Origin of the sequence: [Collinsella] massiliensis (assembly GCF_002161605.1) — a bacterium.
GTDB lineage: Bacteria > Actinomycetota > Coriobacteriia > Coriobacteriales > Coriobacteriaceae > Enorma.
Map to the genome: position 1 here is coordinate 57,672 of NZ_NFIE01000006.1, position 57,671 is coordinate 115,342.

Consider the following 57,671-nt stretch of genomic DNA (forward strand, 5'->3'; position numbering starts at 1 on the left):
TCGCGGTGGTGGGGGCGAGCGGCTCGGGCAAGACGCTGCTCGCCGACGCCCTCCTCGGGCGCTTCGAGCCCAACGCGCGCGTGGCGGGGGACATCTGGTTCGAGGGGTGGCGCTGCGACGCGGCCGAGCTCGCTCGCCTGCGCGGTCGGGGCATCTCGCTCGTGCCGCAGGGGGTGGACAGCCTCGACCCGCTCATGCGCGTGGGCGAGCAGGTGGTGGGCGCCTGCGGGCGCGGCCGGGCGGGCAGGGAGCGCCGCCGGGCGCGGACGGCGCGCATGCGCGAGCTCTTCGACGCCTACGGCCTCGCGGCCGAGGTCGAGCGGATGTACCCCTACGAGCTCTCCGGCGGCATGGCGCGGCGCGTGCTGCTCATGTGCGCGCTCATGGACGAACCGCGGCTCATCGTCGCGGACGAGCCCACGCCCGGCCTCGACATGGATCTCGCGGTGCATGCCCTCCGCGACCTGCGCGCCTTTGCGGACGCGGGCGGCGGCGTGCTGCTCATCACGCACGATCTTGAGCTCGCGCTGCGCGTCGCCGACCGCGTGGCGGTGTTTCGCGCGGGCACGGTGGTCGAGGAGACGGCGAGCGCGAACTTCGCCGCCCCCGAGCTCCTCGCGCATCCGTTCTCGCGCGCGCTCTGGCACGCCATGCCCGAGCATGATTTCGCCGCGGCGCGCGGCGGGGAGGGGGAGCGATGAGCCTCGAGGCACACGATGTCTCCTTCTCGTACGTGCCGGGGCACCCGGTGCTCGAGCGGGTGAGCCTGGCCGTGGAGCCGGGCGAGCGCGTGGCCATCGCCGCGCCGTCCGGTGCGGGCAAGTCGACGCTCTGCCGCCTGCTCGCGGGGTACCTGGAGCCGCAGGCGGGTGAGGTCCTCGTGGACGGGGGGCGGGCGGGCGCGCACGCGGCCCGTGCCCGCGCCGGTCGCGGCCCCTGGCCCGTGCAGCTCATCGTCCAGCACCCGGAGCAGGCGTTCGACCCGCTCGCGCGCATGGGGCGGAGCCTCGTTGAAGGGGTGCCGCGGCTGGGGGCTCGCGGTGCGCATGCGGGGGTGCGCTCCCGCCGGGCGGCCCTCGAGCGCGCCCGGGAGACCGGCCTCCTCGAGCGTTTCGGCATCCGCGACGCCTGGTTCGAGCGCCTCCCGCACGAGCTCTCGGGGGGCGAGCTCATGCGCTGCTGCATCGTGCGGGCGCTCCTCGCAGAGCCCCGCTACCTCATCTGCGACGAGATGACCGCCATGCTCGACGCCGTGACCCAGGCCGAGCTCTGGCGCGCGGTCGTCGCCATCGCCGACGAGCGCCGCATGGGCCTCGTCCTCGTCTCGCACAGCCCTGCGCTCGTGCGGCGCCTCGCCACCCGCGTCTATCCCCTGTGAAGCCGGCGCGGGCGGATCTGCCCGAGCACCGCGCTCCGCAGCCGGCGCCCGCGCGTTTCGGTTGGATGAAATCGCACGCCATCCCTGCCACCCGGCCGCGCGAGTGCTACGATAAAGACCCGTAAGTACGAAGCGCCCGCGCCCGGCTGCGGCGAGGGGCCTACTACGGGAAGCGCAGGTACACAATCATGACGAAGCACATCTTCGTGACCGGCGGCGTCGTCTCGTCGCTCGGCAAGGGCATCACGGCCGCCTCGCTGGGGCGTCTCCTCAAATCGCGCGGCTACAAGGTCACCATGCAGAAGGCCGACCCGTACCTCAACGTCGATCCCGGCACCATGAGCCCGTTCCAGCACGGCGAGGTCTTCGTCACCGAGGACGGCTATGAGAGCGACCTCGACCTCGGCCACTACGAGCGCTTCATCGACGAGAACCTCACGCGCGACTCCAACTTCACCACGGGCGCCATCTACCGCTCGCTCATCACGCGCGAGCGCCGCGGCGACTTCCTCGGCGGCACCGTCCAGGTGATTCCGCACGTCACGAACGCCATCAAGGACAAGTTCCGCCGCATCGAGGAGCAGACCGGCTCGGACGTGGTCATCACCGAGCTCGGCGGCACGATCGGCGACATCGAGAGCCAGCCGTTCGTCGAGGCGATCCGCCAGTACCGCAAGGACGTCGGCGCCGAGAACGTCTGCTACATCCACGTGTCGCTCGTGCCCTACATCGCCGCGGCCCACGAGGTGAAGACGAAGCCCACGCAGCACTCGGTGAAGGAGCTCCGCAGCCTCGGCATCCAGCCCGACATCATCGTGCTGCGCAGCGACCACGAGATCGATGACGCCATCCGCCACAAGATCGCGAGCTTCTGCGACGTCGATGTGGACTGCGTCTTCACGAACGAGGACTGCGCCTCCATCTACGACGTGCCGCGCATGCTCGCCGACCAGGACTTCGACCTGCGCGTCTGCGAGCGCCTGGGGCTCGACCCGCGCGAGCGCCACATGGACGACTGGTACGGCTTCCTCGCGAAGAAGGACCACGCGAACCAGCATGCCGACGCCATCAAGGTCGCCGTGGTGGGCAAGTACACGCAGCTGCCCGACGCTTACCTGTCCGTGATCGAGGCCGTGCGCCACGCGGGCGTCTACTTCGACCGCCACGTGGACGTCCAGCTCGTGGACGGCGAGGCGCTCTCCTGGGAGGACTGCCCCGCCGTGCTGGGCGACGCCGCGGGCATCGTGGTGCCGGGCGGGTTCGGCGTCCGCGGCCTTGAGGGCAAGATCTGCGCGGCGCGCTACGCCCGCGAGCATAAGATCCCCTACCTGGGGCTCTGCCTGGGCATGCAGGTGGCCGTCTGCGAGTTCGCGCGCCACGTGGCGGGGCTCGCGGACGCGAACTCCACCGAGTTCGAGCCCGAGTGCGCCCATCCCGTGATCGACCTCATGAGCTCGCAGGAGGACGTGACCGAGAAGGGCGGCACCATGCGCCTGGGCGCCTACCCGGCCAAGCTCGCCGAGGGCACGCTCGCCCGCGAGGCGTACGGCGAGGAGCTCGTGTACGAGCGGCACCGCCATCGCTATGAGTTCAACAACGCCTTCCGCGACGACCTCGAGCGCGCCGGCCTCGTGGTCTCGGGCGTCTCGCCCGACGAGACCCTCGTCGAGATGGTCGAGCTGCCGCGCGATGTGCACCCGTGGTTCGTCGCCACGCAGGCCCACCCCGAGTTCAAGAGCCGCCCGACGCGCCCGCAGCCGCTCTTCCGCGAGTTCACGCGCGCGGCCATCGCGTTCCACGAGGGCGTCGACCGCCTGCAGGTCACGCCCAAGAACGAGGCAGACGAGTAGCATGGCCGGCAGGGGAGGGCGCGCCGGGGCGGGGCGTCCCGCGCGCCGGGAGGTCGCGGTGGCGCCCTCGCCGCTCGCCGATGCGGCCGAGGAATACCTCGTGTTCCTCTCGGTCGAGCGGAACCTCTCGCCGAACACCGTCGCGAGCTACCGGCGCGACCTCCGGGCGTACCTGGCGTTCCTCGCCGAGCGGGGGGTGACCGGCCCGGAGGCCGTCACGCGGCGGGACATCGAGGACTTCACGGCCGCGCGCCGCACGGCGGGCTACGCGGACGCCTCGATCGAGCGCGCGCTTTCTGCCGCCAAGGGCTTCCATGGGTTCATGGCGCGCGAGGGCGTCACCGAGGCCAACCCCGCCTCGGTGATGCACCTGCCTCGCAAGGAGGAGCGCCTGCCCGACCTCATCTCCATCGAGGCCGCTTCCGCCCTGCTCGACCAGCCCTTTCCCTCGACCGCGGCGGGCGCGCGCGACCGGGCCGTGCTCGAGATGCTCTACGGCTGCGGCATCCGCGTGAGCGAGCTCACGGGGCTCGACCTGCGCGACCTCTACCTGGACGATGAGTTCATTCGGGTGTTTGGCAAGGGCTCGAAGGAGCGGCTCGTGCCCATCATGGGCAGCGCCCGCCGCGCGCTCGCGGTCTATCTCGACGGTCCCCGCGCGGAGCTCGCCGCACACAGCCGCAGCGCGTCGCGCACCTCCGCGGTGTTCCTGAACAAGAACGGTGGCCGCATATCGCGCCAGTCGATCCATGCCATCTGCGAGCGCTATGGCCGCATGGTGGGGATCGAGGGTCTGCATTCCCATACGCTTCGCCACTCGTTCGCCACGCACATGCTCGCGGGCGGGGCGGACCTGCGCGTTTTGCAGGAGATCTTGGGACACGCGAGCATCTCCACGACGCAAATCTACACGCACCTCGACCGCACGCAGCTGCAAGAGGTGTACCTCGCCGCGCATCCGCGCGCGTAAGGCCATGCACTGGCGGGAGTTTCGCGCCCTTCGCGGGGCTCCTGGCCAATAATCCCAGTTTTGTGACGTGATTCCTGCGCAATCGAGGGTGCGATTGCCCCATAGCTGGGATACCCGAGTCCGCTACCAGGGCGGTGGGCGATCGGCACCGGGCTTCCCGCAGGATCCGCGTCACAAAACTGGAATTATTGGCCAGCGAAGCCAGCACGGGCACCCTGGCACGGGCCTCTATTGACGATACCAGGTAAAACATCGATATAACGAGCCCGTTCCGGTCGCATGCGGCGCCCGCGGGCTCCGGCGTGCCGGTCGCCGGAGGAGTCCCTCCACATTTACACCAAGCCTTCAACACATCCCCTCGGCCGCCTCGCCTGCGCGCCGAGGGGTTCTTGCCGTGCGCCGAACCAAGCGGCAGGGGTCGCTCGCAAGGCGCGGCACAACATCTTGTGTCGCGGTCGATCGGGCGCTCGGGAAGGCCGTGTCGCTCGGTGGTTGAATCGGTTCCGGTGGGGGAGAAAGTGGGAAAAAATGTTGCGAAATATCGCGCCAGACCCTACTATTAAAGGCGTCGACACACGGGGTGGTTCCCCGTACCGAGCCCGCACCGAGCAACCGAGAGGAGGGCGCAGCAGAGATGTTGACCGGCACGTTCGAGCGCAATCTCGATGCCAAGGGTCGCCTGTCCCTGCCTGCTGCCGTTCGCTCCGAGCTTAGCGAGCATGTGTACGTGCTTGCCGCACCGGATGTCGATGCCCTGTACGTGTTCTCGAAGGACGAGTTCGAGAAGTGGGTCATGGGCCTCTTCGAAAAGCGTGGAGGCTTCAACTCCCGCAGCAGCAAGGATCAGCAGCTCATGCGCAAGGTCACCTCGAGGGCGACGCCGATGGACATCGACAGCGCCTCCCGTATCGGCCTTCCGGAGAAGCTGCGCGAGAAGGTCGGGCTCGATCGCGAGGTCACCGTGGTGGGGAACTGGAACCACCTGGAGATCTGGGATCGCGCCAAGTGGGAGGCCGTCGACGCTGAAAGCGAAGACGACGACTTCTTCTTGGATGACTAGCCTTACGGACACGACGGGATGGGGACATTGACACCTGAATATCGGCATGAACCTGTAATGCTTTCCGAAGTGCTCGACGCGCTTCAGCTGAAGAGCGGCTCGGTCGTGTGCGATTGCACGCTCGGCGGCGCCGGCCATTCCGTGCGGATGGCCCGGGAGGTCGGCGAGGACGGTCTGCTCATCGGCATCGATCAGGATGACATGGCGCTCGAGGCGGCAGCCAGGCGGCTGGACGCGGAGGCGCCGGGCGTGCCGCGCAAGCTCTTGAAGGGGAACTTCGGCGACCTGGACGAGCTCCTGTGCCGGGCCGAGGTGCCCGGCGTGGACGGCATCCTGTTCGACCTGGGCGTCTCGAGCCCGCAACTCGATATCCCTGGAAGGGGCTTCTCGTACCACGAGGACGCCCCGCTTGATATGCGGATGGATCCGGGAACAAACACCTTAAACGCAGCTGAGGTCATCAACACCTATACCGAAGCCGACCTCGCCCGGATCCTGCGCGTCTATGGTGAGGAGAAGTTCGCCACGCAGATCGCGCGCGAGATCGTGCGTCGCCGCGCGGTGGAGCCCATCCGAACCACGGGCCAGCTCGTCGACGCGATCAAGGGCGGTATCCCGGCGGCCGCGCGCCGCCACGGGCACCACCCCGCGCGCAAGACGTTCCAGGCGATCCGCATCGAGGTCAACCACGAGCTCGACGCGCTCGAGCGCGGCCTCGACGCGGCGATCCGCTGGCTGAACCCGGGAGGGCGCATCTGCGTCATCTCGTACCACTCGCTCGAGGACCGCATCGTGAAGCGCTTGTTCCAGCAGCGGAGCCAGGGCTGCACGTGCCCGCCGGACCTTCCGGTGTGCGTGTGCGGCAACGTGCCGGTACTCAAGGTCATAACCCGCAAACCGCTGGTTGCCTCCGCCGATGAGGTGGCGCGCAACCCGCGTGCGAGATCTGCCAAGACGCGCGTGGCCGAACGTCTCGACGAATAGGCCAAGCGCTCTCGGTCCGTCCCGCAACGAAGCAGAAACGAAGTTCAAACGAACTACCAACACACTCGGGATGGGAGGCATGCGCGATGGCGTACTTTGATTCCAATGCGGCGTATGCCTATGACTATCAGGCTCAGGCGTACAGCGAGCCCGTACGCCGCGAACGGCCCGAGGAGCGTCCCGCCAAGCGGCCGCGCCTCGACGTGGTGCCCGGCGCGGGGCGCGAGGCCAACCAGGCGGTAAGCCCCGTCTTCACGCACGTCGTCAAGGTGTTCGCCGCGCTCGTGCTCCTCTTTGTGTCGATCGGTCTTGCCCGCGTCACCATCGCGGGGTACACTACCTCGATGCTCAACGCGAACGCGGAGCTTTCCTCCTCGCTCGAGGCGGCGCGCGACGAGAGCTCGAACCTCGAGGTCATGAACTCGGTGTACGGCGCCGACACGCGCATCCGCGACCTCGCGACCGGGGCGCTCGGCATGGTCGAGCCCGAGGACAGCATCACGCTCGACCTGAGCGACTCCGCAGATGCCGCCCAGGGCGAGGCGTCCGCCGCGAACGGCCAGGACGCCGCGCAGGGCAGCTCTGCCACTTCGAATCGATAACGACCGGGAGGCAACCTATGGCACGCGACCGGTACACCGGGGGACGCGGCCGGGACGGACGCCGTCCAAGCGGTGCTGGTTCCCGCCGGGGGACGGGCGGATACGACGGCGGTGCGCGCCGGGGCGTTCCCGGGCGCGGGGGTTCCGCGCGCCGTCGCGACGCCTCGCCCCATACTTTGCTCGATGACACCTCCGAGAGCGGCCTCGTCACGCGGCGCAACGTCGTGCTGGGCGCCATGGCGGGCGCGCTCGGCCTGAGCGCCCTCAAGCTCTTCGATTACCAGATCGCCAACGCCGATACGTACCGCCAGCGCGCCGATGAGCGCCGGCTCTCGAGCCAGACGCTCTTCGCGAAGCGCGGTACCATCTACGACCGCAACGGCAACGTGCTCACCTCGAGCGTCGAGTGCCAGAACGTCTACGTTAACCCGCAGCTCATCGAGGATGCCGACGAGGCGGTCGATGTTCTCGTGGAGGTGCTCGGGGTCGATGAGGCGTGGTGCCGCGAGCAGGTGACGTCCGACACCACCTTCGTCTACATCAAGCGCCAGGTCGACCAGGAAGATGCCGACCGCATCGCCGAGCGCGAGCTCGCGGGCATCGAGTTCGAGCAGGCCATGAAGCGCGTGTACCCCTACGGCAGCCTCGCGTCGCAGGTGCTCGGCGTGGTGAACGTCGACAACGTGGGGCTCTCGGGCCTTGAGGTCTACTACGACGAGGACCTCATGGGCACGAACGGCTCCATCGTGCGCGAGCGCGGCCTCGACGGCTCCTACATCGCCGGCGGCGCCTACGAGAAGGTCTCCGCCCAGGACGGCACGGACCTCGTGCTCACGCTCGACGTGAACATCCAGGCGGCGGCCGAGCAGGCCATCGCGGACGCCGTGGAGCGCGCGGGCGCGGAGGCGGGCTCGATGATCGCGCTCGATCCCAGGACGGGCGAGATCCTCGCCGCGTGCTCGTCGCCCACCTACGACCCCCTCGACCTCGCGAACACGAGTTCCGCCGACATGAACCTGCGCATCGTGACCGACGCCTACGAGCCGGGATCGGTGTTCAAGACCGTCGTGTCGAGCATGGGGATCGACCTTGGCCTCGTGACGCCCGACACCACGTTCTCGGTGCCGCCCAAGGTGCTCGCCGGCGACGACTGGGTGAGCGACGTCGATAACCGCGACTACGAGATGACCATGACGCTCCGCGAGATCCTGCGCCGTTCCTCGAACACGGGCATGGTGCTCGTGGGCAACGAGATTGGGGCGGACAATTTCGCCGACTACCTCGACCGCTACGGCTTCGGCACGTCGACGGGCGTCGACTTCCCCGGCGAGGCGCTCGGCATCGTGCGCCAGCGCGACGAGTACGATGGCTCGAGCGTGCCGTCCATGTCGTTCGGCCAGGGCATCTCGCTCTCTCCCGTGTCCGTGGCGCGCGCCGTGGGGGCCATCGCCAACGGCGGCGTGGCGTGCACGCCCCACTTCCTGAAGGCGCGCCACGGCGAGGAGGTCGATTGGAGCGACGGCGAGACCCGCATCATCGAGGAGGAGACCACCGAGGCCGTCACCTCGATGATGGTGACCGTCGTGGACGAGGGCACGGGTTCCGGCGGCGCCATCGACGGCTACGACGTCGCGGGCAAGACCGGTACCGCCGAGCGCGCCGATGCCTCGGGCGGCTACCAGGCCGGCAAGTACATGGCGTCGTTCATGGCGTTCGCGCCCGCGCAGGACCCGAAGGTGCTCGTGTACGCGACGCTCGACGACACGCCCTACCTGTCCTACATGGCGTCGCCTGCGGTGAAGGAGACGATGGAGCAGGCGTTGAAGATCCTGGGCGTGCCGCGCACCCGCTGACCCATGTAAAATTACCCCAGGGGTATTTTTACATGCTGCGCTCTGAACCTCTTGTGCGTTCGCGCGGGCGCAGGCGGGGGTAGCACGGGCCTACGGTACAATAGCCGGTTGAAGAAAGCCAACCGAGGGGAAGACATGGTAGAACTCCCGATTCACGAAATCCTTTCCGCGACCTCGGCCTCGCTTGTCTCGGGCGATGCCGAGCGCGTGTGCCGCGGGTGCGTCATCGACTCGCGCCTGGTGCGGGAGGGCTCGATCTTCGTGGCGTTCCCGGGCGAGCGCGTCGACGGCAACGACTTCGCGCGCGCCGCGATCGAGGCCGGCGCCGGGGCCGTCGCCCTCACGCGCGAGCCCGCCCCCGAGCTCGTCGCGCTCGCGGCCGAGCGCGGATGCGCCGTGCTCGCCATCGAGGACGGGGAGGAGTTCCTCCTCGCGCTCGCGCATGCCTGGCGCCGGCGTCTCGCCTGCACGGTCGTGGGCATAACGGGCTCGATCGGCAAGACCACGACGAAGGACATGGTCGCCGCGGTGCTCGGTACCACCTATCGCGTGCACGCGACGAGCGGCAACTACAACAACCTCATCGGCATGCCCCTCACGATCCTCTCCGCGCCGGCGGACACGCAGGTGCTCGTGCTCGAGATGGGCATGAACTCCCTTGGCGAGATCGAGCGGCTCTCGCGCTGCGCCGAGCCGAGCCTCGCCGTCATCACGAAGATCGGCACGTCGCACATCGGCATGCTCGGCAGCCGCGAGAACATCGCGCGCGCCAAGATGGAGATCGTCCTCGGCATGCGCTCCGCCCCGGAGGGCGCCCCCGCTCCCAAGACGGGCGCCGCGCCGGTGCTCGTGCTTCCCGCCGATGACGACTTCTTCCCGTTCATGTGCGAGCGCGCCCGCGCCGAGCGCGACGACATCTCGATCGTGCGCGCGGGCGCGTCCTCCGACTGCGCCTACCGCATGGGCGCCGTCGCGCTCGACGCCGATGGGCACCCCCACTTCACGGCGGGGCTTCCCAAGGGCGCCGCGCTCGAGGTCGCGCTCTCCACGACGGGCGCGCAGTCCGTCTCCAACGCCATCCTCGCGATCGCCGTGGGCGACCTTATGGGCGTGGGCGCGCAGGACATGGCTTCAGCGCTCTCCGAGCTCGCCATCACCGGCCGCCGCCAGGAGATCCGCCGCGCCCGGAGTGGCGCGCGCGTCATCGACGACTCGTACAACGCGAGTCCTGAGTCCATGGCCGCCGCCCTCGACCTGCTCGAGCTGCTTCCCGCCACGGGCAGCCGCATCGCCGTCCTGGGCGAGATCGGCGAGCTCGGCGACGAGGCGCCGCGCCTCCACGCCCTCGTGGGCGCCTACGCCGCGGCCAAGAAGCCCGACTACCTCGTGTGCGTGGGCGCGGACGGCGCACGCGATATGGCCGCCGCCGCCCGCCTCATGGGCCTTTCGGACGACGCCGTCCTCGAGCTCCCCGACGTGGACGCCGCCATCGAGCGCCTCGCCGGGGCGTTCCGCGCGGACGACGTGGTGCTCGTCAAGGGTTCGCGCTTCGTCGGTCTCGACCGGCTCGTCGAGGAGGTCTGCTAGATGTTCGGCAATCCGCTCTACCCCACCTACCAGGCGTTCATCGCCCTCGGCATCGCGGCGGGCATCGTGCTCGTCCTCATGCCGCTGTGGATTCGCATCCTCAAGTTCGAGGGCATCGGCCAGCAGGTGCGCGCCGACGGTCCCGAGCGGCACCTCGTGAAGCAGGGCACGCCTACCATGGGCGGCGTCGTCATCCTGCTCTCCGTCGCCATCACCAGCCTGCTCATGGGCAAGCTCACCACGGAGCTCGTGCTCGTGCTGCTCGTGACGCTCGCGACGGGGGTGCTCGGCCTCATTGACGACGCTACCTCGGTGACGCACGGCCGCTCGCTCGGCCTCACGCCGCACGCGAAGATGATCGGCCTCACGCTCATCTGCGTCTCGTTCTGCCTGCTCGCGGTCAACTGGTGCGGCGTGGAGCCCCTCGTCCGCTTCCCGGGCGGCTTCACCATCGACCTGGGCGTCCTCACCACCACGGTCGACCTCGCGGGGGAGCCGTTCCGCATCCCCTGGCTCTACCTGGTGTTCACGTGGCTCCTCATCGTGGGCCTCTCGAACGCCGTGAACCTCACGGACGGCCTCGACGGCCTCGCCGGCGGCACCTCCATGATCGCCCTGCTCGTCATGGCGGCGATCTCGTTTCTGTGCAGCGACTCCAACCTCACGGTCTTCTGCACCTCGTGCGCCGGCGCCTGCCTGGGCTTTCTGTGGTTCAACTGCTATCCCGCAAGCATCTTCATGGGCGACACCGGCTCGCTCGCCCTGGGCGCCGCGCTCGCGGCCGTCGCGGTCATGACGAACACCGAGGTCATCTCGCTCATCGTGGGCGGCCTCTTCATCATCGAGGCGCTCTCGGTCATGATCCAGGTCGTGAGCTTCAAGGCCACGGGCAAGCGCGTGTTCCTCATGGCGCCCATCCATCATCACTTCGAGAAGAAGGGCTGGGCGGAGACGAAGGTCGTCATCCGCTTCTGGATCGTCGCCGCCGCGTTCGGCGCCATCGGCCTCGCCCTCTTCTTCCAGGTAGGGTAGGGGTTTAGATGCGTGGGAACGACGGGATGCTTCCCGAGGAATTCGACCTGCTCGTGCTCGGCCTGGGCAAGACGGGCCTCGCCGTGGCGGAGTGGGCCGCCGACCACATGGGCGGCCGCGTGCGCAGCGCGTGCCTCTACGGCGGGGCGAAGGCCGCGCCCAGCGACCGGACGCGCGCCCTCGAGGAGCGCGGCGTGCGCTGCGTGCTCGGGACGGAGGAGGTCGAGGGCGCCTTCGACGTGTGCGTGGCGAGCCCCGGCATCTCCGAGTTCAGCGACTTCTTCGCGAGCGCCCGCGCGCATGCGTCCGAGATCATGGGCGAGCCCGAGTTCGCCTACCGGCTCTCGCCGGATCGCTGGATCGCGGTGACGGGCACGAACGGCAAGACCACGACGACCTCGCTCGTCGACCATATCCTCAACGCATCCGGCATGCCCTCGCACGCGGTGGGCAACATCGGCTCCGTGCCGACCGCCGCCGTGGACGCGCGCGAGCCGGGATCCTGGTTTTCGGCTGAGCTCTCGAGCTACCAGCTCGCGTGCTCGAGCCTGCTGCATCCCCGCGTCTCCGTGCTGCTGAACATCACGCCCGACCACCTCGCCTGGCACCGCTCGCTCGAGGCCTACGCCGCGGCCAAGCGCCGCATCTTCGCGCGCCAGGAGCCGGGCGACCTCGTCATCGTCTGCGTCGAGGACGCGGGCTCCGCCGCGGCGCTTGATGAGGCGCGCGCGACGGGCGCGGCGGTCTGCGAGCTCTCCCATGAGGATACCTTCGCCGACTGCGCCGCCTTCGTGGAAGACGGCGTGCTCACCTGCCGCCTGCGCGGCGCCGAGATGGAGCTCGTGCGCACCGACGAGCTCTGCATCGCGGGCGCCCATAACGAGCTCAACGCCCTCGCCGCCGCGGCGGCCGCGCTCTGGGTGGGCGCGCCCCTCTCCGCGGTGCGGCGCGCGCTCACCACGTTCCAGCCGCTCGAGCACCGCATCGAGCCGGTCGCGGTGGTCGACGGCGTGCGCTACGTGAACGATTCGAAGGCCACGAACACCGACGCCGTCGAGAAGGCGCTCACGGCGTTCCCGAGCGAGCCGGTGGTGCTGCTGCTGGGCGGCAGCGACAAGGGCACGCCGCTCGAGGCGTTCGCCGAGCGCGTCGCGGCATCGACCGTGCGCACCGTCATCTGCTTCGGCGACGCCCGCGCGCGCCTCCTCGCCGCGCTCGAGGGGCCTGCGGGCGCATCCGGCGTCGAGCTCATGGAAGCCGCCGACCTCGCGGCCGCCGTGAGCACCGCGCACGGGTGCGCGCGCCCGGGCGACGTCGTGCTGCTCTCGCCCGCCTGCGCCTCGTTCGATGAGTTCTCGGGCTTCGAGGAGCGGGGCCGCCGGTTCAAGGAACTCGTGGCGGACCTCGCCGCGCGCGGGTGATCCCCATGGCGAAGTCCACGATGCGAGCGGCCGCCGAGGAGCGGCATGATGCCGGCTCGGCCGGGGAGGCGGGTTCCCGCACGGGGCGCGCCGCCCGCGGCCGCACGCGCCGCGCGCCGGGGGAGCACTCCGCCCTGGGCGAGAAGCTCATCGGCACGGTGCCCGCCCGCATCATGCGCCCGCGCATCATCTTCATCGCCTGCCTCGCCGCGCTCGTCGCCTTCGGCCTGCTCATGGTCTACTCCTCCTCGAGCGTCGAGGCGCTCAGCGAGTACGGCAGCTCCACGTACTTCCTCACCGCGCAGCTGAAGAACCTCCTCGTCGCCCTCGCCGCGGCGGCGGTTGCCCTCGCCGTGAGCATGTCGGTCACGCGCTCGGCGCTCATGTGGGGTGCCTGGGCGTTCTTCACGGCTCTCCTCGCGGCCGTCCTGGTCGTGGGCGAGGAGAGCGGCGGCGCCACGCGCTGGATCGTCATCGCGGGCTTCCAGTTCCAGCCCTCCGAGCTCGAGAAGCCGGTCGTCATCCTCACCGCGGCGATGATCATGAACGAGTTCTACGGCGAGCACGCCATCGACGGCCAGGGCTTCATCGTGCGCATGGCCATCGCCCTCGGCGTGCCGATACTTCTGCTCATCCTCGAGCCGGACTTCGGCACCTGCATCATCATCGTGGGCACGGTGTTCCTCATGTGCGTGCTCGCGGGCATCTCGGGCAGGCTCGTCGGCAGCGCGCTGCTCATCATTGCGGTCGTGGGCATCGCCGCCATCGTCGCGGAGCCGTACCGCATCGCGCGCTTCATGACCATGCTCGACCCCTGGCAGGACGCCTACGGCGACGGCTACCAGGCCACGCTCGCCATCATGGCCTTCGCTTCGGGCGGCCTTTTCGGCCGCGGCATCGGCAACTCCACGATGAAGTACAACTACCTGCCCGAGGCGCACAACGACTACATCCTCGCCATCATCGGCGAGGAGGTGGGCTTCGTGGGCACGCTCATCTTCTTCGCCGTCGTGGCGGGGCTCGTCTACTCCGGGTTCAAGATTGCCGAGCAGGCGCCCACGACGCAGGGGAAGATGATCGCCTACGGCTGCTCGACCATGATCTGCCTGCAGTACCTCATCAACATCATGGGCATCGTGGGCGTCACGCCCATGACGGGCAAGCCCCTGCCCTTCATCTCCTACGGCGGCTCGGCGCTCATCGGTGCGTTCATCCTGGCGGCGCTCGTTATGCGCGTCTCGCTCGAGAGCAACCCGAAGACTGTCTACGACGCGCGGCGCGCCGGCATGCGCGTGGTCGCCGAGGACGGGGAGGCGGCGGCCGACGGCTTTGCCGCGAGCCCGGTCCCGCGCGGGATCGAGGGGAGCACGGCCGGCGTACCGCACCCGCGCTCCGCGCGCCGGCACGAGGGCTTCACCGTCGTGGACGGCATGGGGGTCGTGACCCCGGACGACCGTTCCGCGCGCCGGGGCGATGCGGACGCACGCCCGCGCCGCGCCACGCGCCCGCCGCGCAGCGCGCAGACCCGCCTACCAGGACAGACCGGCGAGCTCGACCGGCGCGGTTCCTACGAGCGCGTGCGCCTGGGTTCGGACCCGGCGGATCGCCTGCGCTCGCGGGGCGTGCAGACGCGGTATGATGGAGCGGGCGGCACCCGGTCGGGAGGCCGCGGACGCGGAAGGGGAGAGGACCATGGCCGCTAAGTTGAAGGTCGCCATCGCCGCCGGAGGCACGGCGGGGCACGTGAACCCCGCGCTCGCGCTCGCCGAGGAGCTGCGCTCGCGCGGCCATGACGTGCGGTTCTACGGCGAATCGCGGCGGCTCGAGGGCAAGCTCGTCCCCGCGGCGGGCTTCCCGTTCACACCCATCCACGTGACGGGCTTCGACCGCGAGCGCCCCTGGACGGTCATCTCCGCGCTCGCGAACCTCGCCCGCACCGAGGGCCGGCTCGTCCGCGATTTCAAGCGCGACGCCGCGCTGCGCCCCGACGTCGCCGTCGGTTTCGGCGCCTACATCGAGTTGCCGCTCGTCCGCGCGGCGGCGAAGCTCGGCATCCCGTATGCCCTCCACGAGCAGAACTCCGTCCCCGGCCTCGCCAACAAGCAAGCGGCCAAGGGCGCCGCGCTCATCGGCATCGCCCAGCCCGCGGTGCGCGCGGTGTTCGAGCAGCGCGGTGCGTCCCCCGCGGCAATCGAGCTCGTGGGCAATCCCGTGCGCGCCTCGGTGCTCGCCGGCGACCGCGCGCGCGGCCGCGCCGAGCTCGGCGTGCCGGAGGGAGCGACGCTCCTCGTGGTGTTCGGCGGCTCGCTCGGCGCCCACCACCTGAACGAACGCATGGTCGCGCTCAAGGACGAGCTGCTCTCGATGGAGGGCGTGCACGTGCTGCACTCCACGGGCGCGGACGACTTCGAGGCCACGGAGCGCGCGCTCGCGCTGGACGAGGCCGAGGCGCAGCGCTACCACGTGCGTCCCTACATCGACGACATGGGCGACGTCCTCGCCGCAGCGGACCTCGTGCTCTCCCGCGCGGGCGCCTCCTCCATCGCCGAGATCGCGGCCCTCGCCGTCCCGGCGGTGCTCGTGCCCTACCCGCACGCCACGGCCGACCACCAGACGACGAACGCGCGCTACCTCGTGGACGCGGGCGCGGCCGAGATGTGCGCCGACGCCGCCATCGACGAGCCGGCCTTCGCCGACATGCTCCTCGGCCTGCTGCGCGACCCGCAGCGCCGTGCCGAGATGCGCGCGCATGCCGAGGGGCTCGGCCAGGCGCGGGCGGCCGAGCGCTTCGCCGACGCCGTGGAGCGCATCGCCCGCTGACCCCCGGCGACACAACGCAGGCAACCTGGCGCGCAGCATGACGCGCCGCGGCGCGCATAGCGATACTGTGCGCGCCTTTCTCCGCTCTGTGATTTGACGTACAATCTTCTCCTTGAACATCGGAACGAAGCTGAAGGAGAAGCATCCTCCATGGCAGATTCTCAGACACCCGCGCGCCTGAACCGCATCCACTTCATCGGCATCGGGGGCGCCGGGATGAGCGGCATCGCCCTCGTGCTGCATGAGCGCGGAAGCGCGGTGAGCGGCTCAGACCTCAAGACCTCGCGCTACATCCGCCAGCTCATCCGCGCGGGCGTGGATATCCACATCGGGCACGACGCGGCGACGATCGACGCCGTCCAGCCCGACGTCGTGGTGGTCTCGACGGCCATCCCGGAGACGAACCCGGAGCTCGCGCGCGCCCGTGAGCTCGGCATCCCCGTCTGGCCGCGCGCGAAGATGCTCTCCGAGCTCGGCCGCGGCTACACCACCGTCGCCGTCGCGGGCACGCACGGCAAGACGACCACCTCCTCCATGGTGGCCACGATGCTCGACCGCATGGGGCTCGACCCGAGCTTCCTCATCGGCGGCATCGTCGAGGGCTACGACACGAACGGCCGCAACGGCTCGGGCGCGTACTTCGTCGCCGAGGCGGACGAGTCCGACCGCTCCTTCCTCTACCTCGACCCCGACATCGCCGTCGTCACGAACGTCGAGGCCGACCACCTCGACCACTACGATTCGCTCGATGACATCCGCGAGACGTTCGCGAAGTTCATGGGGCTCGTGGGCGAGGCCGGCACGGTCGTCGTGTGCGGTGACGACCAGAGCCTTGCCGAGCTCGCGCGCAGCACGGGCCGGAAGGTCGTGACCTACGGCCTCACGGAGGGCGTGGACGCGCGCTGCGTGCCCCTGCCCGCCCAGGGCATCGAGGGGCGCTGCCGCGTCATGCTGCCCGACGGCAGCGAGCATGAGGTCTCGATCAAGAGCAACCCCGGCACGCACAACCTCTTGAACGCCACGGCCGCGCTCGTGGTCGCCTGGACGCTCGGCCTCGATGCCGCCGCGGCCGCCACGGCGCTTTCCGGGTTCGCGGGCGTCCGCCGGCGCTTCACGCACGTGGGCGACGTGGCGGGCATCACGGTCGTCGACGATTACGGCCACCATCCCACCGAGGTCAAGGCGACCCTTGAGGCCGCGAGCACGCTCGGCTTCAAACACGTCGACGTCGTCTTCCAGCCGCACCGCTACTCGCGCCTCCAGGCGCTCGCCGACGATTTCGCCGACGCCTTCGAGCGCGCCGACCGGCTCGTGCTCATCGACGTGTTCTCGGCCGGCGAGATGCCCATCCCGGGCGTGACGAGCAAGATGCTCGCCGACACGGTGCGCGCGCACCATCCCGGCAAGGATGTCCGCTACGTGGCCGACCGCATGCAGCTGCCCGAGGTGCTCTCGCACATCGCGGAGGAGGGCGACCTGCTCATCACCATGGGCGCCGGCGACGTCACCACCGTGGGGCCGGAGTTCGTGGCCTATATGGAAGATAAGGACGCGTGAGGCGGCGTGGGCCTCTTCAACGTGGTCATGGCGCTCTCCGGGGCGCTCGATACGGACGTCACCGAGCACGAGAAGCTCGCGCGGCACACAAGCTACCGCATCGGCGGCCCGGCGGCGCTCTTCATTACCTGCCATAGCTACCACGCCCTGCGCCATGCCGTCGAGGAGCTCGAGCGCGAGCGGGTGCCCTGGGTGGTGCTCGGCCGCGGATCGAACGTGCTCGTCTCAGACGAGGGGTACGCGGGCGCCGTCGTCACGCTCGGCCGGGAGTTCTCGCGCACGGTGATCGCCGAGGACGGCTGCACCGTGACGGTTGGCGCGGGCACCGTGCTCGCGCGCCTGGTGAACGAGGCCTACGCGAAGGGGCTCTCCGGCCTCGAGTTCGCCGTGGGCATCCCCGGCACCGTGGGCGGCGCGGTCTCGATGGACGCCGGGACGCGCGATGAGTGGATCGGCTCGCTTATCGAGGACGTCATCACCTACAAGCCGGGCGAGGGGCTCAAGCACTACCGCGGGAACGAGGTCGCGTGGGGCTACCGCGAGAGCAGCCTGCCCCGCGACGAGATCATCCTCGAGGCGACGCTCTCCCTGCGTCCGGCGGCCAAGACGGACATCCGCGACCGCATGGAGCGCTTCCTGTCGCGCCGGCGCCGCACGCAGCCCCAGGGCGTGGCGTCGTGCGGGTCGGTCTTCCGCAACCCGCCCGACGGCAGCGTGGGGAAGATGATCGAGGACTGTGGATTGAAGGGTTTTTCCGTGGGCGGCGCCTGCGTGTCCGACGTTCACGCTAACGTTATCGTGAACACGGGCGCCGCGAGCGCGGCGGATGTCATGGCGGTCATCCGCGAGGTGTATGGGAAGGTGCGTGAGAAGTATGGCGTTGAGCTCCAACCGGAAGTCAAATTCCTCGGCTTCTCGCGCCGCTAAGCCCACGTACCGCCGCGCGAAGGCCGCGGGAGGCAAGAAGGCGTCCGTCGGGCGCGCCCCGTCGGCGGCCAGGAAGGCGTCTTCCGCAAAGAGGCCCGCTGCCAAGAAGCCGGCCGCGGCCAAGAAGCCCGTCACAACCAAGAAACCGGCCGCGGGCGCGAAGCGCGCCCTCGCCTCCGCCCCGGGCGGGAAGACGCTCAAGGGCCCAGCCAAGCAGGCCGCGAAGCCCGCTGGCCTGAAGGCGAAGCGTCAGGGCGCTCCGGCGAAGCCTGCCCTGAAACCCACCAAGCGCATCACCGCCGCGGAGCAGGGGGGCGCCGCGCCCTCCTCGAAGGGGTCTGCGCGCACGCCTGCCTCGACCGCGCGCGCGGGCATCCTCGGCCTGCCCATCGCCCGCATCGGCATCATCGCCGTGGCCGCGCTCGTCGCGGCCGTCGTCATATGGGTCGTCGTCGCGAACTCCCCGATCTTCGCCGCGAGCGACGTGGTGGTGAACGGCAGCGAGCATGTGTCGCAGGAGATGGTCGAGCGCCTGGTCGACGTGCCGGACGGGACGACGCTCCTCAACGTGGACACCGCCGCGATTGAGGAATCGCTCATGCAGAATCCCTGGGTCGCCGGCGTCACGATCGAGCGGACGTTCCCACATACCCTCACCATCACGCCCGTCGAGCGCAAGGTCGCGGCCATCGCCTACATCACATCGGGCGACGTCGCCTGGGCGATCGGCACGGACGAGACCTGGATCGCGCCCATCTCGCTGTCGGTGACGGTCGATGCCGACGGGAACATCGTGTCCACGACAGGGGAGACCCAAGAGGAGGCCGATGCCGAGGCGTCCGGCTCCACGGAGGAGGGCACGGCGGGCGGCAGCGCGGACGCTCAGGATGGCGCCGCGGATACCCAGGCTGATGGCGCCTCCGATGATGCCGCGGCAGCGGATGGCACCTCGAGCGATGGGGATGCGGCTGCCGGGGATGCCGCCGCCGACGCGGCAGCTGGGGACGCCGCTTCCGATACCGGGGGCGCCGCCGCGACGGATGCCGATACCGCCCAAGACGGCGCCGCGAGCGACGGCAACGTGCTCACGGGCGCGCAGGCCGCGCTCGCGATCGCCCGCCGCGACAAGGCGGTCCTGTTCATCGACATACCCGCGGACGTCTCGCCCGCATCGGGTGCGGAGATCACCTCCGACGTCGTCCTCGCCGGCCTCAAGTACGCCGACGGCTTCTCAGAAGACTTCCTCGACCAGATCGAGGATCTCTCGCTCGAATCGGTCGAGGCCATCTCGGCGAACCTCACCTCCGGCATCGAGGTCTCCCTGGGGTCGCCCGAGAACATCGCCCTCAAGGAGCGCGTCGTCACCGAGCTCATCGAGCAGGTCGAGGGCATCACGTACATCAACGTGCGCGACCCGCAGAGCCCTACGTACCGCAGCGTCTAGGCGCGGCGGCGAAACGGTGTTCCGCGGCGTGCGAACGGGATGGAGCGAACGGTTGACCTCCTCGATGACCTGCGCATATCCCGCGGCCTCCACATTTCATCTGCGCAAAAGTTGACTAAACCCCCGTTTTTGTGTAAAGATATGCCGATTTACCTCGACGTTTAACGTGTACTTGAACGTTAGAGTTCCCACAAGGCAGTCCGAGTTCGGAGGACCGACATGCACGAGAGCGAGATCAGCAATTACCTTGCCGTCATCAAGGTGGTAGGCGTCGGCGGCGGCGGAACCAACGCGGTCAACCGCATGATCGAGGAAGGCATCCGCGGCGTCGAGTTCGTCGCCATCAACACCGACGCGCAGGCGCTCGCCATCTCGGACGCCGACATCAAGGTGCACATCGGCACCGACCTCACGCGCGGCCTTGGTGCCGGCGCGAATCCGGAGATCGGCCGCAAGGCCGCCGATGAGAGCCGCGACGACATCCAGGAGGCGCTCGCCGGCGCCGACATGGTCTTCATCACCGCGGGCGAGGGCGGCGGCACGGGCACCGGCGCCGCGCCGATCGTCGCCGACATCGCCATGAACGAGATCGGCGCCCTCACCGTCGCCGTCGTGACGAAGCCCTTCACCTTCGAGGGTCGCAAGCGCAAGGCCAGCGCCGAGGAGGGCATCAAGACCCTCTCCGAGTGCGTCGACACCATGATCGTCATCCCGAACGACAAGTTGCTCGACATCGCCGAGAAGAAGACCACCATGCTCGAGGCCTTCGCGACGGCCGATGGTGTGCTCTCGCAGGGCACCCAGGGCATCACCGACCTCATCACCGTGCCGGGCATCATCAACCTCGACTTCGCCGACGTGAAGACCATCATGAAGCAGGCCGGTACCGCCATGATGGGCATCGGCACCGCGTCCGGTGACAACCGCGCCGTGGACGCCGCGCAGCAGGCCATCTCGAGCCGCCTGCTCGAGAGCTCCATCGACGGCGCCACCCGCGTGCTCCTCTCCATCGCCGGCTCCAAGGACCTGGGCATCCAGGAGATCAACGACGCCGCCGACCTCGTGGCGAACGCCGTCGACCCCGAGGCGAACATCATCTTCGGTACCGTCGTGGACGAGTCGCTCGGCGACCAGGTGCGCATCACCGTCATCGCCACCGGCTTCTCCGACGCGAACGTGAACCGCCAGGACCGCCTGTTCAACGCGCCGGCGCAGAAGAGCGAGCCCGAGCCCGCGCACAGCACCTCCTCGACGCGCCGCATCGGCGACACCGAGGTGCCGAACTTCGGCAACGACCAGTTCGAGCTGCCCGACTTCCTGAAGCGCGGGAACTTCTAGGTCGCGCGCCCTCGCACGTAGAGCGACATCATGCGCCCCGGATTCCTCCGGGGCGCTTTTTCGTTCCGGGCGCAGGCGGCCGGGCATGTGCGGTGTTTATCCCATCTCGGGCACCGGCCGCGCCTCCCGGGCGGAGCGGGGTACCATGCAGGGGTGCGCCCCCGTACCCGATGCGTGCCGAGTCGTGCGGCCGGGGCTTCGGGGGCGAGAGGCGACGATGGACGAGGAGGCGGCATGGACGGGCTCGAGCGTATGGAGCGCGGTGGCGTGACGATGGTGGGCGGGCGCGCAGGGGCGGTGGCCTTCGGGTTCACCGAGCGCACGGGTGGCGTGTCCGAGCCCCCGTTCGCGTCGCTCAACCTGGGCGGCCATGTGGGCGACGACGCCTCGGCCGTCGCAGAGAACCGCCTCCGAGTGCTCGCCGCCCTCGGTGCGGGGCGCGCCGCCCCAAGCCTCCTCATGCCCAACCAGGTGCACGGCGACCATGTCGCGATCGTCCGCAGCTCGAGCGCTGCGGAGCTCGAGCGCGTGCGCGCCGAGATTTCCCGGGGCGCGGACGGCATCGTCTGCACCGCGCCCGACGTACCCGTCATGCTCTGCTTTGCCGACTGCGTGCCCGTCGTGCTCGTGGCGCCCGGCGGCTTCGCGGTCGTCCACTCGGGGTGGAAGGGCACGTACGCCCGCATCGCCGGCAAGGCCGCCCGGATGCTCGCGCACGAGGCGGGCGCATCCGTGCGGGACGTGCGCGCCTACATCGGCCCCCATATCCTGGGCGACGAATACGAGGTCTCCCCGGAGCTCATCAGCCATTTCGAGGAGCGGTTCCACGATGTGCACCCGGCGGGCCCGCGCCTGCTCGATCTGTCGCGCTGCATCGTGCAGGCGCTCACGGAGGAGGGGGTTCCCGCGGCCTCGATCGTGGACACCGGGCTTTCCACGATGCGGCTCAACGACCGCTTCTACTCCTATCGCGCGGAGGGCGGCACCTGCGGCCGACACGCCGCCGTGGCCGTGCTCTTCGACCGGGCTGCGGGCTGATCCGCCTCGGGCGGGTACTTGCGGCGACGCGCGTGAGGCGCCCGCGCGAATGGTGCGCATCGCATGACGGGGCGCGTGCGCGCGGCCTGGCCGGCTGCTCCTGCGCTACTATTGAGCTGCATGCGCGCCGGCATCGGGCGGCGCGGCCACGCTGCCGCGCACCGCGCCCGCCGGCTCGCCGACATATCTGGGAGGGTGCGAAGATGGACGAATACCTTGCTGCTATCCGCGGTCGCCGCGACGAGATCATGGCGCGCGTCGACGCGGCGCTCGAGCGCGCCGGGCGCGCCCCGGGCAGCGTCCAGGTCATGGCGGTCTCCAAGACGGTCGATGTGCCCCAGGTGCTCGCCGCCATCGAGGCGGGGTACCGGCTCTTCGGCGAGAACCGGCCTCAGGAGCTCGTGCGCAAGCTCGCCGCGCTCGGCGAGGTGGAGGGGCTGCCGGATGTCCGCTTCGATATGATCGGCAACCTGCAGACGAACAAGATCAACGCCGTGCTCGGGCGGGCCGCCCGCATCCATTCCGTGAGCTCGCTCCACCTCGCCGAGGCCATCTCGTCCCGCGCGGAGCGCCGCCTCGCCGCAGGCGAGCTCGCGAGCGCCCAGCCCGTGCTCATCGAGGTGAACATCTCGGGCGAGGCGTCCAAGTCCGGCTTCACGGCCGACGAGCTGCGCGCCGCCTTCCCGCGCTTGAGCGAACTTCATGGAATCAGGCTCCAGGGGCTTATGACCATGGCGCCCCGGGGGGATAAGAGCATCGCCCGTGCCACGTTCCGGGGGCTGCGCGAGTTGCGCGACGAGCTTGCCGCCGCCTACCCGGCATGTGACCTCTCGGAGCTCTCGTGCGGCATGAGCGAGGACTTCGAGGCGGCCATCTTGGAAGGTTCGACGCTCGTGCGCCTGGGCAGGGTAGTTTTCAACCCCGCCTTTGAGCTAGAATAGGCGAAAACGAGCAACTCATCCTGCGAACAGGCACGAATCGCAACATGCAGAGAGAGGTTGGGACACGTGGGCTTCCTAGACGACATCAAGAGCAAGCTTCCCTTCGGGCAGAACCAGGGTTCGTACGGCCATGACGCCTATGCCGGGGAAGACGGATACGACGACTACTACGGCGACGACTACCAAGACGAGTTCCAGGCCGTGGATGGCGGCGGGTACCAGGGCTACGACACCGGCCGCGCGCAGCGCGACGAGCAGCCCTCGAACGGCCTGCTCGGCCAGACGCACCGCGGCGAGGCCGAGTCTGTCGCGGTGTACACGAGGTCCGGCCAGCTCGTGGGCGACGCGGACCGCCATGCGACGACATACAACCCGCCCGCGCGCGGGCAGGAGTCCTACCGTCCCGGCGCCTACGACACGCCGTCGAGCTATGCGGCCACGCGCCGCGAGCGCGATGCGGCCGTCGCCGCGGCTCCCGCCGCCTCCTCGGTGGACGAGCGCGCGAGCTCCATCATGAACGCGACCGCCCAGCTCCCGGCGTACGTGCTGCGCCCGGAGAGCTATGACGACGTCGAGACCGTCGTGCGCCGCGTGCGCACGAAGCAGCCGGTCGCCCTCGTGTTCGTGGGCGTCCGCACCGAGATCGCCAAGCGCGTGCTCGACTTCAGCTACGGGTTCGCCTGCGGGCTCGGCGCCTCGGTCAAGGAGGTCGGCGACCGCGTCTTCATGGTGCTTCCCGCCGGCTGCGAGGTCAAGGACTCGGACGTGGCGAAGCTCCGCTCGGCGGGCTACCTCAAGTAGCGTACCGAACCGGTTCATAACGATAGGCCATCTCGGGCGCCCTCCTCGCGCCCGAAGACGACGCAAGGGGTGTTTCCCATTCCTACGCTCACGCTCAACGCGTACTCCATCGCGCAGCTCATCTCGACGCTCGTGAACTTCTATGAGATGCTCATCCTCATCTACATCCTCCTCTCGTGGTTCCCCATCCGCGAGGGGAGCCTGGTGTACGACATCGGCATGGTGCTCCAGTCGCTCTGCGAGCCGTTCCTGGGCTTCTTCCGGCGCTTCATCCCGCCCGTGGGCGGCCTCGATTTCTCGCCCGTAATTGCGGTGATTGCGTTGAATCTCGTATCCCAGCTGGTAATAGGTATAATCATGTAGAACGTGCCGGGTATGGCACAGCGCCTGCTTTGAAGGTTAAGGAGTAGTCCATATGCCCATCACACCTGAAGAGATCCAGAAGCAGCTGTTTTCCGAGGCTCGCCGCGGCTATGACCCCGGCGAGGTCGATGCGTTCCTCGAGCGCCTCGCCTCCGAGGTCGACGCCATGCTGCAGAAGATCTACGACCTCAAGAACCGCCTGACCGCGACCGAGGCTCAGCTCGCCGACGCGCAGGCCCAGCTCGAGCTCGCCGCCGCGAACCCCGCGCCCGCCGCTCCCGAGCCGGTCGCGCAGCCCGCTCCCGGCGTCTCGGCGTCCGAGCGCCAGATCTCCGCGGCGCTCATCGCCGCGCAGCAGACCGCCGACGCCATCGTGGCCGAGGCGCAGCAGAACGCCGACCACATCTGCAGCGAGGCCGACGCCAAGGCGCGCGAGGTCATCCGCCAGGCGCTCCAGGAGAAGCAGGAGGAGCTCAAGGAGATCGACCGCCTCAAGGCGTCCCGCGAGGACTTCAAGGCCGAGTACCTCAAGCTCCTGCAGCACTTCATGGACGACGCGCAGAACTCCTTCCCGCCCGAGCTCATGGCCGCCGCGACGCCCGTCGGCTCCGCGGCGAGCGCGCCCCTGTCGGCTCCCGCCGCGACGCCCGTCGCCGCGCCCGCTCCCGCCCCGGAGCCCGCGCCGGTCGCCGACCCCTTCGCGCCGCTCGATAACTTCGGCGTGGACGACCTGGACTAGGGCCTGCCCCGACAATTCGATTCACCTGAAGAGCCCCGACCCCCGTCGGGGCTTTTTGAGTCATTGGGGACGGGTTCATTTGACTCATTGAGTCATTGGGGACGGGTTCGATTGACTCATGCCTGCCAGGGCTCGGCGCCGGGCATCTTGTCCGGGCGCTCTGGCATAATACAGGGCAGTGATAGCGCGCTCGCGCTCAGGTTGGAAGGAGCACCATGGGCAGGTCTGGCGGCGGAAGGTCCGGCGGCGGGAGCCGTGGCGGCGGGTTCTCGGGCGGCGGTCGCTCGTTCGGCGGGTTCTCCGGAGGCGGGGGACACGGGAGGAGCGCCGGCGGCCCGGGCGGCTTCGGCGGCGGCTTCGGCGGGTTCCGCCCGCCCCGCCCGCACGTGCACGTCGGCGGCGGGAGCTTCTGGCCGTTCATGGCCGGCTACGGCCTCGGGCGCGGCTCCGGATCGGGGCGCGGAACCGGCGGATCCGGCGGTAACGGCTCGGGTGGCGGCTGTGGGTGCGGCTCGGTCATCGCCCTCATCGCGGTCATACTGCTGCTCACGACGCTCTTCGGCATCCTGGGCAGCGGTGTCACCTCGTGCAGCTCGAGCCTGTTCAGCACGGACATCGCCGCATCGACCGTCGCGCGCGAGCCGCTTCCCGCCGGCGCCGCGCAGACCACCTCGACCCACTACCGCGACGAGGACGGCGGCTGGATCTATGACGCGTCCGCGCTCGAGCGCGGCATGCGCGCGTTCTACGACGAGACGGGCGTCGAGCCGTTCGTCTACATCCTCCCCAACGGCAGCGTGACCTCGCCCACCGAGCTGGGGAACATGGCCAACGAGCTCTATGACGAGCTCTTCGACGACGAGGCGCACTTCCTCCTCGTGTTCTGCGACGACGGCCAGGGCTCGTTCAACTGCGGCTATGCCGTGGGCAGCCAGGCCAAGACCGTCATGGACGACGAGGCGGTCGGCATCCTCGCCGATTACCTCGACCGCTACTACGCGGACATGTCGCTCTCGGAAGAGGAGATCTTCGCACGCGCCTTCGAGGACACGGGCGAGCGCATCATGTCCAAGACGACCTCGCCCGTGGTGTACGTCGCCATCTGCGCCGCGGTGGTCATCGTCGCCGCGCTCGCGTACACGGGCGTGAAGAAGTACCGCGCGTCCAAGGAGCGCGAGGCGAAGCGCATGCAGGACGTGCTGAACACGCCGCTCGAGAGCTTCGGAGACTCCGATCTGGAAGATTTGGAGAAGAAGTATTCCGACACGTCCGGCGACGACTGAGCGCGCCGCGCGAAGCGGGTACAAGGGGAGAGACGGTGTAGGGGCACCACGCGGCCGGGCGCACCGGCGTGAGTTCGAAGGAGTGCAACATGGGAATGCTCGATCGCTTCGCCGACATCATCAAGGCGAACATCAACGACCTGCTGGATAAGGCGGAGGATCCCGCGAAGATGGTCGACCAGTACTTGCGCGACCTCACCGAGTCGCTCGCCGAGGTCAAGAGGGAGACCGCCGGCGTGATGGCCGAGGAGACGCGCACGCGCCGCCTGGTCGAGGAGAACGAGGCCGAGGTCGCGAAGTACGACGAGCTCGCGCGCCGGGCGCTCAAGGCGGGCAACGAGGACGATGCCCGCACGTTCCTCGCCAAGAAGCAGCAGCTCGTCGCCAAGGGCGAGAGCCTGGCGCAGGCGGCGGAGGCGGCGCACGGCAACGCGTCCAAGATGCGCGAGATGCATGACAAGCTCGTCTCCGACATCGAGACGCTCAAGGGTCGCCGCGAGGCCATCAAGGCGAAGGTCGCCGTCGCCAAGACGCAGGACAAGGTCAACGCCGTGAGCTCCGCGGGCGATGGAGCCGCTGCGGCCATGAGCGCGTTCGACCGCATGGAGGCGCGCGCCAACGAGATGCTCGACCGCTCGAACGCCATGAGCGAGCTCAACGCCAAGCCGGCCGATTCCGCCGCCGAGTTGGAGCGCAAGTACACCGAGGCGGGTTCCACCGCCGCGGTGGACGACGAGCTCGCCCGCCTCAAGCAGGAGATGGGGCTGTAGCGGGCGCTCGACGCGCGCACCCGGCGCAGCGGGACCGATAGGACGGAACGGGCCGCCTTGCATCGCGTTCGGTGCGAGGCGGCCCGCTGCTATCGGGTGCGATGCGACCAGTGCGCCCGGGCGCACCGTCCTCTCTAGAGGAGGAAGTCCTCGCGGGCGATGCAGCGCGCGGCGCGCTTCTCGGGCGCGGCGATTTCCTCGGCGGGATAGCCAAGCGTGAGCCTGGAGACGGGGAGGACGCCCGCGGGCAGGCCGAACTCCCGGCGCGCGACGTCCGGGTCGAACATGCACACCCAGCAGGTGCCCAGGCCGAGCTCCGTGGCCTGCATCATCATCTGGTCCACGACGATCGAGCTGTCGATGAGCGCGGAGCTCATGCCGTCCGGCTTGCGCACCCAGGCCTCTTCCTCGACGGCGCAGGCGATGAGCACCATGGGCGCGCCGAAGACGCTGCCTTCGCGCTCGAAGCGCACAGCCGCGCGGGCCGCCTTCTCACGCAGCTCGGGCGTGTCGCACACGATGAGCCGGGTGGGATGGTTGTTGTGCGCGGAGGGCGCGATGCGCCCCGCCTCGACGATGGCGTCGAGCACCTCGGGCTCGACGGGGCGGTCCTGGTAGGCGCGGCACGAGAAGCGCGCGCGGGTGAGCTCGCTGAACGACATGGCTGCTTCCTCTCGACGATGGAACGGGTATCACCGGGCATTGTACCCGACGGCCGCGGTCCCGCCGCCCCCGGACTCATTTCCGAACCGTCGCCGCGCAGGGGCGAATCCGGTGCTACCATGGCTCTGTCGGGCGCTGCTGCACGGCTGCACCTGTCCCTATCGTCGTCTGGCCGTAAGGCCAAAGGAAGGAGCCACCATGGCTCAGCGTTTCATGCTCAATGAGACCTCGTATCACGGTTCCGGCGCCATCGCAGAGATCCCGAACGAGATCAAGGCGCGCGGGTTCAAGAAGGTGTTCGTCGCCTCCGACCCCGACCTCGTGAAGTTCGGCATCACGACCAAGGTGACCGACCTGCTCGACGAGGCGGGCATCGCCTACGAGCTCTATTCGGACATCAAGCCGAACCCCACGATCGAGAACGTCAAGCACGGCGTCGAGGCCTACCGCGCGTGCGGTGCCGACTGCATCGTGGCCGTCGGCGGTGGCTCCTCGATGGACACCTCGAAGGCCATCGGCATCATCATCACGAACCCCGAGTTCGAGGACGTGCGCTCGCTCGAGGGCACCGCGCCCACGAAGAACCCCTGCGCGCCCATCATCGCCGTCCCCACCACGGCCGGCACCGCCGCTGAGGTGACGATCAACTACGTCATCACCGACACCGAGCGCATGCGCAAGTTCGTGTGCGTCGACCCGCACGACATGCCCGTCGTCGCCGTCGTCGACCCCGACATGATGGCCACCATGCCCGCGGGCCTCACCGCCGCGACGGGCATGGACGCGCTCACCCACGCCATCGAGGGCTACACCACGAAGGGTGCCTGGGAGATGTCCGACATGTTCCACCTGAAGGCCATCGAGCTCATCTCGAAGAACCTGCGCGACGCGGTGGCCGAGGCGAAGAGCGGCAAGGCCGGCAGCGGCCGCGAGGCCATGGCCCTTGGCCAGTACATCGCCGGCATGGGCTTCTCGAACGTCGGCCTGGGCATCGACCACGCCATGGCGCACACGCTCTCGGCCCACTACGACACCCCGCACGGCGTCGCCTGCGCCATGCTCCTGCCCATCGCCATGGAGTTCAACAAGCCCGTCGTGGCTGACCGCCTGGCCGACGTGGCCGTCGCCATGGGCGTGGACACCACGGGCATGACCACGGACGAGGCCGCCGACGCCGCCATCGCCGCGGTGCGCCAGCTCTCCGAGGACGTCGAGATCCCGAAGGTCTGCGAGGCCATCAAGGCCGACGAGCTCGACCGCATCGCCGACGACGCGCTCGCGGACGCCTGCTATCCGGGCAACCCGCGCGAGGCCGACCACGATACCGTCGTGGAGCTCTTCAAGAAGATCATGGCGTAAACCCTGCACGCCATGCGCCGGGGTCGGCGAGTGCGACCCCATCGGGCGGCCTGCCATGCGGCGGGTCGCCCGTTTTCGTGATGGGCGTTTGACGCCGCCCGCCGGATACGCGTGCCGCGTGCTACAATACCCCCTGCGAAGCGGGCCAGGCGGTCGCGCGCGGGATCGGGCTCGCCCGGTGCCCGCGTGAGGAAAGTCCGGGCTCCACAGGGCAGGATGCTGGCTAACGGCCAGGCGGGGCGACCCGACGGAAAGTGCCGCAGAAAAGAAGACTCCCACCTGCGTGCAGACTCGGCGCGCAAAGGGAAAAGATGAAACGGTGGTGTAAGAGACCACCAGCGTCGCGGCGACGCGGCGGCTTGGTAAACCCCATCCGGAGCAAGCGCGAATAGGGGCGCGATAGGCCGGCCCGGCCTGCGCCCGGGTGGCGTGCGAAGAGCGGCGCGGCAACGCGTCCGCCAAGATAAATGACCGTCCCCGACAGAACCCGGCTTATCGGCCCGCTTCGCCCTTTCGTTGCCGCCCCGCGCCGTGCGGGCGCGCCCTTGGCGGTTCCATGCCCGTTTCTTACGGCCAACATCAGGGAAATGTAAAGCTCTCGTAAGATGTTTTCATGCCATTGCGCGTTTCCGCAGCTCATGAGCCTCTTCTATGCATATGCGCCTTACATTGCGCAGATAATCGCCATCCAAGCATCACTTTCATGTAACGAAACGGTAAAATAGCGGGGATGTTACCTCCGGGCGCGGTGCGCCCTTGGTTGGGGGAGACCTTCTTGGACGTTTCTTTCACACAGTTCGTCGGCCAGGTGCTTTCGAATCCCATCATGGCCGTCACGGTCCTGCTCACGCTCGGCGTCATCTTCGTGAACGGCTGGACCGACGCGCCGAACGCCATCGCGACCGCCGTCACCACGCGTACCATCAGCATCCGGCCCGCGATCATCATGAGCGCCGTCTTCAACTTCCTCGGCGTGCTCATCATGACGATCGTGAACTCGTCCGTCGCCTCGACGATCTCGAACATGGTCGACTTCGGCTCGAACGCCCACATGGCGCTCATCGCGCTGTGCGCGGCGCTGTTCTCGATCGTCGTCTACAGCGTGGGCGCATCGATCTTCGGCATTCCCACGAGCGAGAGCCACAGCCTCATCGCCGGCCTCACCGGCGCGGCCCTCGCCGTCCAGGGCGGCCTCGACGGCGTGAACGGCTCGGAGTGGATCAAGGTCATCTACGGCCTCGTGCTGAGCCTCGTGTTGGGCTTCGCGCTCGGCTGGGGCATCTGCAAGCTGCTGACCATCATCTGCAGGGACATGGATCGCCGCCGCACGAACAAGGCGTTCAAGTACATGCAGATCTTCGGTGCCGCCGCCATGAGCTTCATGCACGGCGCGCAGGACGGCCAGAAGTTCATCGGCGTACTGCTGCTGGGCGTGGCGTTCGTGAACGGCCAGCCCGAGCTCGCTGGCGCCGTGATCCCCATCTGGCTCATGCTGCTCTGCAGCGTGACCATGGGCGTGGGCACGAGCGTGGGCGGCGAGAAGATCATCAAGTCCGTGGGCATGGACATGGTGAAGCTCGAGACGTTCCAGGGCTTCTCGGCCGACCTCGCCGGCGCCGTCTGCATTCTGCTCTCCACCCTCACGGGCATTCCCGTCTCGACGACCCACACCAAGACGAGCGCCATCATGGGCGTCGGCGCGGTGAAGCGCCTCTCGGCCATCAACTTCTCGGTGGTCAAGGACATGATGCTCACGTGGGTGTTCACGTTCCCCGGGTGCGGCCTCATCAGCTTCGTCATGGCGAAGCTGTTCATGATGGTGTTCTAGACCTCGCAAGCATAGACGTGGAGCGCCGAAGGGCGCGGTTCATAGCGAGCTCACGACGTATGGGAGGATATCTTGGCCAGGAAAAACGATGCGTTCTACTTCGACGCCTTCTGCACATGCGCGGATTACTCGTGCCAGGCGGCCGAGCTGCTGTCCCAGATCGCGCATGACTTCGATCCCGATGCCCTCGAGGAGCGGATCGATGAGATGCACGCGATCGAGCAGGCGGCCGACGAGAAGAAGCACGAGATCCAGGACGCGCTCGTCACGGCGTTCGTGACGCCCATCGAGCGCGAGGACATCGCGATGCTGAGCGACTACCTCGACACCGTGACCGACCGCATCGAGGGCGTGCTGCATCGGCTCTACTTCGACAATGTCCGCGAGATGCGCCCCGACGCGCTGCGCATGGTCGAGATGATCGTGCGCGGCTGCAAGGTGATGCGCGAGGTCGTGGGCGAGCTGGCGCAGTTCAAGAAGTCGAAGAAGCTGCGCGATTACGTCGTGGAGCTCAACAGCATCGAGGAGGAGGCCGACGCGCTGTACATGCACGCCATGCGCGAGCTGCACACCACGTGCACCGACCCGCTCGTCGTGTTCACGTGGCACGAGATCTACTCCTTCCTCGAGTACTGCGTCGATTACTGCGAGCACGTCGCGGATACCGTCGATACCATCGTGATGAAGAACTCCTAGTGGATGCCGAGCGCTATCTGACCCTGCGGGCTGGGTATGAGGCGGTATCGGAGGTCGTTGACCGCAAGAGCCGCTTCATAGCCCAGCTCGTGCATGTCGAGTCCGAGGCGGCGGCGTCCGAGCACATCGCCGCCGTGCGCGCCCGGCACTTCGATGCGCGCCACAACGTCCCCGCGTGGATTCTGGCCGATGGTCGGGAGCGGGCGAGCGACGACGGCGAGCCCCAGCGCACGAGCGGCATGCCGACGCTCGAGGTGCTGCGCGGCGCGGAGCTGCGCGACGTGTGCTGCGTGACCACGCGCTACTTCGGCGGAACGCTGCTCGGCCCCGGCGGGCTCGTGCGCGCCTATACCGCCGCCGCCCAGGCCGCCATCGACGAGGCGCGCGCCGCGGGCGCGATCGTGGAGATGACCATGGTGACCCCGGTCGAGGTGCGCGTGCCCTACGCCGCGTTCGAGCAGGTGCGGCACATGGCCGAGGTCGCGGGCGCGAAGGTCGCGGACGCGGTGTACGCCGAGGACGTCACGCTCGAGCTCGCCTTCCATGCGGGGGAGGAGGGGCCGTTCCTCGCGGCGCTCACCGAGCGGTTCGCGGGCAAGCAGGATGCCCGCGCCGGCGCCCCGCATTTCGCCGAGTTCTAATGCGGGCGGGCCCGCGTTTCCTGCATGCGGGGTGGTGCGCCTGGTCTAGCGGCTCGCTATTCCGCGGGCTCGCGGCGGGCGATGATGTCGACGGCGATCCTCACGGCATCCTCGATGCACCCCGGGCAGCTGCGCAGGGGGTCGTGGTCGCACCCGATGCCCTTCAGCTCGGCGCAGCGGGTCGTGCCGTTCATCTCGCCGAAGCGCTGCACGAGCTCGTGGACCAGGCGGTACGTCGCGACCTTGGTCGTGCCGGACGTCTCGGTGCCGGAGCTGTTGAGGTGGCTCAGCGCCATGACCGCGCCCGAGATGGCGCCGCACGTTTCCTGGTGCCCGCCCATGCCGGCACCGAATCCCTCGGACAGCAGATAGCACGCCTCGAAGTCGGCGCCGACCTCGGGCGCGAGCGCGCACGCGACCGCCTGCGCGCAGTTGAACCCGCGCTCGGCGCGGAGGGTGACAGCGGTGCGGGCGAGGTCGTCGGAACGGGACTGGATGTCAGACGTGGTCATGGGGCTCCTCTCGGTTCGGTGGGCTGCGCGGCGTCGCGGTGCCGTGCGGATGCCATTGTAGCAATCTCCGCGCCCGCGCAGGCGTGGTGGCGATAGGTGTGGCTCGCATCACCTCAGGGCTCCGTCTGCCGTGCCGCGCGGACCGGGCGCATCGGCGCCATGCCCCGCTTCCGGGAGCCATCTTTGTAAAATGCGCTGCGCGGCGGCCCGTCGCGGCGCAACGGCGGTATCCTGTACAGGTTCGATAACGGCGCGGCGCGGCACGACGCCCGCGCGGGCGCCCGGCGACCAAAGGAGGCCCACCCATGGCAGAGCATATCGGAACCACGTGCGTGCAGGGCGGCTACCGCCCCGGTGACGGCGAGCCCCGGCAGGTTCCCATCTATCAGTCCACCACGTGGAAGTACGATACCTCGGAGCACATGGGCAGGCTCTTCGACCTCGAGGAGTCCGGCTACTTCTACACGCGCCTGCAGAACCCCACGAACGACTACGTCGCGGCGAAGATCTGCGAGCTCGAGGGCGGCTCGGCCGCCATGCTCACGAGCTCCGGCCAGGCGGCGAACTTCTTCGCCGTCTTCAACATCGCCGGCTGCGGCGACCACGTGGTCGCGAGTTCCGCGATCTACGGCGGCACGTTCAACCTGCTCGCGCACACGCTCGAGCGCATGGGTATCGAGACCACGTTCGTCGCGCCCGACTGCACCGACGCCGAGCTCGAGGCCGCCTTCAAGCCCAACACCAAGGCCGTCTTCGGCGAGACCATCGCCAACCCCGCCCTCGACGTGCTCGACATCGAGCGCTTCGCCACGGCGGCGCACGCGCACGGCGTGCCGCTCATCGTGGACAACACGTTCCCCACGCCCATCCTCTGCCGTCCCTTCGAGTGGGGCGCGGACATCGTGACGCATTCCACCACGAAGTACATGGACGGGCACGGCGCGGCCGTGGGCGGCGCGATCGTGGACTCCGGCAACTTCGACTGGGAGGCGCACGCGGACAAGTTCCCCGGCCTCACCACGCCCGATGAGACCTACCACGGCGTCGTGTACACCGAGAAATTCGGCCAGGGCGGCGCGTTCATCACGAAGGCGACCTCCCAGCTCATGCGCGACTTCGGCTGCATCCAGAGCCCGCAGAACGCGTTTCTGCTCAACATGGGCCTCGAGAGCCTGCACGTGCGCATGCCCCAGCATGTGAAGAACGGCCAGGCCATGGCCGAGTTCCTGGTCGAGCACCCCAAGGTGCGCTTCGTGAAGTACCCCGGGCTGCCGAGCGACCCGTGGCACGAGCTCGCCCAGAAGTACCTGCCGAACGGTTGCTGCGGCGTGGTGAGCTTCGGGTTCACGGGCGGCCGCGCGGCGGCGGAGGAGTTCATGAAGAACCTCCACGTGGCGCAGATCGCCACCCATGTGGCCGATGCGCGCACCTGCGTGCTGCACCCGGCGAACGCCACGCACCGCCAGATGACGGATGCCGAGCTCGAGGCCGCGGGCGTCGCCCCCGACATGGTGCGCCTCTCCTGCGGCATCGAGGACACGCAGGATCTCATCGACGACGTTGCGCAGGCGCTCGACGCCATCTAAGGCCGCGCGCCCGCGCGTAGGCGCTATCGAGCCGTAGCCCCATACCGCAAAAAGGGGTTGGATGGAACACGTCCCCAACGAACCCATGGGTTGGTTGGGGACGTGTTCCTTTCAACCCCTTTTGCCTACCGGGGGTCGATGGGGCGCAGCACGGTGAGCGCGCCGGGCAGGATCTCGATGCCGATTCGCGTGGCAGAGAGCTGCTCGCCGTCCGCCTGCATGGGGTAGCCCGCGCCCTCGAGCTCGATGTCGACGCGGCGTGCCCGGGCGAAGCGGATGTAGCGCGAGCCCACGTGGTGGCCGTTCTTGGCGCGGAGCAGCAGCGCGAGCGCCGTCACGCGCGTCGCCCGCCCGCTCGCGATGCACACGTCGAAGCGGCCGTCGGTGGGGTCGGCGTCCGGGCAGATCCGGAAGCCCGAGCCGTACGTGGGGCCGAGCTGCACCGCGACGATGAACGTGCGCAGCCGCTCGGGCTCGCCGCCGTCGAGCGCGATGCGCGCGGGGTAGGGCTGGAAGCGCCGGGCGAGCACGTCGACGCCGCTCGCCATGTAGAGCGCCCCGCCGGTGAGCTTCGTCACGTTCCTGAGCTCGTAGGTGCCGATCGCCACGGCCGCGTCGAGCCCGAAGGAGAAGGTCTCGATGAAGTACTCGGTCGCGGCCGGTCCGTCGTCCGCGTCGCGCAGCGCGAGCCTGCCCACATCGAAGGGGATTCGCTCGCAGGTGAGGTAGCGGCCGAACCCATCGCCTGTGAAGTCGCGCATCCCGAGCGTGCGGGCGAAGTCGTTGCCCGAGCCCACGGGCACGACGCCCATGGCGGGCCGTTCCGCCGCGGGGATGGCCATGAGGCCGTTCACCACCTCGTGCACGATGCCGTCGCCGCCGAGCGCGAGCACCGCGTCGAAGCCGCGGGCCGCCTGCGCGAGCTCGATGGCATGGCGCGGCCGCTCGGTGTAGACGAGCTCGAACGAATCGCGGTCGTGGTGGTAGAGGGCGAGGAAGCGCTGCAGCTGCTCGGCCGCGCGCCCGCCCGATCCGAGTTGGGACGCGGGGTTGGCGATGATGAGCGTGCGCCCGAGCGGGCTCGCCGTGGTCGTTTGGCTATCCATGTGGTTCCTCGTCGGTCGCGTGCGGCATCGCATCCATTATCGCGCAACCGCCAGCCCTACGCATCTCCGTCCTCGAGGCGGTCGTGCCGGGCGATGGCGTCGGCGACGGTGGCGTTCGCGTCGCCCTCGAGCGAGCGGCGCTTCGGCGTGATGATGCGCTGCGCGGGGTAGACGCCGCGGTGCCCCGCGACGAGGTAGCTCACGAAGGACGCAATGACGTAGTAGGGCATCGCCGCCCCGCCGAAGAGGTCGACGCCGAGCATGATGGTCGTGATGGGCACGTTGAGCGCGGCCCCGAAGACGCCGAGCATCCCCAGCGCGGCCGCGAAGCCGCAGGGCAGGTCGACGAGCGCCGCGAGGGCGCCGCCGAGCGAGGCGCCGATGCCGAAGAGCGGCGTGACCTCGCCGCCCTGGAAGCCCGTGCCGAGGGTGAGCGCGGTGAGCGCGATCTTGATGAAGGGGTCGGCGAGGGTCGTGTCGCCCGAGAAGCCGGCTTCGACGAGCCAGGTCGAGAGTCCCGCGTAGCGCTGGAGGCCGAAGAGGAAGTACACCGCGATCAGCGCGAGCGAGCCCGTGAGCGCCGCGAGCAGGTAGCTCGTGATGCGGTTCGCGAGCACGCGGCGCACGGTGCGGATGGCGAGCGAGAACAGGCGGGCGATGAGGCCGAACACGATCGCGAGCGCGACGGTGGCCGCGACGGTGCGGGCATCGAGCGCGGGCACGGCGCCAATGGCGTACGAGGCGTGCGCGCAGCCGATCGCGCGCGCGACGCCGTCGGCGGTGAACGAGGCGATGAGGCAGTAGATGCCCGAGCTGTAGTTCAGCTTGCCCACGTAGCACATCTCCATGCCGAAGAACGTGCCCGCGAGCGGCGCGCCGAAGACGGCGCCGAAGGCGGCCGAGATGCCGGCGAGCATGAGGTCTTGGTGGTCGCGCGCACCGAGCCGCGCCGCACGGGCGGTGTTGTCGGCGAGCGTGCCACCTATCTGGACCGCTGTGCCCTCACGACCGGCGGAGCCGCCCGCCAGGTGCGTGGCGACGGAGCAGATGAAGGTGAGGGGAGCCATGCGCGCGGGCACGGGGGTGCCGGTGAGCGCGCTGTCGATGACGAGGTTGTTGCCGCGCGACGCCAGCTTGCCGTGCGTGCGGTACACCCAGGCGGTCGCGACGCCCACCACGGGCAGAAGGAGGAAGGCGGCGATGTGGCGCTCCCGGATGCCCGTGACGATGTCGAGCGAGGTGAGGAAGGCCCAGGCGACAACGCCCATGGCGGCGGACACGACGAGCACGAGCGCGAGCAAGCGGAGACTCTCGCGCATGTTGCGCAGGTCGCGGCGGGTGTCCGCGGCGATGAGCGCCTCCTCGTGCGAGAGGACGCCCCCGAGCGCGCTCGAGACCCGCTCCCGTATCGAAGCGCCTTGCGCCATGTCCCATCCCTCCACTCGAGGCCGCGATGCGCGCGCCGCCGCGCCCATCCGAAGCAACCAGTATAGCGCCCGTCCTCTTGCGCGGAGCAGCCGAAGCCGGTGCATACCAAAAAGCAGGCCAGCAAAAAGCAGGCCAGGCACGCTGCGTTGCCTGACCTGCAGTGGTTCCTGGAGCGGGCGACGGGAATCGAACCCGCGTCATCAGCTTGGAAGGCTGGGGTTCTACCATTGAACTACGCCCGCATATGGTCGGGACGACAGGATTCGAACCTGCGGCATCGTGCTCCCAAAGCACGCGCGCTACCAGACTGCGCCACGTCCCGTGCGTCCGACGCAGCATTATACGGGTTATTCGGGGGCTGGGCAACCGCCGCGCCGCGCGATTCGCTCCGCGTCCACATCGCCCGCCCCCGCCCTCGCGCTAGCGCAGGAACGTGCGGATGAGCCTGTCCTTCGCCGCCGTGTAGGGCTGGTAGCGCATGGGCAGGTCGATCCAGAGGTACTTCTTCAGGATGCTCTTCTCGTGGCTGAACGTGTCGAAGCTCTTCTTCCCGTGGTAGCTGCCCATGCCGCTCGCGCCCACGCCGCCGAAGCCCATGGAGCTCGTGGCGAGGTGCACGATCGTGTCGTTCACGCAGCCGCCGCCGAAGGGCACGTGGCGCAGGAAGCGGTCCTCGAGCGCGGCGTCGCGCGTGAAGAGGTAGCAGGCGAGCGGCTTGGGGCGGCGCTTGATGAACGCCTCGGCCTCCTTGACGTCGCGGTAGGTGATGATGGGCATGATGGGGCCGAAGATCTCCTCGCCCATGACCGCGTCATCCTCCGTCACGCTGCCGAGTACGGTGGGGGCGATCTGCAGCGTCTCGGCGTTCGCCTGCCCGCCCACGACGACCTTCGCGGGGTCGATGAGCCCCATGAGGCGGTCGAAGTGCTTGCGGTTCACGATCTTGCCCCACTGCGGGTTGTCGAGCGGAGCGGCCCCGAACATCTCCTCGATCTGCGCGCGCACGAGCTTGAGGAACTCGTCGTGCACGCGCTCGTCGACGAGGATGTAGTCGGGCGCCACGCAGGTCTGGCCGCAGTTGAGGTACTTGCCGAACACCACGCGCGCGGCGGCGACCTTGAGGTTCGCGTCCGCCGCGATGACGCAGGGGCTCTTGCCGCCCAGCTCGAGCGTGACGGGGGTGAGGTGCTCGGAGGCCTTGCGCATCACGAGCGTGCCCACCGCGACGCTGCCGGTGAAGAAGATGTAGTCGAAGCGCTCGTCGAGCAGGGCCGCGTTCTCCGCGCGCCCGCCTTCCACGACGCTCACGAGCCCGGGCTCGAGGCTGGAGGAGATGATGTCGCGCATCACGGCGGACGTGGCGGGCGAGTACGCGCTCGGCTTCACCACGCAGCAGTTGCCGGCGGCGATCGCGCCCACGAGCGGCTCCATCGTGAGCATGAACGGGTAGTTCCACGGGCTCATGATGAGCACGCATCCATAGGGCTCCGCGATGGTGAAGCTCTTGGCATGGAAGTTCGCCAGCCCGGTGCGCGCGCGGTGCCGCCGTGCCCAGCGGCGGACGTGGCGCAGCTGGTAGCGCAGCTCGGCGAGCGTCATGCCCACCTCGCACATGTAGCTCTCGGTCGCGGACTTGCCGAGGTCCACGCGGAGCGCCTCGTTGATGCGGTCCTCGTTCTCGACGATCGCGCGCTCGAGGGCGCGCAGCGCCTCGATGCGGGCCTCGACGGGGATGGTGGCGCCGGTGGCGAAGTGCGCCCGGCAGCGCTCGACGGTATCTGCGATGGTCATGATGCTCCTCATGCTCCTAGTGGCGGATGGTGCGGTGGGCGCGATGGGCGATGCGGCCGACGCGGCGGCGCGCGGCGCGCACGATGCGGCGCAGCCCGCGGGTGAGGCCGGCGCGGGGCGCGGCGGTCGCGCTCGGGGTAGCGTGCGCGTCGCGGGTCTGTGCTGCCGCATCGGCCGCATCGCGCTCCCCGCGTTCCTGCACGAGATGATACAGGCGCTCGAGCTCGCGCGCATCCATGAGCTTCGGGACGGGGTAGAGCGGGTTGCCCTCGGCGTCGGCGTGGCGCGCCATCTCGGAGATGTCCTCATCGCGGATGCCCGCGAGCTTCGTCGGGATCCGCATGGCGGCGTTCATCTCGCGCACCCATTGGATGAACGCGGTCGACGCATCATGGTCGTTCATGGCACCCGGGACCACGCCGGCGCGGCGCGCGAGGTTGGCGAGGCGGTGCTCGCAGGACGCGCCGTACTCCTCCAGAACGTAGGGGAGCAGCACCGCGTTCGCGAGGCCGTGCGCGATGCCGTACTGCCCGCCGAGCGAGTGCGCCACGGCGTGCACGTATCCCACGTAGGATTTCGTGAACGCGAGCCCCGCGCGATAGGCGGCGTGGAGCATGTGCTCCCGCGCCTCAGCATCCGAGCCGTCGCGGTAGGCGCGCAGCAGGTAGGTGTGGATCTCGTGCACCGCCTGGATGGCGTTGGCGCGCGTGTCGCGCGTCGTGGAGCGCCCGATGTAGGCCTCGACCGCGTGCACGAGCGCGTCCATGCCGGTCGTCGCGGTGATGTGCGGCGGCAGGCCGAGCGTGGTGCGGTAGTCGAGGACGGCGTAGCGCGGGATGAGCGCGAAGTCGTTGATGGGGTACTTGTAGTGCGTCTCGCCGTCGGTGATGACGGCGGCGAGCGTCGTTTCCGACCCGGTGCCCGCGGTGGTGGGCACGGCGATGAGGAGCGGTAGGGGAGCGAGCACCTTGAGGATCCCGCGCATGCGCTTGACGGGCTTGCGCGGGCGGGCGATGCGCGCGCCGGCCGCCTTGGCGCAGTCCATGGCCGAGCCGCCGCCGAAGGCGATGATCGCCTCGCAGCCGTAGGCGAGGTAGCGCTCGCGCGCCGCCTCGACGTTTGCGATGGTGGGGTTCGGCACGACCTCGTCGAAGACGCTCGCCTCGATGCCGCGCGCGCTAAGCTCCCGGATGAGCGGGCGGGGGAGCCCGAGCTGCATGATGGTGGCGTCGGTCACGAGCAGCACGCGGCGGATGCCCTTCTCGTGCAGGAGCTCGGCCGTCTCCTCGAACGATCCGAGCGGTTTGGGTTCGCGATAGGGCAGAAGTGGGATCGCGAGGCGGAAACAGGTCTGGTAGGCACGGCACCAGAGCATGCGAACGGGATTCATGCGGCTCCTCTCCGTATGGGCAAGATAGGTATGGCGCGGCCGGGCGATGCGGCCTGCGGCGCAGCTGGGCGATGCGGCCTGCGGCGGCACGCGGGCGCTCGGTTTCGAAATGCCAGCTGAGAAGGATAATTCATTGAATCTTTATGACAAAACGTCAACATAAGAGATGGAGGCTCCGTGAAGCGGGTTGCCGCGCCGCGCCGCTTGCCCGCTCGTTTCGGAAACGTTACACGTTGATGACGCGGCGAGGCCGAAAAATCGCTGCGGTACAATGCGGCAGGTACGATGGGCGGGTTTATGCACATCCGCCTCGCAGGGTATCCGTTTCGATTCAGATTGGAGCATCATGACCTATTCAGAGCGTGTCATCGACGAGCTCAAGGCCCGCTATGCCGATCAGCCCGAGTTCATCCAGGCTGCCACCGAGGTGCTGGAGACCCTCCAGCCCGCCCTCGATGCGCACCCCGAGTACGAGGAGGCGTCGCTGCTCGAGCGCCTCGTCGAGCCGGAGCGCGTGATCATGTTCCGCGTGCCCTGGGTTGACGATTCCGGCAAGGTCCAGGTCAACCGCGGCTACCGCGTCGAGTTCAACTCAGCCATTGGGCCCTACAAGGGCGGCCTGCGCTTCAACCCCACGGTCACCCTCGGCATGCTCAAGTTCCTCGGCTTCGAGCAGATCTTCAAGAACGCGCTCACCACGCTACCCATGGGCGGCGGCAAGGGCGGTTCCGACTTCGACCCCAAGGGCAAGTCGAACCGCGAGGTCATGGCGTTCTGCCAGTCCTTCATGACCGAGCTCTCGCGCCACATCGGCCCCAACACCGACGTCCCGGCGGGCGACCTCGGCGTGGGCGGCCGCGAGGTCGCCTACCTCTTCGGCCAGTACAAGCGCCTCCGCAACGAGTGGTCCGGTGTGCTCACCGGCAAGGGCCTCTCCTTCGGCGGCTCGCTCGCGCGCACCGAGGCCACCGGCTACGGCCTCGTGTACTTCGTCGACGAGTACCTCAAGAGCCAGGGCGATTCCTTCGAGGGCAAGAAGGTCGTCGTCCACGGCTCCGGCAACGTGGCGATCTACGCCATCCAGAAGGTCGCGCAGCTCGGCGGCACCGTGGTGGCCTGCTCCGACACCAAGGGCTGGGTCGAGGACCCCGAGGGCATCGACTACCAGGTGCTTGAGCATATCTACAACAAGAAGCGCTCCGGCCACGATGCCGGCGTGAGCCTTGCGATGTACGTCGACGAGCGCCCGGGTGCCACCTGGCACGAGGGTGACGGCCGCGGCGTCTGGCAGCTGCCCTGCGACGTCGCGCTGCCCTGCGCGCGCGAGAACACGCTGCTGCTCGAGGACGCGCAGGCGCTCGTGGCGAACGGCTGCAAGGTCGTCGGCGAGGGCGCGAACATGCCCACCACGCCGGACGCCACCACCTACCTCATGGAGCACGGCGTCGCCTTCATGCCCGGCAAGGCCGCGAACGCCGGCGGCGTGCTCGTGTCCGGCCTCGAGATGAGCCAGAACGCCGAGCACCTCTCCTGGACGTTCGAGGAGGTCGACGGCAAGCTCGAGAGCCTCATGCGCGGCATGTTCCACAACGTCGACGACACCGCGCGTGAGTACGGCCACGAGGGCAACTTCGTGATGGGCGCCAACATCGCCGGCTTCACCAAGGTCGCCGACGCCATGATGGCGCAGGGCGTGTGCTAGGAAGCACTGCATCGTCCCATCGGTTGGTATCGTAGGTCCCGGCCGGTCATATACCCATGACGTTGCGCGGCTCGCACCGTAGCGTGCGAGCCGCTTTGCTTTTGGTCCCGATGCCTCGCCTCAACGGGGCGGGGTGGCCATTATTTCCAGATTTGTGACACGTTATGTGGAATATGGGGGTGTGCTTCGCTCACCGCCCTGATAGACGGCGTGGTTATCCCAGCTCTGGAGCAACCCCACCCCGATTTCCGCTGGATGCATGTCACAAATCTGGAAAAAATGGCCAGCTTGGTTTCGTCGGGCTCTGTTGCGGGCGCTGATGCATATCCGTCAGCACGGTTTGAGCCCGAACGCCTCGCGCATGCCGTTGAGCAACCGCACGCGCCGCGCTGCGCCCTCCCGTGAACGATCCCTATATCTCATCTTGGCGCGGTGAAAGATCGTACTGCCAACGGCCTCGAGCGCTTCGACATCGCGAAGCGTGTCGTGGTTGAGCGCGATGACGGTTATACCGAGGGCGTTGAGCCCCCGGTTCCGATTCTCGTCATGTATGCGGGAGACGGTTTCGGCGTGATAGCCGCCGTTGTACTCAAGATCTACCCGTGCGCTCGGGATGAACGCGTCGCAGATGGTATAGGGCATTCCTGAAGCGTTTGAGGCGAGTCGGTTGAAATCGATCCGGCGGTTGAGCTGCATTTCTCCTATCCCGAGGCCTCCTCGGGAGATCGGCATATGGAACATTCCCGCCACAATCGCCTCCATGGGGGAGCGCGCGCCGTCAAGCAGGTGCGCGATGACCGATCGGGCCAACTTGACGCCGCGTGTCCGGGGCAAGCGCTCGGCGACTCGGGCAAGGGCGGCGACCGTGGTGGCGGACTCCGTCTCCAGGTATCCAGATGAGTCTGCCCGGTCTTCGTCGGGGCGACCATCCGAGATGTGCTCGCACATGGAAAAGGTGCCGCACAGCTCATAGCCCAAGGCGAGCGCCTTGGGAAACGACAGCGTGGCGCAGCATTGGATGAAGGCGAGCTCCACCGACACCGAGAAGATGCCGGGAGCTGCTTCGAGGAGGGTCGCGCCGCGCGGGCTCACGCCCATGGTGTGGATGGAAACGTTCTCGCTGCGTCGGCGTGATGCCGAGCTCGAGGCGAGGAGGTGCACCCGCCGGGTGTCCTCGTTGCCCGGGCAGAACCCATGGCGCGCGAGCTCATCCAAGTCGACCGAGCGCTCGCTCGCGCGGGCTCGCGCCATGACGTCGCGCACCTCGCGCGCGGAGAGCGGCCGCCAGGGGAGGGCGGCGTAGCGGCAGCGCGCGAAGCGGATGCCGCGCAGCGCGGACTCGTGGGAGACCACTATGACGGAAGGCGCTCGGTTCGTATCCATAGGGAAGGTATAGCGGCTCCGCCGCCCGCCAGCAAGCCCGGTGCGTCGCGCGGCTCCAAACTCCAGCGTTTCGCTACGCGATCGTTGTAAAAAACGCGAAAAACGGCCTTTTACGTGCGGAAATCTGACAGCCTTAGGGAGTTGGTGTGGAAAACGCCTCGACCGGGCGCGCTGCCGGACGGCGTATACTATCCATAGTCCGGTCATGCGCGCCGCGCCGAGGCGTTAGGGGTTTGGTATGCAGCGTGAATACATCGCCATCGCGCTCGGAGCGGTTTCGATGGCGCTCTCGTTCGTCCCGTCGAGCATCGTCCAGATCATCGGCGTCCTCGTGGGCGTCGCGGCGTTCCGCCTGGCCCGCCGCGTCAAGCGCGAGGATTACCGGCGCGACATGCCCTGCACGATCGCCCAGGTCATGGGCGTCGCGGGCGCGGTCCTGTGCGCCGTTGTCCCCATACTCAACGTCGTGGGCTGGATCATCCTCTGGGTCACGGGCTGATTCATGGTATAGTTTCCTTGGCGACGGACATATGCGTGTGAAAGCACGGTTGCAGCGGGGATCGAGGTTGCTCGATGTCCCGTTGCGCTGATTCATGAGGAGCGCATATGTCTACCCGGCGAAAGAAGACGACACAACCCAATCCGCGCGGTTCGAAGGCCGCCCATCCCGCACCGGATGCGTTCGACGAGCGGCTCGCGCGCCATCACGACGAGCTGCGCTGGCTCTATATGGAGCTGTACGGCAACGGCGATATGTTCGCCGAGCTCATCCACACCATGCGCTACTACTACGACGAGCGCTCGAAGGCGCTGCGCGCGCTCGATGCGAAGCGCGAGGCTGAGGGCGCCTGGTATCGCGACCAGAAGATGCTCGGCATGCAGATGTACATCGATAACTTCGCGGGCACCATCAAGGGGGTCGAGGAGAAGCTTCCGTACCTCGAGCGGTGCAACGTGACCTGCATCCACCTCATGCCGTTCCTCGACACGCCGCTCGACAAGAGCCGCTCGGACGGCGGCTACGCGGTGAGCGATTTCCGCCGCGTGCGGCCCGACCTGGGCACCATGGACGACCTCGCGCACCTGGCGGCGACCTGCCATGAGCACGGCATCAGCCTGTGCATGGACTTCGTGATGAACCACACGTCCGAGGACCATGAGTGGGCGCGGCGGGCGCGCGCCGGCGAGGGCGAGTACATGAGCCGGTACTTCTTCGAGGCGAACCCCGCGGTGATCGAGCGCTATTCGCGCGACGTGCCCCAGGTGTTCCCCACGACGGCGCCCGGGCACTTCACCTACCTGCCCGAGCTCGGCCAGAGCGTCATGACGCAGTTCTACCCCTACCAATGGGACCTCAACTACCGCAACCCGCGCGTGTTCAACGAGATGATGTACAACTTCCTGTTCCTCGCGAACCAGGGCATGGACATCATCCGCCTCGATGCCGTCCCCTACATCTGGAAGGAGCTCGGCACGAATTGCCGCAACCTCCCGCAGGTCCACACCATCGTGCGCATGATGCGCATGATCGGCGAGGTCGTCTGTCCCGGCATCGCGCTGCTGGGCGAGGTGGTCATGGCGCCCGTAGAGGTCGTGCCCTACTTCGGCACCCCGGAGAAGCCCGAGTGCCACATGCTCTACAACGTGACCACGATGGCCACGACCTGGCACACCGTCGCCACGCGCGACACGCGCCTGCTGCGCAGCCAGCTCGGCGCCGTGTGCTCGCTGCCCGCCTCGTACACCTTCCTCAACTACCTGCGCTGCCACGACGACATCGGCTGGGGCCTCGACTATCCGCTCCTCGCGTCCTGGGGCCAGCGCGAGGTGGAGCACAAGCGCTTCCTCAACGACTACTTCCTGGGGTGGGCGCCGGGCAGCTCGAGCCGCGGCGCGCTCTACAACGCCGATCCCGTCACGGGCGACGCGCGCTTCTGCGGCACGACGGCCTCGATGTGCGGTATCGAGGCGGCGGGCTTCGAGGGCGACGCGGCGAAGATGGACGTCGCCATCGCGCAGGACCTCATGCTCCACGCCTACATGCTCACCCAGTCCGGCCTCCCCATCATCTACAGCGGCGATGAGGTCGCCCAGGTGAACGACTACAGCTACGTCGAGGATCCCGAGCGCGCGGACGATTCGCGCTACATCCACCGCGGCCGCTTCCCCTGGGAGCTCACCGAGCGCATCGACGAGGAGGGGAGCGTCCAGCAGCGCATCTTCGACGGGCTGCAGCTCCTCGAGCGCGTGCGCCGCGAGGACCCGGTGTTCTCGGCCGGGGCGCGCGTGTGGCCGAAGGACTACAGCGACCCCGCGATCCTGTGGATCGTGCGCGAGGTCGACGGCGAGACGTTGCACGCCGTGTTCAACTTCAGCGACCAGCCCAAGACCGTGTGGATGCCCGAGCCCGCCGAGTACACCGACCTCGTAGCCGGCACAAATGAGGAAGTCGCCACCGTCGACCTCCCCGCCTGGGGCTTCACCTGGCTCAAGCACATCTGGTAGGAACCCGTTTGCGAGTACGTAACCCGCTCATCTGAGATACGTTCTCCGCATCAACGGCCGAGCCATCCGCCCTCCCGCCGGGGCAGGCGCTCGCTCCGGCGCAGTTCCGCAGAAACGGCCCTCCCAGGGCCGTTTCGAGGACTGTCTGAGCACGGAGGGAGCGCCGGCCCCGGCGGGAGGGCGGAGCGCTCGCTACCGTTGCGCGTGCTGCTGGCGCCAAGCCCTGGGCGAGAGCCCGCGGGCGTTCTTGAACGCGCGCGAGAAGTGCAGCTGGTTGGGGTACCCCACCGCGCGGCCCACCTCGCCCACGGAAAGGTTCGAGAGCTTGAGCAGCTCGCAGGCCTTCTCGATGCGGAACCCGATGAGGAACTGCTGCGGCGAGACGCCCATCGCGTCGCGGAACACCTTGCCGAAGTAGCTGCGGTTGAGCCCGGCGTTGCGCGCGATGTCCTCGACCGTGATGTCGCCCTGGTAGTTCTGCTCGATGTAGGCGAGGGCGTTGTCCACGTAGAAGCTGTGCAGGCGGCTCGAGGCGCCCGAGCGGTGCGGCCGCGCTGACCCGAGGAAGGCGTCGAAGAACAGGCAGGCGCACGCCACGAGGTAGAACTGCGAGGCGCTGCGGTGCTCGAGCAGGCTGCGCATGGCGTCGACCATCTGCTCGCAGCGCTCCTCGTCTTGCGCCTGGTACACCGGGGAGGCGGGGGAGAAGCCCAGGCGGTCGAGGTTGGACTTCACATGCGCGCCGTCGAACTCGATCCAGATGTACTCCCAGGGCTCATCGAGGTCGGCGACATAGGTGGTGATCTGGCCGGGGAAGATGAGGAACCCCTCGCCCGCGTGGAGCTCGTGGACGGTCGCGCTCCCCATCTCGTCGGTGGCGGTGAGCGACCCTTTCCCCTCAAGAATGAAATGGAAGAGGTAGTGGCTTCGGCGCGCGGGACCGAAGGCGTGCCCCGGCGTGCACACCTCGCGGCCGTACTGGTAGGGCATGAGGTCGGTGAAGACACCGCCCTCGAAGGTTGAAAACTCGATCTCGTGTGGACGCATGACATCCTCCATCGCGTCGTGACCGGCTGCGTCGCTGTGCCGTGCACTTATGGCGTACTATATACCAAAATGCGATAAATAATCAACAAGGGTATATAATTCCTCTATAGATGTCGCAATATGATATATAAGCCTAATACATCATAAAACGTCGGTAATTACGTGGGCAAATACAGTATAGCGCTCCTGTGAAGACCTCCATCTGGTAGGGGAAATTTGATACCGTTGACCCCTCCTTTTCGACCGTCTATCGAATTTCCGGTAAAACTATACAAACTATTTACCCATATTTACCAGCGCTAACAAGAATTAAGTAAGTATTTATAGCTAAGTATGTGTATAACCTAGCAAAAGGATAATTTTTACTATGGACACATACGCTTTGTCTGTCGCCTACGTCAAAGCAGGTCAAGAGCTCACGTTGGAAGGGGAAGCTCGATGGCAGGACTCACGCTCGAACACGTTGGCAAGAAGTACCCCAATGGCTATGAGGGGGTGAAGGACTTCAACCTCGAGATCGCCGACAAGGAATTCATCATCTTCGTCGGTCCCTCTGGGTGCGGCAAGTCCACGACCCTCCGCATGATCGCCGGCCTCGAGGACATCACCTCGGGCACGCTCAAGATCGACGGCCGCGTTGTGAACGACGTCGAGCCGAGCGAGCGCGACATCGCTATGGTCTTCCAGAACTATGCCCTCTACCCGCACATGACGGTCTACGAGAACATGGCCTTCCCGCTGCGCTTGCGCAAGGTGGACAAGGCCGAGATCGACAAGGCCGTCCACGAGGCCGCGCGCATCCTCGACCTCGAGAAGCTGCTCGACCGCAAGCCGTCGGCGCTTTCCGGCGGCCAGCGCCAGCGCGTCGCCATGGGCCGCGCCATCGTGCGCAAGCCCAAGGTCTACCTCATGGACGAGCCCCTCTCGAACCTCGACGCCAAGCTGCGCGTCCAGATGCGCGCCGAGATCTCGAAGCTCCATGACCGCCTGGGCGCCACGATCATCTACGTCACGCACGACCAGACGGAGGCCATGACGCTCGGCACGCGCATCGTCGTCATGAAGGAAGGCGTCATGCAGCAGGTGGACACCCCGTCCAAGCTCTACGCCGAGCCCTGCAACCTCTTCGTCGCCGGCTTCATCGGCAGCCCCCAGATGAACTTCATCGACGCCACGGTGGGCGAGGCCGAGGGCAAGATCACCCTCACCTTCGGCGGGAACACCATCTCCGTGCCTGAGTCGAAGGCCGAGGCGCTCAAGCCCTACATCGGCCGCGTCGTCATCGCCGGCATCCGCCCGGAGGACGTCATCGAGGAGCACGAGCACGCCGAGGACAAGCGCCTCTCCGAGCCCATCGAGTCGCTCGTCACGGTCTACGAGCTCCTGGGCGCCGAGGCCATGATCTACGGCGACGTGGACGGCGGCGCCATCTCCGCGCACGTGTCCGCCACGAACCCCGCGCGCAACGGCAGCCGCATCAAGGTCGCCTTCGACATGGACAAGCTCCATGTGTTCGACAAGGAGACCGAGCTGGCCATCGTCCACTAGCCCGAGAGGAGAGCAGATATGCTGAGCAAACCCATATCGCGGCGCTCGCTTCTGGGCCTCACCGCAGCGGGCGCGGCCTCGCTCATGTTCGCCGGGTGCACCAACGAGCGCTCGGACGGCAAGGTCGAGGTCGAGATCGTGAGCTACAAGCAGGAGGCCGTGAGCATCTTCGAGCAGATCATGGCCGACTTCAACGCGACCCACGACGACATCTACCTCAACATCCAGAGCCCCGCGGACGCCGTGACCGTCATGAAGACGCGCTTCGTGCGCGAGAACTACCCGGACGTGATCGGCATCGGCGGCGACGCGGACTACGCGAGCTTCGTCGACTCCGAGATCCTCGCCGACGTGAGCGATTACCCCGGCATGGATTCCGTGAGCCCTGCCTACATCGACATCCTGAAGAGCGTCACGTACGTCCCAATGGAGGGCATCTACGGCGTGCCGTACGTGGCGAACGCCGCAGGCATGCTCTACAACAAGCAGATGTTCGCCGATAAGGGCTGGGCCATCCCCGAGACCTGGGACGAGCTCATCGCGCTCTGCGACGAGATCGTCGCCGAAGGCCAAGTCGCCCCGTTCTACCTGGGCTACGCCGACACCTGGACGATCCTCTCGCCGTGGAACTCCATCGCGGTGAACATGGTGCCAAGCGACCTCGCGCGCCAGGTGAACGCCGGCGAGGCCACCTTCGCCGAGTACTACGGCGCGCCGGCCCGCCGCATGCGCCAGATGCTGAAGTACAGCCAGACCACCATCGGCGACCCCGGCCCCTTCTCCATCCAGTACAACGACGCCTGCACCCGTTTCGGCAACGGCATGTCGGCGATGTACCCCTGCGGCAGCTTCGCGGTCCCGCAGATCCTGCGCTCCGGCACCGACATCGAGGTCGGGATGTTCCCCATGCCCTCGGCCGAGAACCCGGAGGACCGCATCGTCGTCTCCGGCGTCGACCTGCAGTGGTGCGTGGCCGAGACCTGCAAGCACAAGGATGCCGTCTACGAGGTGCTCGACTTCTTGAGCTCGCCGGATTACCTGCAGACCTACATCACCGACCAGCGCGCCATCTCGTGCATCGAGGGCGACTTCGAGCTCGACCCGCTGTTCGACGACATCAAGCCCTGGCTCGAGGAGGGTCGCGTGCTTGACTACCTGGACCACTCCTACCAGAGCGCCATGGCGGTCGACGCGCAGCTCCAGACCATGCTGCAGGATAACGACGGTACCGAGGACGAGATCATCGACCGCTTCCTCAAGAAGTTCGATTCGGATTGGCAGCGCTACAACCGCAACGTCATCCGCCAGGTCCAGGAGTACGACCGCCAGCACGGTATCGAGAGCTAAGGGGGAACCTCAATGGCCACACTTGCGAAGGGCAAGGTCGGCACGAACCGCATGAGGACGTTCTATGCGATCCTCATCCCCGTGCTCATCTTGTTCGTTGCCTTCAACACCTACCCGCTCATCACGGGCTTTCTGTACAGCTTCACCGATTCGAAGGGCTACGGCGCCTTCAACATCGTCGGCCTGCAGAACTACGCAGACCTCTTCACGGATACGCGCGTCCTGAACTCCTACCTCTTCACGTTCAAGGTCGCCGTCATCTCCACGATCCTCACGAACGTGTTCTCGCTCATCCTCGCGATGGCGCTCTCGAGCAAGATCAAGTTCAAGAGCGCGCTGCGCGGCCTGTTCTTCGTGCCGCAGATCCTGGGCGCGCTCGTCGTGGGCTACGTGTTCCAGTTCCTGTTCACCTGGCTCATCCCGGCGCTCTTCAACACCGACTACACGATCCTCGGCGACCCCACCTGGGCGTGGGTGGCCATCGTGGTGGTGCTCGTGTGGCAGAGCTGCGCGCAGACCACGATCATCTACATCACCGGCCTGTCATCGGTGCCCGAGGACGTCTACGAGGCGGCCGCGCTCGACGGCGCGAAGGGCTGGAACAAGTTCCGCTACATCACGCTCCCGCTCATCATGCCCTCCATCACCACGAACATGGTGCTCGTGATGAAGAACATGCTCATGGTCTTCGACCAGATCATCGCCATGACGAGCGGCGGCCCGTCGCAGTCCACGGAATCCATCTCGTTCCTCATCTACAACAACGGCCTGTCCGGCGGGCAGTTCGGGTTCCAGTGCGCCAACGCGGTCATCTTCTTCATCCTCATCGCCGCGATCTCGGTTATCCAGACGCGCTTTTTGAATAGCAGAGAGGAGCAGCTGTAATGGCATCCAACGCTAAGGCGAAGGTCTCGGAGCGGGTCAACTGGCCCATTACCATCGCCCTGATCGTCCTCGCGGCGGTCACGATCATCTTCCCGCTGTACATGACGGTGCGCATCGCCGTCTCCGTGCGCTATCCCATGGGCCTCGAGATCTTCACGCTGCCCGAGACCTGGGACTTCGCGAACTTCCTCGAGGCCATCGAGGCCACGGACTTCTTCGTCACGTTCATGAACTCGCTCATCATCACGGCCGTGGCCGTGGTCGTGTCCATCGTGGTGCACAGCCTCGCGGCGTACGCCATCGGGCGCAACATGGAGAAGAAGCCCTTCAAGCTGAGCTACTACTTCATCGTCGCCGGCATGTACGTGCCGTTCGCGATCCTCATGATGCCGCTCGTGAAGCAGACGGCCGTCCTGCATCTGGACAACATGCTGGGCGTCATGATTCTCTACGTGGTGTTCTACATGCCCATGAACGTCATGCTCTACACGGGCTACCTGCGCAACATCCCGCTCGCGCTCGAGGAGGCCGCCCGCGTGGACGGCGCCCGCACCTGGACGACGTTCTGGAAGGTCATCTTCCCTATCATGAAGCCCATGCACGCCACCGTGGCGGTGCTCACCGGCCTCGCGGTGTGGAACGACGTCATGACCCCGCTCGTCATCATGGGCGGTTCGGGCGTGAACACGCTGCCGCTCGCGCAGATGACGTTCCAGACGACGTTCGGCACCGACTACTCGCTCGCCTTCGCGTCGTACCTGCTCGCCATGCTGCCCATGATCATCTTCTACATCTTCGCGCAGAAGCAGATCATCGGCGGCGTCACGAACGGCGCGGTTAAGTAGTTTCTCTTGCGTCTCCGGCACGCTCGCGCGGGCGTGCCGGACGCGACGTATACTGTCGGTTACCCCGGCCGGGCTGCGCCCCGACCGGGGCTTCGCACGAATATCTTGCTCGAAAGGCTGGCTATCATGCCCATCAGCTTCGACGAATCCACCCGCGTCTTCACGCTCAACACCCGATCGACCACCTACCAGATGCTTGCGGACTCCTACGGCTTCCTGCTGCATCTCTACTACGGCAGGCGCTCGGACGGCTTCATGGCCTATCTCGTGACGTATGCGGACCGCAGCGGCATGTGCGGCTGCCCCTACGATGTGAACGACCGCACCTACTCGCTCGACGTCCTGCCGCAGGAGTACCCGTTCCAGGGTGCGGGCGACATGCGCAGCCCGCTGCTCGTGGTGCGCGACGAGAGTGGCGCCTTCGGGTGCGACCTGCGCTACGACGGCTACGAGATCCGTCCGGGCAAGTACGCCCTGCCGGGCCTGCCGGCGGTTTACAGCGATGACGAGGCGGACGGCGCCGAGACCCTCATGGTGCGCCTGCGCGATGCGCGGCTGGGACTTGTGGTCGAGCTCCTCTACGGCGTCATGCCCGAGCTCGACGTCATCACCCGCGCCGCCGTGATCAGGAACGAGGGCACCGGGCGCATCACCGTCGACCGGGCGCAGACCGCCTGCCTCGACTTCGTGAACGGCGACTTCGACGTCATCTCGTTCCACGGTCGCCACGCCATGGAGCGCATCCCCGATCGGCACCGCGTGGGCCACGGCACGTTCTCGGTGGGGAGCCGCCGCGGCATGTCGTCGAACCAGTACAGCCCGGTCATGCTGCTCTGCGACCACGACGCCACGGAATCGACCGGCCGCGCCTGGGGCATGAACTTCGTGTACAGCGGCGGCTTCGAGGCCGAGGTGACCGGCGAGCAGTTCGACCAGACCCGCATGCAGATGGGCCTTTCGGACGACCGCTTCTCCTATCCCTTGGAGCCCGGCGAGCAGCTCGTGGCGCCCGAGGTCATCATGACGTACTCGAGCGAGGGCATCGAGCGCGTGTCGCAGAACTTCCACCGCTGCATCCGCACGCGCGTGTGCCGCGGCATCTGGCGCGACGCCGCCCGCCCCGTGCTCATCAACAGCTGGGAGGCGTTCTACTTCGACTTCACGGGCGAGTGCCTCGTGAAGCTCGCGGAGCGCGCCGCGAGCCTGGGCATCGAGATGCTCGTCATGGACGACGGCTGGTTCTCCACGCGCCGCGACGACCTGCGCGCGCTCGGCGACTGGACGGTGAACGAGGGGAAGCTCGGCGGGACGCTCGCCGAGCTCGTCGACCGGGTGAACGCCCTGGGCGTGAAGTTCGGCATCTGGGTGGAGCCCGAGATGGTGAGCGAGGACAGCGAGCTGTACCGCGAGCATCCCGACTGGGTGCTCGCCGTGCCCGGCAAGGGCCCCGTGCTCGGCCGTGACCAACTCGTGCTCGACCTCTCGCGCGAGGAGGTGCGCGACAACCTCTTCGAGCAGCTCTGCCGCGTGCTCGACCAGGCGAACATCGAGTACGTGAAGTGGGATTACAACCGCAGCATCGTCGATACGTACTCGCGCGCCTCGAGCGACCAGGGCAAGGTGCTCTACGACTACATGCTCGGCCTCTACGACCTGCTCGAGCGCCTCGTCGAGCGCTATCCGAAGATCCTGTTCGAGGGATGCTCCGCGGGCGGCGGCCGCTTCGACGCGGGCATGCTCTACTACATGCCGCAGATCTGGACGAGCGACAACACCGACGCCGTCAACCGCTTGAAGATCCAGTACGGCACCTCGTTCGGCTTCCCGAGCTCCGCCATGGGCGCGCACGTCTCGGCCTGCCCGAACGAGATCAACGGCCGCAGCGTCCCGCTCACCACGCGCGGCATCACGGCCATGCAGGGCGCGGCCTTCGGCTACGAGCTCGACCTCATGAAGCTCCCGGAGCGCGCCTGCGAGCACATCCGCCGGCAGGTGAAGCGCTTCCACGAGATCGAGCCCATCGTGCGCGAGGGGCTCCTGTACCGCCTCGACTCGCCGCAGACGGACGCGATCTGCGCATGGGAGTACGTGACCGAGGACGGCTCGCAGGCCGTGGTGAGCGCGGTGCGCCTCGAGGTTGAGGGCTACGGCGTGGCGAACTACGTGGTGCCGCGCGGGCTCACCCCGGGCGCGAGCTACCGCGACCTGGATTCCGGCGTGGTGTACCCGGCGGATGCCCTCATGGACATGGGCATGCCGCTGCCCGTGCGGCTCGAGGCGAACGCCGCGGTGATGTACCGCTTCGAGCGCGTGGACTAGCGCCCGCCTGTGGCCGGCGGCCCGGCTCGCCTGACCGGGTCGCCGGCGTGACCGTTCGCGATTGAGAAGGGGAGCCTATGCTCGATGATTATCGCCGGGCGCGCAAGCTCGCGGTCAGGCAGCTGCAGGAGGACGTCGAGGCGGGGCGCTACCCCTACCTGCCCGCGCTCGACGACATCCTGAAGGGCGAGGGCTGCCAGGGGGAGATCCCCATCGGCACCACCGAGATCGACATCGCCCTCATCGCGGGCACGCGCACGCACGGCCGCCAGAACAGCTTCGCCACGAACTTCATGCCCCTGCCCGAGGCCTCGAGCGAGTTCGCGATGAAGTGGAGCGACCTCATCGATTCCCAACGCGAGGAGGGCATCCGCGACCCCATCCTCGTCTACGAGTTCTTCCAGCGCTTCTACGTGCAGGAGGGCAACAAGCGCGTCTCGGTGCTGCGCTTTTTAGGGCAGCCGACCATCACGGCGCAGGTCGTCCGCGTGGTACCCATGGCGTCGGACTCCAAGGCGTACCGCGTCTACCAGGAGTTCATGCGCTTCTACAGCGTCGCGCCCATCTACGGCATCGTGCTCACCGAGGAGGGCTCCTACGCGAAGCTCGCCGCCTTCGCCGGGCGCGACCTCGAGGAGGTGTGGCCGGACGAGGTGGTGCACGACCTGCGCCAGGCGTTCGACTCCTTCCTCATGGCGTTCAAGAAACACGGCGGCGAGCACCTGGGCGTGACGCCGGGCGACGCGTTCCTCGTCTACCTCAAGATCTTCGGCTTCCATCAGGCGGTCGAATCGCTCCCGAGCGAGGTGTCGCGCCATGTGGCGCGCATCTGGGACGAGTTCGTCGTGGCGCGCGACGGCGGCAAGGTCGCTTACCTGGAGGACCCCGCCGAGGGCAAGACGCCCGTCATCAGCGAGCTCAAGAGCCTCTTGCCCGTGAGCTCCTACAAGCCCTTCCGCGTCTCGTTCATCTACGAGCGCTCGCCCGAGACCGACGGGTGGTGCGCCCTGCACGACAAGGGCAGGGTCATGCTCGAGCGCTACATGGGCTCCACGGTGGAGACGCGCGCCCATCCCTTCTGCGCGGAGGACGACGTCTTCGACGAGGCGGTCGACCGCGCGATCGCCGCGGGCTCCGACCTCGTGGTGACGATCTCGCCCACGCAGATGCATTCCTGCCTGCGCGCGGCCGTCCTGCATCCGGACACGCCCTTCATCAACTGCTCCGTGAGCCTCTCGCACAGCGCGGTGCGCACGTTCAGCGGCCGGCTCTACGAGGCGAAGTTCCTGCTCGGCGCGCTCGCGGCGACCCTTGCGGAGAACCATCGCATCGGGTATGTGGCGGAGGTGCCGACCTTCGGCAGCGTCTCGGCGATCAACGCCTTCGCCATCGGGGCGGCCATGGTCGACCCCGCCTCGACCATCTACCTCAAGTGGTTCTCGGCGAAGGACTACGACTGGAAGCGCGAGCTCGCGGAGACGGACGTGCGCATCGTCTCGGCGCGCGACTACCTCGACCCGCGCGCGCCCGACGAGCCGTGGGGCCTCTACCGCATCGAGGACGACGGCACCTCCACGCACCTCGCCGAGCCCGTCTGGAAGTGGGGGCGCTACTACCGGCTCATCGTCCAGTCCATCCGCAACCAGACCTGGAAGCGCGTGGGGGAGTCCATCTCCGGCGCCGCGCTCAACTACTGGTGGGGCATGTCGGCCGGCATCCTCGACGTGCGTCTCTCCGATGCGCTGACCTACGGCCAGCGCACGCTCATCGACGTCCTGCGCCAGTCCATCCTGACGCACCGCATCGACCCGTTCGCCGGCGAGCTCGTGAGTCAGGAGGGCGTCGTGCAGCTCGATGGGGCGGGGCGCCTGCCGAGCTCCGAGATAGTGCGGATGCGCTGGCTCAACGCCAACGTCGTGGGGCGCCTGCCCGAGCAGCGCGAGCTCTCCTGGAACGGCCTCGAGCAGGTCGAGGTGAGCGGCCTCATCCCGCTCGACGTGGAGAAGCTGCCCCATAAGGGGACGACATCATGAGGATCCTCGCCATCTCGGACACCGAGGAGGACCGCCTCACGACGCGCGCCGGCCTCGAGGCGCTCGGCCCGCTCGACTTCATCGTGTCGTGCGGCGACCTCCCCGCGACGTACCTCGAGACGATCGTCACGCTCGCGAACGTGCCCTTGCTCTACGTGCCGGGCAACCATGACACTTCGTACGCGGAGCACCCGCCGCTCGGGTGCACGCCCATCGACGGGAAGCTCATCTCGTGCTGCGGCCTGCGCATCGTCGGCCTCGGGGGGTCGCTGCGCTACAACGACCGCGTCTACGGCTTCACGGAGCAGGAGATGCGCTGGCGCATGTACAAGATCGCGCTGCGGGCGAAGTGGTCGGGCGGCGCGGACCTCATGGTGACGCATGCCCCGCCGCGCGGCTTCGGCGACCTCGACGACTACCCGCACCGGGGCTTCGAATCGTTCAACGTGGCGCTCGACATGCTCCGGCCGCGCCTGCTCGTCCACGGCCACGTGCACATGGAGTACGGCCGCATCGAGCGCGAGCGCGACCACCCGTCGGGCGCGCGCCTCGTGAACGCCTGCGGCTCGCGGATCATCGAATTCTGAGCGCGCGTCCCCGCGCCCGGCGCCCGCGCGCGCCCGGGCGGGGGGGGCGCCGCATGTGGGCGCGGCGTGTGAGCGCGCCCGCGCGCGAGCTTTACCGTGTGCACGCAGGCGGTATCTGCTATCATACGAGAGCTGTGCGCGACACGCGGGCGTGGCGGAATTGGTAGACGCGCTGGATTTAGGTTCCAGTGGGCTTCCCGTGAAGGTTCGAGTCCTTTCGCCCGCACCAGCGCAGGCGCCCCTCGGGGCTTCCGTCGCACGCGGCGGTGAGAGAGAAAAACAGGTTCCAGCGCCTGAGGCTATGCTGGGTAGGTTAGAGGAGGAACGTTGAACATCACTGCATCTGACGTCGAGAACGGCATCCTGACCGCGACGGTGACCATCCCCGCCGCCGACGTCGACGACGCGATCAAGAAGGCCTATCGCGATGCCGCCAAGCGGTACAACTTCCCGGGCTTCCGCCGCGGCAAGGCCCCGCGCCCGGTCATCGACCGCATGCTCGGCGAGGGCGCCGTGCTCGCGATCGCGACCGAGGACGCGGTGAACGCCGTCGCGCCCGAGATCCTCGAGGACCTCGACATCGTCCCCGTCAAGGACGGCGAGTTCAAGGTCGACGCCATCGTCAAGGACCACGAGGACTTCACCTTCTCGGTCGACTACAAGATGCGCCCCGAGCCCGTGCTCTCGTCCTACGAGCCCGTCTCCATCGAGATGCCGCCCGCCGAGGTCACCGACGCCGAGATCGACGCCCAGATCAACATGCTTCTGGCCTACCAGGTGAAGTTCGAGGACGTCGAGGATCGCGGCGTGGAGGCCGAGGACTTCGTCACCGTCGACATCAAGGACGTGAAGAACGCTGAGTCCCTCGCTGGCGAGGGCCGCGCGGTCTTCGTGGGCTCCGGCTCGATGCCCGAGGCCGTCGAGGAGGGCCTCAAGGGCATGAAGGCCGGCGAGTCCAAGGAGATCTCCTGGACGCCTGAGGGCGAGGACGCCGAGGAGGCCACGGTCGAGGTCACCGTCAAGTCCATCCGCGCCCGCATCACCCCCGAGCTCACCGACGAGCTCGCCAAGGAGACCTTCGGTTTCGACAGCGTCGAGGCCATGCGCGACGCCGTGAAGCTCGAGATCGAGCAGGACAAGCAGTCCCGCCTGCCCGGCATCAAGGAGAGCCGCTGCGTGGCCGCCCTCGCCGAGCGCCTCGAGCTCGAGGAGATGGACGAGGACTACGAGCAGTCCGTCTTCCAGGAGCTCGGCCAGCAGTTCCTCTCGAACCTCTCCGCGCGCGGCATGAGCCTCGACCAGTGGCTCCAGGCCAACCGTCTCACTTCCGATCAGTTCATCTCCGACCTGCACCACCAGGCCGACGACGTCGCCCGCGAGTCGCTCGCCCTCGACGCGCTCGCCCGCGAGCTCAAGATCGAGGTCACCGACGAGGACATCGACGCCGAGTTCGAGCGCGCCGGCGTGGAGGACGTCGAGGCCTCGAAGGCCAGCTTCGTCACCGAGGGCCGCATGCCCGCCGTGCGCGACTCCATCCGCCGCTCCAAGGCCTGCGACTGGCTCGTCGAGAACGCCCAGGTGACCGAGGTCGACGAGGTGGCCCGCGCCGCCGAGGGCGAGGAGAGCGAGGAGGGCGCCTCCGAGGAGGCCGCCGAGTAGCGGTATAGCCTTCCCCCGATATGGGTACCGTCCCGTATCGGTAAACCGACGTA

Annotated in this window: 48 protein-coding genes, 3 tRNA genes and 1 other RNA gene (1 of these 52 only partly in view); 42 read left to right on the forward strand and 10 right to left on the reverse strand. The window is 68.0% G+C overall.

All coding sequences use genetic code 11. The features are described from left to right. From B5G02_RS03550 to B5G02_RS03665, 24 genes are all read left to right on the forward strand, one after another. A protein-coding gene (locus B5G02_RS03550) for an ATP-binding cassette domain-containing protein (RefSeq protein WP_094335219.1) crosses the window boundary here: on the forward strand, window positions 1-701 show its 3' portion. Its footprint begins 199 nt before the window's first position; 701 of the gene's 900 nt are visible here — the last part of the coding sequence; its start codon lies off the left edge, out of view; the stop codon is at window positions 699-701. After that, window positions 698-1,378 (forward strand): ABC transporter ATP-binding protein, encoded by a 681-nt coding sequence (locus tag B5G02_RS03555; protein WP_094335220.1) that lies wholly within the window; start codon window positions 698-700, stop codon window positions 1,376-1,378. The genes B5G02_RS03550 and B5G02_RS03555 overlap by 4 nt, the downstream gene beginning before the upstream one ends. A gap of 188 nt (window positions 1,379-1,566) precedes the next feature. Further along, complete coding sequence (locus B5G02_RS03560; protein ID WP_019238713.1) at window positions 1,567-3,228, forward strand: CTP synthase; 1,662 nt, start codon at window positions 1,567-1,569, stop codon at window positions 3,226-3,228. Window position 3,229: 1 nt separating this feature from the next. After that, window positions 3,230-4,198 carry a tyrosine recombinase gene (locus tag B5G02_RS03565; RefSeq protein ID WP_094335221.1) on the forward strand — a complete coding sequence of 323 codons (969 nt, stop codon included), beginning with the start codon at window positions 3,230-3,232 and terminating at the stop codon, window positions 4,196-4,198. A gap of 634 nt (window positions 4,199-4,832) precedes the next feature. Next, window positions 4,833-5,258: a division/cell wall cluster transcriptional repressor MraZ gene (locus tag B5G02_RS03570; RefSeq protein ID WP_019238711.1), complete on the forward strand. Its 426-nt coding sequence runs from the start codon at window positions 4,833-4,835 to the stop codon at window positions 5,256-5,258. An 18-nt stretch (window positions 5,259-5,276) separates the two neighbouring features. Beyond that, on the forward strand, window positions 5,277-6,242 hold the full coding sequence (gene rsmH / locus B5G02_RS03575) for a 16S rRNA (cytosine(1402)-N(4))-methyltransferase RsmH (RefSeq protein ID WP_071784304.1): 966 nt from the start codon (window positions 5,277-5,279) through the stop codon (window positions 6,240-6,242). 86 nt (window positions 6,243-6,328) lie between these two features. Beyond that, the gene (locus tag B5G02_RS03580; protein WP_094335222.1) at window positions 6,329-6,844 is read left to right on the forward strand and encodes a cell division protein FtsL; all 516 of its coding nucleotides are present in this window, start codon (window positions 6,329-6,331) and stop codon (window positions 6,842-6,844) included. A 17-nt stretch (window positions 6,845-6,861) separates the two neighbouring features. Beyond that, window positions 6,862-8,697, forward strand: a complete 1,836-nt coding sequence (locus B5G02_RS03585; RefSeq protein ID WP_342631379.1) for a penicillin-binding protein 2 — start codon at window positions 6,862-6,864, stop codon at window positions 8,695-8,697. A gap of 135 nt (window positions 8,698-8,832) precedes the next feature. Then, complete coding sequence (locus B5G02_RS03590) at window positions 8,833-10,284, forward strand: UDP-N-acetylmuramoyl-tripeptide--D-alanyl-D-alanine ligase (RefSeq protein ID WP_094335223.1); 1,452 nt, start codon at window positions 8,833-8,835, stop codon at window positions 10,282-10,284. Then, window positions 10,285-11,316 carry a phospho-N-acetylmuramoyl-pentapeptide-transferase gene (gene mraY, locus B5G02_RS03595; RefSeq protein ID WP_094335224.1) on the forward strand — a complete coding sequence of 344 codons (1,032 nt, stop codon included), beginning with the start codon at window positions 10,285-10,287 and terminating at the stop codon, window positions 11,314-11,316. It begins immediately after the preceding gene. An 8-nt stretch (window positions 11,317-11,324) separates the two neighbouring features. Further along, window positions 11,325-12,737: a UDP-N-acetylmuramoyl-L-alanine--D-glutamate ligase gene (gene murD, locus B5G02_RS03600; protein ID WP_094335225.1), complete on the forward strand. Its 1,413-nt coding sequence runs from the start codon at window positions 11,325-11,327 to the stop codon at window positions 12,735-12,737. Between the two features lie 5 nt (window positions 12,738-12,742). After that, entirely contained in the window at window positions 12,743-14,440 is a 1,698-nt protein-coding gene (locus tag B5G02_RS03605; RefSeq protein ID WP_241146156.1) for an FtsW/RodA/SpoVE family cell cycle protein, read from the forward strand. Beyond that, on the forward strand, window positions 14,430-15,557 hold the full coding sequence (gene murG, locus B5G02_RS03610) for an undecaprenyldiphospho-muramoylpentapeptide beta-N-acetylglucosaminyltransferase (RefSeq protein WP_094335226.1): 1,128 nt from the start codon (window positions 14,430-14,432) through the stop codon (window positions 15,555-15,557). Before B5G02_RS03605 ends, murG begins: the two co-directional genes overlap by 11 nt. A 150-nt stretch (window positions 15,558-15,707) precedes the next feature. Continuing rightward, the gene (murC, locus tag B5G02_RS03615; protein WP_094335227.1) at window positions 15,708-17,114 is read left to right on the forward strand and encodes a UDP-N-acetylmuramate--L-alanine ligase; all 1,407 of its coding nucleotides are present in this window, start codon (window positions 15,708-15,710) and stop codon (window positions 17,112-17,114) included. 6 nt (window positions 17,115-17,120) lie between these two features. Continuing rightward, window positions 17,121-18,041 carry a UDP-N-acetylmuramate dehydrogenase gene (gene murB / locus B5G02_RS03620; RefSeq protein WP_019238701.1) on the forward strand — a complete coding sequence of 307 codons (921 nt, stop codon included), beginning with the start codon at window positions 17,121-17,123 and terminating at the stop codon, window positions 18,039-18,041. After that, complete coding sequence (locus B5G02_RS03625; RefSeq protein WP_094335228.1) at window positions 17,989-19,485, forward strand: FtsQ-type POTRA domain-containing protein; 1,497 nt, start codon at window positions 17,989-17,991, stop codon at window positions 19,483-19,485. Before murB ends, B5G02_RS03625 begins: the two co-directional genes overlap by 53 nt. Window positions 19,486-19,704: 219 nt before the next feature. Continuing rightward, entirely contained in the window at window positions 19,705-20,823 is a 1,119-nt protein-coding gene (ftsZ, locus tag B5G02_RS03630; RefSeq protein ID WP_019238699.1) for a cell division protein FtsZ, read from the forward strand. Between the two features lie 234 nt (window positions 20,824-21,057). Further along, the gene (locus B5G02_RS03635; RefSeq protein ID WP_019238698.1) at window positions 21,058-21,861 is read left to right on the forward strand and encodes a polyphenol oxidase family protein; all 804 of its coding nucleotides are present in this window, start codon (window positions 21,058-21,060) and stop codon (window positions 21,859-21,861) included. Window positions 21,862-22,064: 203 nt separating this feature from the next. Beyond that, on the forward strand, window positions 22,065-22,802 hold the full coding sequence (locus B5G02_RS03640) for a YggS family pyridoxal phosphate-dependent enzyme (protein ID WP_019238697.1): 738 nt from the start codon (window positions 22,065-22,067) through the stop codon (window positions 22,800-22,802). A gap of 66 nt (window positions 22,803-22,868) precedes the next feature. Beyond that, on the forward strand, window positions 22,869-23,603 hold the full coding sequence (locus B5G02_RS03645) for a cell division protein SepF (protein WP_019238696.1): 735 nt from the start codon (window positions 22,869-22,871) through the stop codon (window positions 23,601-23,603). 69 nt (window positions 23,604-23,672) lie between these two features. Then, window positions 23,673-23,966 carry a YggT family protein gene (locus tag B5G02_RS03650; RefSeq protein WP_019238695.1) on the forward strand — a complete coding sequence of 98 codons (294 nt, stop codon included), beginning with the start codon at window positions 23,673-23,675 and terminating at the stop codon, window positions 23,964-23,966. Window positions 23,967-24,018: 52 nt separating this feature from the next. Further along, a complete protein-coding gene (locus B5G02_RS03655) occupies window positions 24,019-24,705 on the forward strand; it encodes a DivIVA domain-containing protein (protein WP_019247059.1) in 687 nt (228 codons plus the stop codon). 215 nt (window positions 24,706-24,920) lie between these two features. Further along, a complete protein-coding gene (locus B5G02_RS03660; RefSeq protein WP_094335229.1) occupies window positions 24,921-25,988 on the forward strand; it encodes a sporulation protein YpjB in 1,068 nt (355 codons plus the stop codon). A gap of 89 nt (window positions 25,989-26,077) precedes the next feature. After that, entirely contained in the window at window positions 26,078-26,758 is a 681-nt protein-coding gene (locus B5G02_RS03665) for a PspA/IM30 family protein (RefSeq protein ID WP_019238692.1), read from the forward strand. A gap of 134 nt (window positions 26,759-26,892) precedes the next feature. Here the strand turns inward: B5G02_RS03665 and B5G02_RS03670 are convergent, their stop codons facing one another. Beyond that, window positions 26,893-27,420 (reverse strand): nitroreductase family protein, encoded by a 528-nt coding sequence (locus B5G02_RS03670; protein ID WP_019238691.1) that lies wholly within the window; start codon window positions 27,418-27,420, stop codon window positions 26,893-26,895. Window positions 27,421-27,619: 199 nt separating this feature from the next. Between B5G02_RS03670 and fucO the strand changes: the two genes are divergently transcribed. The 5 genes from fucO (at window position 27,620) to B5G02_RS03695 (ending at window position 31,945) form a co-directional block, all read left to right on the forward strand. Continuing rightward, window positions 27,620-28,780 carry a lactaldehyde reductase gene (gene fucO / locus B5G02_RS03675; protein ID WP_019238690.1) on the forward strand — a complete coding sequence of 387 codons (1,161 nt, stop codon included), beginning with the start codon at window positions 27,620-27,622 and terminating at the stop codon, window positions 28,778-28,780. 137 nt (window positions 28,781-28,917) lie between these two features. Continuing rightward, an RNA gene (rnpB, locus tag B5G02_RS03680) (RNase P RNA component class A) lies at window positions 28,918-29,291 on the forward strand. A gap of 264 nt (window positions 29,292-29,555) precedes the next feature. Further along, window positions 29,556-30,608, forward strand: coding sequence for an inorganic phosphate transporter (locus B5G02_RS03685; protein ID WP_019238689.1), 1,053 nt, complete (start codon window positions 29,556-29,558; stop codon window positions 30,606-30,608). Between the two features lie 72 nt (window positions 30,609-30,680). Beyond that, entirely contained in the window at window positions 30,681-31,304 is a 624-nt protein-coding gene (locus B5G02_RS03690) for a DUF47 domain-containing protein (RefSeq protein WP_094335230.1), read from the forward strand. Continuing rightward, window positions 31,304-31,945 carry an IMPACT family protein gene (locus B5G02_RS03695; protein WP_094335231.1) on the forward strand — a complete coding sequence of 214 codons (642 nt, stop codon included), beginning with the start codon at window positions 31,304-31,306 and terminating at the stop codon, window positions 31,943-31,945. Before B5G02_RS03690 ends, B5G02_RS03695 begins: the two co-directional genes overlap by 1 nt. 56 nt (window positions 31,946-32,001) lie before the next feature. Here the strand turns inward: B5G02_RS03695 and B5G02_RS03700 are convergent, their stop codons facing one another. Continuing rightward, window positions 32,002-32,457: a C-GCAxxG-C-C family protein gene (locus B5G02_RS03700; RefSeq protein WP_094335232.1), complete on the reverse strand. Its 456-nt coding sequence runs from the start codon at window positions 32,455-32,457 to the stop codon at window positions 32,002-32,004. Between the two features lie 305 nt (window positions 32,458-32,762). Here B5G02_RS03700 and B5G02_RS03705 point away from each other — a divergent pair, with 305 nt between their 5' ends. Then, complete coding sequence (locus B5G02_RS03705; RefSeq protein WP_094335233.1) at window positions 32,763-34,043, forward strand: O-acetylhomoserine aminocarboxypropyltransferase/cysteine synthase family protein; 1,281 nt, start codon at window positions 32,763-32,765, stop codon at window positions 34,041-34,043. 125 nt (window positions 34,044-34,168) lie between these two features. Here B5G02_RS03705 and B5G02_RS03710 read toward each other — a convergent pair whose 3' ends face one another. The 6 genes from B5G02_RS03710 to B5G02_RS03735 form a co-directional block, all read right to left on the reverse strand. Further along, window positions 34,169-35,149, reverse strand: coding sequence for a diacylglycerol/lipid kinase family protein (locus B5G02_RS03710; protein ID WP_094335234.1), 981 nt, complete (start codon window positions 35,147-35,149; stop codon window positions 34,169-34,171). Between the two features lie 56 nt (window positions 35,150-35,205). Continuing rightward, window positions 35,206-36,576, reverse strand: a complete 1,371-nt coding sequence (locus B5G02_RS03715) for a chloride channel protein (RefSeq protein WP_094335235.1) — start codon at window positions 36,574-36,576, stop codon at window positions 35,206-35,208. Between the two features lie 169 nt (window positions 36,577-36,745). Next, window positions 36,746-36,819, reverse strand: a tRNA-Gly gene (locus B5G02_RS03720). A gap of 3 nt (window positions 36,820-36,822) precedes the next feature. Further along, window positions 36,823-36,899: transfer RNA gene (locus tag B5G02_RS03725), tRNA-Pro, on the reverse strand. Between the two features lie 98 nt (window positions 36,900-36,997). Beyond that, the gene (locus tag B5G02_RS03730) at window positions 36,998-38,368 is read right to left on the reverse strand and encodes an aldehyde dehydrogenase (RefSeq protein ID WP_094335236.1); all 1,371 of its coding nucleotides are present in this window, start codon (window positions 38,366-38,368) and stop codon (window positions 36,998-37,000) included. A 16-nt stretch (window positions 38,369-38,384) separates the two neighbouring features. Then, window positions 38,385-39,758: an iron-containing alcohol dehydrogenase gene (locus tag B5G02_RS03735; RefSeq protein WP_094335237.1), complete on the reverse strand. Its 1,374-nt coding sequence runs from the start codon at window positions 39,756-39,758 to the stop codon at window positions 38,385-38,387. Between the two features lie 346 nt (window positions 39,759-40,104). Between B5G02_RS03735 and gdhA the strand changes: the two genes are divergently transcribed. After that, window positions 40,105-41,460, forward strand: coding sequence for an NADP-specific glutamate dehydrogenase (gdhA, locus tag B5G02_RS03740; protein ID WP_094335238.1), 1,356 nt, complete (start codon window positions 40,105-40,107; stop codon window positions 41,458-41,460). A 330-nt stretch (window positions 41,461-41,790) separates the two neighbouring features. Here the strand turns inward: gdhA and B5G02_RS03745 are convergent, their stop codons facing one another. After that, window positions 41,791-42,843, reverse strand: a complete 1,053-nt coding sequence (locus tag B5G02_RS03745; protein WP_241146157.1) for an endonuclease domain-containing protein — start codon at window positions 42,841-42,843, stop codon at window positions 41,791-41,793. A 238-nt stretch (window positions 42,844-43,081) separates the two neighbouring features. On the opposite strand from B5G02_RS03745, the gene B5G02_RS03750 reads away from it, so the two are divergent. Both B5G02_RS03750 and B5G02_RS03755 read left to right on the forward strand, forming a co-directional pair. Continuing rightward, window positions 43,082-43,342 (forward strand): hypothetical protein, encoded by a 261-nt coding sequence (locus tag B5G02_RS03750; RefSeq protein ID WP_094335239.1) that lies wholly within the window; start codon window positions 43,082-43,084, stop codon window positions 43,340-43,342. 107 nt (window positions 43,343-43,449) lie between these two features. Further along, a complete protein-coding gene (locus B5G02_RS03755) occupies window positions 43,450-45,348 on the forward strand; it encodes an amylosucrase (RefSeq protein ID WP_094335240.1) in 1,899 nt (632 codons plus the stop codon). 192 nt (window positions 45,349-45,540) lie between these two features. Here B5G02_RS03755 and B5G02_RS03760 read toward each other — a convergent pair whose 3' ends face one another. After that, window positions 45,541-46,395: an AraC family transcriptional regulator gene (locus B5G02_RS03760; protein WP_094335241.1), complete on the reverse strand. Its 855-nt coding sequence runs from the start codon at window positions 46,393-46,395 to the stop codon at window positions 45,541-45,543. 438 nt (window positions 46,396-46,833) lie between these two features. Between B5G02_RS03760 and B5G02_RS03765 the strand changes: the two genes are divergently transcribed. From B5G02_RS03765 to tig, 9 genes are all read left to right on the forward strand, one after another. Beyond that, window positions 46,834-47,943, forward strand: coding sequence for an ABC transporter ATP-binding protein (locus tag B5G02_RS03765; RefSeq protein ID WP_094335242.1), 1,110 nt, complete (start codon window positions 46,834-46,836; stop codon window positions 47,941-47,943). An 18-nt stretch (window positions 47,944-47,961) separates the two neighbouring features. Continuing rightward, the gene (locus tag B5G02_RS03770; protein WP_094335243.1) at window positions 47,962-49,290 is read left to right on the forward strand and encodes an ABC transporter substrate-binding protein; all 1,329 of its coding nucleotides are present in this window, start codon (window positions 47,962-47,964) and stop codon (window positions 49,288-49,290) included. A 12-nt stretch (window positions 49,291-49,302) separates the two neighbouring features. After that, window positions 49,303-50,175: a carbohydrate ABC transporter permease gene (locus B5G02_RS03775; RefSeq protein ID WP_094335244.1), complete on the forward strand. Its 873-nt coding sequence runs from the start codon at window positions 49,303-49,305 to the stop codon at window positions 50,173-50,175. After that, a complete protein-coding gene (locus tag B5G02_RS03780; RefSeq protein WP_094335245.1) occupies window positions 50,175-51,020 on the forward strand; it encodes a carbohydrate ABC transporter permease in 846 nt (281 codons plus the stop codon). Before B5G02_RS03775 ends, B5G02_RS03780 begins: the two co-directional genes overlap by 1 nt. 126 nt (window positions 51,021-51,146) lie before the next feature. Continuing rightward, on the forward strand, window positions 51,147-53,339 hold the full coding sequence (locus tag B5G02_RS03785) for an alpha-galactosidase (RefSeq protein ID WP_094335246.1): 2,193 nt from the start codon (window positions 51,147-51,149) through the stop codon (window positions 53,337-53,339). A 77-nt stretch (window positions 53,340-53,416) separates the two neighbouring features. Continuing rightward, window positions 53,417-55,372, forward strand: coding sequence for a BMP family ABC transporter substrate-binding protein (locus B5G02_RS03790; protein WP_094335247.1), 1,956 nt, complete (start codon window positions 53,417-53,419; stop codon window positions 55,370-55,372). Continuing rightward, entirely contained in the window at window positions 55,369-55,959 is a 591-nt protein-coding gene (locus B5G02_RS03795; protein ID WP_094335248.1) for a metallophosphoesterase family protein, read from the forward strand. The genes B5G02_RS03790 and B5G02_RS03795 overlap by 4 nt, the downstream gene beginning before the upstream one ends. A gap of 145 nt (window positions 55,960-56,104) precedes the next feature. After that, a tRNA-Leu gene (locus B5G02_RS03800) sits at window positions 56,105-56,188 on the forward strand. A gap of 98 nt (window positions 56,189-56,286) precedes the next feature. After that, a complete protein-coding gene (gene tig, locus B5G02_RS03805) occupies window positions 56,287-57,618 on the forward strand; it encodes a trigger factor (RefSeq protein WP_094335249.1) in 1,332 nt (443 codons plus the stop codon). Window positions 57,619-57,671: the final 53 nt, after the last annotated feature.

Bases quoted from the DNA above. Each gene is read 5' to 3' on its own strand.
- murG (WP_094335226.1), top strand. From the start codon at position 14,430: ATGGCCGCTAAGTTGAAGGTCGCCATCGCCGCCGGAGGCACGGCGGGG.
- B5G02_RS03795 (WP_094335248.1), top strand. From the start codon at position 55,369: ATGAGGATCCTCGCCATCTCGGACACCGAGGAGGACCGCCTCACGACG.
- rsmH (WP_071784304.1), top strand. From the start codon at position 5,277: ATGGGGACATTGACACCTGAATATCGGCATGAACCTGTAATGCTTTCC.
- B5G02_RS03560 (WP_019238713.1), top strand. From the start codon at position 1,567: ATGACGAAGCACATCTTCGTGACCGGCGGCGTCGTCTCGTCGCTCGGC.
- B5G02_RS03705 (WP_094335233.1), top strand. From the start codon at position 32,763: ATGGCAGAGCATATCGGAACCACGTGCGTGCAGGGCGGCTACCGCCCC.
- B5G02_RS03760 (WP_094335241.1), bottom strand. From the start codon at position 46,395: ATGCGTCCACACGAGATCGAGTTTTCAACCTTCGAGGGCGGTGTCTTC.
- murD (WP_094335225.1), top strand. From the start codon at position 11,325: ATGCGTGGGAACGACGGGATGCTTCCCGAGGAATTCGACCTGCTCGTG.
- B5G02_RS03745 (WP_241146157.1), bottom strand. From the start codon at position 42,843: ATGGATACGAACCGAGCGCCTTCCGTCATAGTGGTCTCCCACGAGTCC.
- B5G02_RS03750 (WP_094335239.1), top strand. From the start codon at position 43,082: ATGCAGCGTGAATACATCGCCATCGCGCTCGGAGCGGTTTCGATGGCG.
- B5G02_RS03700 (WP_094335232.1), bottom strand. From the start codon at position 32,457: ATGACCACGTCTGACATCCAGTCCCGTTCCGACGACCTCGCCCGCACC.
- B5G02_RS03735 (WP_094335237.1), bottom strand. From the start codon at position 39,758: ATGAATCCCGTTCGCATGCTCTGGTGCCGTGCCTACCAGACCTGTTTC.
- B5G02_RS03605 (WP_241146156.1), top strand. From the start codon at position 12,743: ATGGCGAAGTCCACGATGCGAGCGGCCGCCGAGGAGCGGCATGATGCC.
- ftsZ (WP_019238699.1), top strand. From the start codon at position 19,705: ATGCACGAGAGCGAGATCAGCAATTACCTTGCCGTCATCAAGGTGGTA.
- B5G02_RS03635 (WP_019238698.1), top strand. From the start codon at position 21,058: ATGGACGGGCTCGAGCGTATGGAGCGCGGTGGCGTGACGATGGTGGGC.
- B5G02_RS03770 (WP_094335243.1), top strand. From the start codon at position 47,962: ATGCTGAGCAAACCCATATCGCGGCGCTCGCTTCTGGGCCTCACCGCA.
- gdhA (WP_094335238.1), top strand. From the start codon at position 40,105: ATGACCTATTCAGAGCGTGTCATCGACGAGCTCAAGGCCCGCTATGCC.
- B5G02_RS03660 (WP_094335229.1), top strand. From the start codon at position 24,921: ATGGGCAGGTCTGGCGGCGGAAGGTCCGGCGGCGGGAGCCGTGGCGGC.
- fucO (WP_019238690.1), top strand. From the start codon at position 27,620: ATGGCTCAGCGTTTCATGCTCAATGAGACCTCGTATCACGGTTCCGGC.
- B5G02_RS03670 (WP_019238691.1), bottom strand. From the start codon at position 27,420: ATGTCGTTCAGCGAGCTCACCCGCGCGCGCTTCTCGTGCCGCGCCTAC.
- B5G02_RS03710 (WP_094335234.1), bottom strand. From the start codon at position 35,149: ATGGATAGCCAAACGACCACGGCGAGCCCGCTCGGGCGCACGCTCATC.
- B5G02_RS03640 (WP_019238697.1), top strand. From the start codon at position 22,065: ATGGACGAATACCTTGCTGCTATCCGCGGTCGCCGCGACGAGATCATG.
- B5G02_RS03780 (WP_094335245.1), top strand. From the start codon at position 50,175: ATGGCATCCAACGCTAAGGCGAAGGTCTCGGAGCGGGTCAACTGGCCC.
- B5G02_RS03585 (WP_342631379.1), top strand. From the start codon at position 6,862: ATGGCACGCGACCGGTACACCGGGGGACGCGGCCGGGACGGACGCCGT.
- B5G02_RS03565 (WP_094335221.1), top strand. From the start codon at position 3,230: ATGGCCGGCAGGGGAGGGCGCGCCGGGGCGGGGCGTCCCGCGCGCCGG.
- B5G02_RS03755 (WP_094335240.1), top strand. From the start codon at position 43,450: ATGTCTACCCGGCGAAAGAAGACGACACAACCCAATCCGCGCGGTTCG.
- B5G02_RS03785 (WP_094335246.1), top strand. From the start codon at position 51,147: ATGCCCATCAGCTTCGACGAATCCACCCGCGTCTTCACGCTCAACACC.
- B5G02_RS03580 (WP_094335222.1), top strand. From the start codon at position 6,329: ATGGCGTACTTTGATTCCAATGCGGCGTATGCCTATGACTATCAGGCT.
- B5G02_RS03625 (WP_094335228.1), top strand. From the start codon at position 17,989: ATGGCGTTGAGCTCCAACCGGAAGTCAAATTCCTCGGCTTCTCGCGCC.
- B5G02_RS03570 (WP_019238711.1), top strand. From the start codon at position 4,833: ATGTTGACCGGCACGTTCGAGCGCAATCTCGATGCCAAGGGTCGCCTG.
- B5G02_RS03765 (WP_094335242.1), top strand. From the start codon at position 46,834: ATGGCAGGACTCACGCTCGAACACGTTGGCAAGAAGTACCCCAATGGC.
- B5G02_RS03665 (WP_019238692.1), top strand. From the start codon at position 26,078: ATGGGAATGCTCGATCGCTTCGCCGACATCATCAAGGCGAACATCAAC.
- B5G02_RS03715 (WP_094335235.1), bottom strand. From the start codon at position 36,576: ATGGCGCAAGGCGCTTCGATACGGGAGCGGGTCTCGAGCGCGCTCGGG.
- murC (WP_094335227.1), top strand. From the start codon at position 15,708: ATGGCAGATTCTCAGACACCCGCGCGCCTGAACCGCATCCACTTCATC.
- mraY (WP_094335224.1), top strand. From the start codon at position 10,285: ATGTTCGGCAATCCGCTCTACCCCACCTACCAGGCGTTCATCGCCCTC.
- B5G02_RS03775 (WP_094335244.1), top strand. From the start codon at position 49,303: ATGGCCACACTTGCGAAGGGCAAGGTCGGCACGAACCGCATGAGGACG.
- B5G02_RS03555 (WP_094335220.1), top strand. From the start codon at position 698: ATGAGCCTCGAGGCACACGATGTCTCCTTCTCGTACGTGCCGGGGCAC.
- B5G02_RS03790 (WP_094335247.1), top strand. From the start codon at position 53,417: ATGCTCGATGATTATCGCCGGGCGCGCAAGCTCGCGGTCAGGCAGCTG.
- B5G02_RS03655 (WP_019247059.1), top strand. From the start codon at position 24,019: ATGCCCATCACACCTGAAGAGATCCAGAAGCAGCTGTTTTCCGAGGCT.
- B5G02_RS03730 (WP_094335236.1), bottom strand. From the start codon at position 38,368: ATGACCATCGCAGATACCGTCGAGCGCTGCCGGGCGCACTTCGCCACC.
- B5G02_RS03590 (WP_094335223.1), top strand. From the start codon at position 8,833: ATGGTAGAACTCCCGATTCACGAAATCCTTTCCGCGACCTCGGCCTCG.